The organism is Mesorhizobium sp. 131-3-5, assembly GCF_016756575.1.
Lineage (GTDB): Bacteria > Pseudomonadota > Alphaproteobacteria > Rhizobiales > Rhizobiaceae > Mesorhizobium > Mesorhizobium jarvisii.
Window position 1 is genome coordinate 345,651 of record NZ_AP023255.1, and the last position, 57,671, is coordinate 403,321.

At 57.5% G+C, this 57,671-nt stretch carries 34 protein-coding genes and 13 pseudogenes (2 of these 47 cut by a window edge); 25 read left to right on the forward strand and 22 right to left on the reverse strand.

The window, feature by feature from the left end:
* The 3 genes from JG747_RS34200 to JG747_RS34210 form a co-directional block, all read left to right on the forward strand.
* Positions 1-1,018 carry the 3' portion of a serine hydroxymethyltransferase gene (locus JG747_RS34200; RefSeq protein WP_199201211.1) on the forward strand. 320 nt of this gene lie to the left of the window's left edge, so only the last 1,018 of its 1,338 coding nucleotides appear in the window; its start codon lies beyond the left edge, outside the window; its stop codon occupies positions 1,016-1,018.
* A gap of 54 nt (positions 1,019-1,072) precedes the next feature.
* The gene (metK, locus tag JG747_RS34205) at positions 1,073-2,248 is read left to right on the forward strand and encodes a methionine adenosyltransferase (protein ID WP_199201212.1); all 1,176 of its coding nucleotides are present in this window, start codon (positions 1,073-1,075) and stop codon (positions 2,246-2,248) included.
* An 88-nt stretch (positions 2,249-2,336) separates the two neighbouring features.
* Positions 2,337-3,344 carry an adenosine kinase gene (locus JG747_RS34210; protein WP_199201213.1) on the forward strand — a complete coding sequence of 336 codons (1,008 nt, stop codon included), beginning with the start codon at positions 2,337-2,339 and terminating at the stop codon, positions 3,342-3,344.
* A gap of 239 nt (positions 3,345-3,583) precedes the next feature.
* Here JG747_RS34210 and JG747_RS34215 read toward each other — a convergent pair whose 3' ends face one another.
* A complete protein-coding gene (locus JG747_RS34215; RefSeq protein WP_199201214.1) occupies positions 3,584-4,627 on the reverse strand; it encodes an isopenicillin N synthase family dioxygenase in 1,044 nt (347 codons plus the stop codon).
* A gap of 752 nt (positions 4,628-5,379) precedes the next feature.
* Here JG747_RS34215 and JG747_RS34220 point away from each other — a divergent pair.
* Entirely contained in the window at positions 5,380-5,535 is a 156-nt protein-coding gene (locus JG747_RS34220; protein WP_199201215.1) for a hypothetical protein, read from the forward strand.
* A gap of 277 nt (positions 5,536-5,812) precedes the next feature.
* Here the strand turns inward: JG747_RS34220 and JG747_RS37345 are convergent, their stop codons facing one another.
* From JG747_RS37345 to JG747_RS37355, 6 genes and pseudogenes are all read right to left on the reverse strand, one after another.
* Positions 5,813-6,370, reverse strand: a complete 558-nt coding sequence (locus JG747_RS37345; protein WP_244748458.1) for a cobalamin-dependent protein — start codon at positions 6,368-6,370, stop codon at positions 5,813-5,815.
* Positions 6,371-6,511, reverse strand: a pseudogene (locus JG747_RS37350) (methylmalonyl-CoA mutase family protein); the annotation flags it as partial. It abuts the gene before it with no gap.
* Positions 6,481-7,953: pseudogene (gene scpA / locus JG747_RS34225) on the reverse strand (methylmalonyl-CoA mutase); the annotation flags it as partial. The pseudogenes scpA and JG747_RS37350, both read right to left, overlap by 31 nt.
* Positions 7,950-9,951: pseudogene (locus tag JG747_RS34230) on the reverse strand (acetyl-CoA carboxylase biotin carboxylase subunit). The pseudogenes JG747_RS34230 and scpA, both read right to left, overlap by 4 nt.
* 11 nt (positions 9,952-9,962) lie before the next feature.
* A pseudogene (locus JG747_RS34235) lies at positions 9,963-11,491 on the reverse strand (acyl-CoA carboxylase subunit beta).
* Between the two features lie 206 nt (positions 11,492-11,697).
* A pseudogene (locus JG747_RS37355) lies at positions 11,698-11,971 on the reverse strand (MATE family efflux transporter); the annotation flags it as partial.
* Positions 11,972-12,255: 284 nt separating this feature from the next.
* On the opposite strand from JG747_RS37355, the gene JG747_RS34240 reads away from it, so the two are divergent.
* From JG747_RS34240 to JG747_RS34255, 4 genes and pseudogenes are all read left to right on the forward strand, one after another.
* A complete protein-coding gene (locus tag JG747_RS34240) occupies positions 12,256-12,465 on the forward strand; it encodes a hypothetical protein (RefSeq protein ID WP_199201216.1) in 210 nt (69 codons plus the stop codon).
* Positions 12,466-12,670: 205 nt separating this feature from the next.
* On the forward strand, positions 12,671-12,886 hold the full coding sequence (locus tag JG747_RS34245; protein ID WP_199201217.1) for a hypothetical protein: 216 nt from the start codon (positions 12,671-12,673) through the stop codon (positions 12,884-12,886).
* 399 nt (positions 12,887-13,285) lie between these two features.
* Positions 13,286-13,419 (forward strand): annotated as a pseudogene (locus JG747_RS37945) (short-chain fatty acyl-CoA regulator family protein); the annotation flags it as partial.
* A 493-nt stretch (positions 13,420-13,912) separates the two neighbouring features.
* Positions 13,913-15,579 (forward strand): annotated as a pseudogene (locus tag JG747_RS34255) (ABC transporter ATP-binding protein).
* Between the two features lie 177 nt (positions 15,580-15,756).
* Here JG747_RS34255 and JG747_RS34260 read toward each other — a convergent pair.
* The 5 genes and pseudogenes from JG747_RS34260 to JG747_RS34290 all read right to left on the reverse strand — a co-directional run bounded on the left by JG747_RS34260 (position 15,757) and on the right by JG747_RS34290 (position 20,612).
* Positions 15,757-15,981, reverse strand: a complete 225-nt coding sequence (locus JG747_RS34260) for a hypothetical protein (protein WP_199201219.1) — start codon at positions 15,979-15,981, stop codon at positions 15,757-15,759.
* Between the two features lie 2 nt (positions 15,982-15,983).
* Positions 15,984-16,615 (reverse strand): annotated as a pseudogene (locus tag JG747_RS37360) (IS66 family transposase); the annotation flags it as partial.
* Between the two features lie 282 nt (positions 16,616-16,897).
* Complete coding sequence (locus JG747_RS34280) at positions 16,898-17,944, reverse strand: GlxA family transcriptional regulator (RefSeq protein WP_199201222.1); 1,047 nt, start codon at positions 17,942-17,944, stop codon at positions 16,898-16,900.
* Positions 17,944-19,053, reverse strand: coding sequence for a mandelate racemase/muconate lactonizing enzyme family protein (locus tag JG747_RS34285; protein ID WP_199201223.1), 1,110 nt, complete (start codon positions 19,051-19,053; stop codon positions 17,944-17,946). The genes JG747_RS34280 and JG747_RS34285 overlap by 1 nt, the downstream gene beginning before the upstream one ends.
* Positions 19,054-19,061: 8 nt before the next feature.
* Entirely contained in the window at positions 19,062-20,612 is a 1,551-nt protein-coding gene (locus tag JG747_RS34290; protein WP_199201224.1) for a trimethylamine methyltransferase family protein, read from the reverse strand.
* 163 nt (positions 20,613-20,775) lie between these two features.
* Between JG747_RS34290 and JG747_RS34295 the strand changes: the two genes are divergently transcribed.
* Positions 20,776-21,687 carry a LysR substrate-binding domain-containing protein gene (locus JG747_RS34295; RefSeq protein ID WP_199201225.1) on the forward strand — a complete coding sequence of 304 codons (912 nt, stop codon included), beginning with the start codon at positions 20,776-20,778 and terminating at the stop codon, positions 21,685-21,687.
* Positions 21,688-21,690: 3 nt separating this feature from the next.
* Here JG747_RS34295 and JG747_RS34300 read toward each other — a convergent pair whose 3' ends face one another.
* From JG747_RS34300 to JG747_RS34310, 3 genes are read right to left on the reverse strand one after another with little or no spacing between them, the layout of a single operon-like run.
* On the reverse strand, positions 21,691-23,013 hold the full coding sequence (locus JG747_RS34300; RefSeq protein WP_199201226.1) for an NAD(P)/FAD-dependent oxidoreductase: 1,323 nt from the start codon (positions 23,011-23,013) through the stop codon (positions 21,691-21,693).
* 16 nt (positions 23,014-23,029) lie between these two features.
* Positions 23,030-24,556, reverse strand: coding sequence for an aldehyde dehydrogenase (locus JG747_RS34305; protein ID WP_199201227.1), 1,527 nt, complete (start codon positions 24,554-24,556; stop codon positions 23,030-23,032).
* Complete coding sequence (locus tag JG747_RS34310) at positions 24,534-25,478, reverse strand: dihydrodipicolinate synthase family protein (protein WP_199201228.1); 945 nt, start codon at positions 25,476-25,478, stop codon at positions 24,534-24,536. The genes JG747_RS34305 and JG747_RS34310 overlap by 23 nt, the downstream gene beginning before the upstream one ends.
* Before the next feature lie 250 nt (positions 25,479-25,728).
* Between JG747_RS34310 and JG747_RS34315 the strand changes: the two genes are divergently transcribed.
* From JG747_RS34315 to JG747_RS34340, 5 genes and pseudogenes are all read left to right on the forward strand, one after another.
* Entirely contained in the window at positions 25,729-26,571 is an 843-nt protein-coding gene (locus JG747_RS34315; protein WP_199201229.1) for an enoyl-CoA hydratase/isomerase family protein, read from the forward strand.
* A gap of 641 nt (positions 26,572-27,212) precedes the next feature.
* A complete protein-coding gene (gene betB, locus JG747_RS34320) occupies positions 27,213-28,667 on the forward strand; it encodes a betaine-aldehyde dehydrogenase (RefSeq protein ID WP_244748504.1) in 1,455 nt (484 codons plus the stop codon).
* A gap of 395 nt (positions 28,668-29,062) precedes the next feature.
* On the forward strand, positions 29,063-29,374 hold the full coding sequence (locus tag JG747_RS37950) for an enoyl-CoA hydratase/isomerase family protein (RefSeq protein ID WP_446720629.1): 312 nt from the start codon (positions 29,063-29,065) through the stop codon (positions 29,372-29,374).
* Positions 29,272-29,841, forward strand: a pseudogene (locus JG747_RS37955) (helix-turn-helix domain-containing protein); the annotation flags it as partial. The gene JG747_RS37950 and the pseudogene JG747_RS37955, both read left to right, overlap by 103 nt.
* A 256-nt stretch (positions 29,842-30,097) precedes the next feature.
* A pseudogene (locus JG747_RS34340) lies at positions 30,098-30,958 on the forward strand (IS630 family transposase); the annotation flags it as partial.
* Positions 30,959-31,008: 50 nt separating this feature from the next.
* Here JG747_RS34340 and JG747_RS34345 read toward each other — a convergent pair.
* From JG747_RS34345 to JG747_RS34365, 5 genes are all read right to left on the reverse strand, one after another.
* Entirely contained in the window at positions 31,009-32,403 is a 1,395-nt protein-coding gene (locus JG747_RS34345) for an amidohydrolase family protein (protein WP_199201232.1), read from the reverse strand.
* 107 nt (positions 32,404-32,510) lie between these two features.
* Entirely contained in the window at positions 32,511-33,365 is an 855-nt protein-coding gene (locus JG747_RS34350; protein ID WP_199201233.1) for an ABC transporter permease, read from the reverse strand.
* A gap of 40 nt (positions 33,366-33,405) precedes the next feature.
* The gene (locus JG747_RS34355) at positions 33,406-34,362 is read right to left on the reverse strand and encodes an ABC transporter permease (protein WP_199201234.1); all 957 of its coding nucleotides are present in this window, start codon (positions 34,360-34,362) and stop codon (positions 33,406-33,408) included.
* Positions 34,363-34,380: 18 nt separating this feature from the next.
* The gene (locus JG747_RS34360; protein ID WP_199201583.1) at positions 34,381-35,970 is read right to left on the reverse strand and encodes an ABC transporter substrate-binding protein; all 1,590 of its coding nucleotides are present in this window, start codon (positions 35,968-35,970) and stop codon (positions 34,381-34,383) included.
* 311 nt (positions 35,971-36,281) lie between these two features.
* Complete coding sequence (locus JG747_RS34365; RefSeq protein ID WP_202362402.1) at positions 36,282-36,635, reverse strand: hypothetical protein; 354 nt, start codon at positions 36,633-36,635, stop codon at positions 36,282-36,284.
* Positions 36,636-36,699: 64 nt separating this feature from the next.
* On the opposite strand from JG747_RS34365, the gene JG747_RS34370 reads away from it, so the two are divergent.
* The 6 genes and pseudogenes from JG747_RS34370 (at position 36,700) to JG747_RS34395 (ending at position 43,742) form a co-directional block, all read left to right on the forward strand.
* Complete coding sequence (locus JG747_RS34370) at positions 36,700-37,053, forward strand: transposase (RefSeq protein ID WP_199201236.1); 354 nt, start codon at positions 36,700-36,702, stop codon at positions 37,051-37,053.
* 9 nt (positions 37,054-37,062) lie between these two features.
* Complete coding sequence (locus tag JG747_RS34375; protein ID WP_199201237.1) at positions 37,063-37,299, forward strand: hypothetical protein; 237 nt, start codon at positions 37,063-37,065, stop codon at positions 37,297-37,299.
* Between the two features lie 453 nt (positions 37,300-37,752).
* On the forward strand, positions 37,753-39,777 hold the full coding sequence (locus JG747_RS34380; RefSeq protein WP_199201238.1) for an acetate--CoA ligase family protein: 2,025 nt from the start codon (positions 37,753-37,755) through the stop codon (positions 39,775-39,777).
* Between the two features lie 100 nt (positions 39,778-39,877).
* Positions 39,878-40,938 (forward strand): annotated as a pseudogene (locus JG747_RS34385) (IS3 family transposase).
* Positions 40,939-41,421: 483 nt separating this feature from the next.
* Positions 41,422-41,713, forward strand: a pseudogene (locus tag JG747_RS34390) (transposase); the annotation flags it as partial.
* A 430-nt stretch (positions 41,714-42,143) separates the two neighbouring features.
* Positions 42,144-43,742: a carbamoyltransferase C-terminal domain-containing protein gene (locus tag JG747_RS34395; protein WP_199201239.1), complete on the forward strand. Its 1,599-nt coding sequence runs from the start codon at positions 42,144-42,146 to the stop codon at positions 43,740-43,742.
* 189 nt (positions 43,743-43,931) lie between these two features.
* Here JG747_RS34395 and JG747_RS34400 read toward each other — a convergent pair.
* Positions 43,932-44,370, reverse strand: a pseudogene (locus JG747_RS34400) (Mu transposase domain-containing protein); the annotation flags it as partial.
* A 134-nt stretch (positions 44,371-44,504) separates the two neighbouring features.
* Here JG747_RS34400 and JG747_RS34405 point away from each other — a divergent pair.
* A complete protein-coding gene (locus JG747_RS34405; RefSeq protein WP_199201242.1) occupies positions 44,505-45,347 on the forward strand; it encodes an enoyl-CoA hydratase/isomerase family protein in 843 nt (280 codons plus the stop codon).
* A 953-nt stretch (positions 45,348-46,300) separates the two neighbouring features.
* Here the strand turns inward: JG747_RS34405 and JG747_RS34410 are convergent.
* On the reverse strand, positions 46,301-46,600 hold the full coding sequence (locus JG747_RS34410; RefSeq protein WP_199201244.1) for a LysR family transcriptional regulator: 300 nt from the start codon (positions 46,598-46,600) through the stop codon (positions 46,301-46,303).
* Between the two features lie 1,494 nt (positions 46,601-48,094).
* Here JG747_RS34410 and JG747_RS34415 point away from each other — a divergent pair.
* From JG747_RS34415 to JG747_RS37640, 4 genes are all read left to right on the forward strand, one after another.
* Positions 48,095-48,793: a class I SAM-dependent DNA methyltransferase gene (locus JG747_RS34415; protein ID WP_199201245.1), complete on the forward strand. Its 699-nt coding sequence runs from the start codon at positions 48,095-48,097 to the stop codon at positions 48,791-48,793.
* A gap of 84 nt (positions 48,794-48,877) precedes the next feature.
* Complete coding sequence (locus JG747_RS34420) at positions 48,878-56,122, forward strand: type I polyketide synthase (protein ID WP_199201246.1); 7,245 nt, start codon at positions 48,878-48,880, stop codon at positions 56,120-56,122.
* A gap of 450 nt (positions 56,123-56,572) precedes the next feature.
* Entirely contained in the window at positions 56,573-57,250 is a 678-nt protein-coding gene (locus JG747_RS34425) for a 4'-phosphopantetheinyl transferase family protein (protein WP_199201247.1), read from the forward strand.
* A 341-nt stretch (positions 57,251-57,591) separates the two neighbouring features.
* Positions 57,592-57,671, forward strand: partial view of a cold-shock protein gene (locus JG747_RS37640; RefSeq protein ID WP_199201248.1) — the start only. 520 nt of this gene lie beyond the right edge of the window; 80 of the gene's 600 nt are visible here — the first part of the coding sequence; it begins with the start codon at positions 57,592-57,594; the stop codon falls past the right edge of the window.

Below are 57,671 nucleotides of genomic sequence, written 5' to 3' on the forward strand. Positions count from 1 at the left end.
TTATTCGGGCTCGCCAGCCAACCAGGCTGTCTATCGTGCGCTTTTGAGCCCCCGTGACAAAGTCATGGGCTTGCCTTTGCCTGCAGGCGGCCATCTGACTCATGGTTGGTCCGTCAACTTTTCCGGCACTGATTATCAATGCGTCCCATATGGGCTGCACGAACAGACGCAGCAAATTGACTATGACCGCTTGCGCGAGACAGCCAGGCGGGAACGGCCGAAACTGATTTGGGTCGGCGGAACTGCCTATCCGCGCGCCTTTGACTACGCGGCAATGGCAGAAATCGCTCTGGAGGCGAACTCTTATCTCGTGGCCGACATCGCCCACATCAGCGGCCTGATTGTCGCTGGAGCGCATCCGAATCCCGTGGTTCATTGCGACGTCGTCACCAGCACATCTCACAAGTCGATCCGCGGCCCCCGTGGAGGCTTTATTTTGTCGAAGAATGAAGATCGTTATCAGGCGCTCTATCATCCCACGAGCAAACATAATCTCGCCAAACGAATTGATCGCGCGGTGTTTCCTCAACTGCAAGGTGGGCCGCACATGAATATCATCGCCGCGCTCGCTGTTGCTTTGCAGGAAGCCGCGACCCCCTCTTTCCGCACCTACGGTCACCAGATCGTCAAGAATGCCAAGGCGCTGGCCGAGGCGCTTCTGGGTCGTGGTTATGATCTGGTCACCGGCGGGACTGACAATCACATGCTGATCCTTGATCTTCGGGACCGGCCGCTATCAGGCAAAGCCTATGCCGAGCGCCTGGCAAGGGCAGGCATCATCACGAACTTTAATATGGTGCCGGGCGACCCGCGCGACCCGACGGTCACAAGCGGAATCCGCTTGGGGTCGCCGGCAGTGACGTCCATGGGCATGCGAGAAGGGGAAATGGTGCAGATCGCCGCTTTTATTGATTTGGTCTGCCGCCAGCCCGACGACCCAGAAGTTCATGCGAGCGTACGAAGAGACGTTGCCGACTTCTGCACTGCATTCGACGTCCCCGGCATCCCCGACCGGTAAGCCACCTCAATCCAGAAACTCCCCACCTTCCAACACTTGCAGCGAGGACATTCCATGACCAGGCAGTTCGTGTTCTCTTCCGAATCCGTCGGCGCGGGACACCCCGATAAGATGGCAGACAACATCTCCGATGCCATCCTCGATGCGATCCTCCGCACCGACCCGAAGGCGCGCGTCGCCTGTGAAACGTTGGTGAAGACAGGGATGGTCGTTCTGGCTGGCGAGATCACCAGCCACGCGGAGATCGATTACAGCCAAGTTGCCCGCGATACGATCCTCGATATTGGGTACGACGACGATGCCATCGGCTTTGATGGTCGACGTTGCGCCGTCGTTCTCGCTCTCTCCGAGCAGTCGCCCGACATAAGCCAGGGCGTTGATGAAGGACGAGGGCAGGATCTCGAGCAGGGGGCGGGGGATCAGGGCCTCATGTTTGGATTCGCATGCAACGAGACGGATACATTGATGCCCTTGCCGATCCAACTCGCTCACCACTTGACGAAAAAACAGGCAGAGGTTCGGAAAACGGGACAGCTTGGCTGGCTGCGTCCGGACGTGAAATCTCAAGTGTCCGTACGCTACGAGGGTTTGCGCCCGGTGGCGCTGGATACCATAGTCCTGTCGACGCAGCATGACGAGGCGGTCTCCCAAGAAACAGTCCGCGAAGGCGTCATTGAGGAGATCATAAAACCGGTCCTGCCCACCCACCTGGATACTTCGGGGATCAGATTTCTGGTCAACCCGACAGGGCGGTTCGTGGTCGGTGGGCCTGCTGGCGACTGCGGCCTCACTGGACGTAAGATCATCGTCGATACCTACGGTGGAACGGGGCGTCACGGCGGCGGCGCCTTTTCGGGCAAGGACCCATCCAAGGTTGACCGCTCGGCCGCCTATGCCGCCCGGTATGTCGCGAAGAATATCGTTGCCAGCGGCCTTGCCGAGGTCTGCGAGGTTCAACTCGCCTACGCGATCGGCGTGGCCAGTCCGGTTTCTGTCATGGTCAACACCTTCGGAACTGCAAGGATCGAGGAAAAAAGGATCGAGGCCCTTGTTCTTGAGCTTTTCGATCTCCGGCCGAAAGGCATCATCAAGATGCTTGATCTCTTACGCCCGATATACCGCAAGACCGCGACATACGGACACTTCGGGCGTGAAGAGCCTGAGTTCACCTGGGAGAAGACGGACAAAGCCGACGACTTGCTGCGTGAAGCAGGACCGGCAGCTGCGTGAGGGCCGCTGGATCAAGCGCCATTTCAACTCGTTAGACCCGCGCCTGGCCGGCATAGCAGAAGCCGGTGGGTAGTTGGCGGAGATATTGATGCCGGATTATGACGTGCTTTGCATCGGCAATGCCATTGTCGACATCATCGCCCAGTGCGAGGAGGAATTCCTCGAAACCAACGGCATCATCAAGGGCGCGATGAACCTCATCGACACCCACCGCGCCGAACTACTCTACAGCCGCATGGGGCCGGCGATCGAAGCCTCCGGCGGCAGCGCCGGCAACACGGCGGCCGGCGTCGCCTCCTTCGGCGGCCGAGCCGCCTTCTTCGGCAAGGTTTCCAACGATGCGCTGGGCGAAATCTACGCGCATGATATGCATGCGCAGGGCGTCGCCTTCGACACCAGGCCGCTGGCGGGCCTACCGCCGACGGCGCGCTCGATGATCTTCGTCACCCCCGACGGCGAACGCTCGATGAACACCTATCTCGGCGCCTGCGTCGAGCTCGGGCCGGAGGACGTCGAGGCCGACAAGGCGTCTGGCGCCAAGGTCACCTATTTCGAGGGTTATCTGTGGGATCCGCCGCGGGCCAAGGAGGCGATCCGGCAGACGGCCAAGCTGGCGCACGCGGCAGGCCGCGAAGTGTCGATGACACTCTCGGATTCGTTCTGCGTCGACCGCTACCGCGACGAGTTCCTCGAGCTGATGCGCTCGGGCACCGTCGACATCGTCTTTGCCAACAGCCACGAGATCAAATCGCTCTATCAGACATCGTCCTTCGACAAGGCGCTGGCCGCCATCCGCAAGGACTGCAAGATTGCCGCCGTCACCCGCTCGGAAAAAGGCTCGGTGATCGTGCGCGGTGACGAGACCGTCACCATTCAGGCGACGACGATCCGCGAGCTGGTCGACACCACCGGCGCCGGCGACCTCTATGCCGCCGGTTTCCTGCATGGCTACACGCAAGGCCGCGACCTCAAGGCCTGCGGCGATCTTGGCTCGCTGGCGGCCGGCTTGGTGATCCAGCAGATCGGCCCGCGCCCACGTCAGAATTTGCGCCGCGAGGTCGAGCAGGCGGGATTGCTTCAGCGACAGAAACGCTAGACTGCCGATGTTATGGAAGCCCGGCAAACTGGAGGAAGAAAAAACTCGGAAAAATCTTTCGTGATTTTGATCTCGCTTTGATTGTTAAGGCTGAAGGCGATCGCCGACGCCAAGATCAAGAGGGACGCGATGAGTTGGAGCGTCGTCCTGCTCCTGACGCTTCTGCCTTAGAAGTAGTTCATGAACGCGACCCTGGTACGAAGTTCTGGATGGTAGTTTCGCGCTCCTACCGGGCTTATCTACTCGCTGTGAGTTGTGGCCATTGGGCCTGCGGCGGGGTCGGATACGTTTCGCTTTTCAAGATGCGGGAAACTCTTGACGAACCTCCCGAGCTTATGGGCGCCGCAGGTGATTGGCTGGTAGCGTGCCGGGTTCGTCTCGGACACGCAGCTTTCCAGGGGCGTGAAAACAGCGTCGTAGTCGGCATCGACGAAGAACGGCAGCGAGTAGCGTTCCCGACCGGAAGTGTTCACCACCCGATGCAGGTTGGCGAGGTAGAGGTCGTTGGTCAGCTTCTGCACCAAGTCGCCGATGTTGATGACGAAGGTGCCGGGGATGGGCTTGCCCTCGACCCAGACGCCGTCGCGGTTCATCACTTGAAGCCCACCGATGCTGTCCTGCGCGAGAATGGTCAGGTTGCCATAGTCGGTATGCGCGCCGATCCCCATGATCTTCTCGTCCACGACGCCGGTCTGCGGCGGATAGTGTAGCAAGCGTTGGATCGTGATTGGGTTCTTCATTCGCGGCTCGAAGAAATGTGACGGAAGATCGAGGCTGAGCGCGATTCCGCTCAGAATCCTCGTCGAAAGCTTCTTCATCGCCTCGTGATAGGCGAACACGGTCTGTCGGAAATTGGGCAGGGTGGCCGGCCACGGGTTCGGCCCAAAGAACGGCCCCTCGACCATCGGCCGCTCGGGGCCGATGTCGAAGCACTCTTTCAGATCCTTGGTTTTGGAAGGGTTGGTGTTCTCGCCGAAGAACTCGATATAACCGCGTAGCGCGACACCGGAATAGCTGATGTGCAACTTCATCTTCTCGTAGATCGGCAGGTCGAAGAACGCTTGGGCCTGGGCAAAGGTTTCGTCCACCAACTCCCCGGGAACACAGTGGTTCTTGATGTACATGAAGCCGGCATTGGTCAGCGCCCAGCGAATTTCCCTCGCCACGCTTCGTGCGTCGCTTCCGTCCAACAGCGGGGCCACGTCGACGACTGGGAGTTTATCAAAGGACTGCCGCTGGGCCCGAAGCCTATCGTCAAGCTGGACGAGATCCGATTTCTTCATTGAGCTTCATCCATCATGAATTGGGTCAATATATCATGCGCCGGGGGCGCCGCCGGCTGAGTCGCGACCGCAGGGTGATGCCATTCGACGGCGCTGCATTCTGGGCCGCGCTTTGACAGAAGCGTCCGAGACTCCCCTGCCGCGCCAATGGCCACCCCACGCGGCAATTGTTCATGACGACCTTTGGTTCGTGCCGAGCCAATACGGGATGTCCTGAAAAGCGGCGCTCGCACGGATTGGCGACAAAACAGAAATCGGAGGCGGCGGAAACAAGCGCCCCTGCAACCTCTATGAGAGCGAGTCCGTAGGCGTCGCGTTTGACAGCAGCGAACGCCCTTGCCGTCGCCTAACGGAGCCAGAGAAGTCTGAAAGCCGTGGTGCGCCTTCCGACTATTTCCAAACACTCCGTCGTCCGCCAGTGCACAAGGCAACTTCAGCTCTCCCAAAGGACCGAAATCCCGCCCGCTCGCGCCTTCACGACGAGTTGCCAACGCTAAGGCCTGCTCAATTTCCAAAGGCTTCAAGCGATTATTCATCATGGAATCAAAGTATGTCCCGAAATCTTTCTGAGCAAGATAAATGTTGTTTAAAAGTGTAAAATCAACGCTACACAATGTAATCGCCTCGTAACAAGAACTATATTAAATTCCTGCCAAATATGTTAAGGCGCAGTTATGCTTAGGTTATTTTCATTTTCGCAGCATCAACCGAAACGCTTATCATCGTTAGCACCTCGCCCGAACAAGGCGGCAATGACCAGTACCGGCCTGTCGTGGCTGCAGACCAAGGCGCGGCGTCGGCATCATCGGCAGATGAAGCTGATGACAGGCGCCGGCGAGATCGACGGCGCGGGCGCGGGCAATGCCGAGGCGGTGGCGATAAGAGGCGCGCTGGGTGGCAGCAGATGATCGGATGTCGAAGTTCGCTGCAGCAGGCCGATGGTGGGTCGATGCGCGCCATGGCAACCGCCAGCTCTCCTACGCCTGCTCATTCGGCAAGGCCCCCACCAGAGCGATAGAATACCTCTTCTCGGCTCGATCCAGCCAGGTTCCGCCAGTCTTCAGCCTCAACAGGCCCGGCTGCTGCGACCAGAGGCCGACCGCTGGCACAGATTCGAAAATCATCGCGAACAAGTACGATCTGCAGCAGAGAGGCTTAGTCTGGTTGCCGCAATCCCGAAACTGTTCACTGATTATGGCGCTTGCCTTCAAGGAGATCGATGACCGCACGCGCGGCATCCACGACATGCGTTCCCGGTCCGAACACGGCGGCAACGTCATGATCCTTCAGGAATTGGTAATCCTGTCGCGGCACTACACCGCCGCAGACGACAATAATGTCTTCGGCACCTTTCGCTCTCAGTGCCTCAACCAGCTGCGGCAGAAGCGTCTTGTGTCCGGCCGCGAGCGAGGACGCGCCGACGACATGAACCTTCGAGGCTATGGCCATTTCTGCGGCTTCCTCCGGTGACTGGAACAGCGGCCCGGCGACCACGTCGAAACCGAGATCGCCGAAAGCCGATGCGATCACTTTGGCGCCGCGGTCATGGCCATCCTGACCGAGTTTGGCCACCATGAGCCTTGGCCTTTTGCCTAACCAAACCGAGACTTGCTCGATGCGGGAAGCCAATGTCTTGTATTCAGGCTCGTCCCGAAAGGCGGCTCCGTACACGTCAGCAATCACCTCGGGAACGACCGCGTAATCGCCGAATGCACGGCGCAGGGTGTCAGAAATCTCCCCCACCGTTCCGCGAGCGCGTACGGCTTCAATGGCCGCCGCGAGAAGATTGCCCTTGCCGCTGGCCGCAGTCTCGCCAAGCGCGGCAAGGGCTGCGTCGACGCGCTTGGGATCGCGCTGACGCTTTGTCCGTTCGGTGCGGCGGATCTGCGCCGGCGCACCGCCGCATTGTCAATGTCGAGGACTTCGATCCGGTCCTCGGTCTCAAGGCGATACTTGTTGACACCAATGATCACTTCATCGCCGCGGTCGATCGCGGCCTGGCGTTTGGTCGCTGCCGTTTCGATCAGGCGCTTGGGAAGCCCTTCGATGACGGCCTTGGTCATGCCGCCCAAAGTCTCGATTTCCTCTATGAGCGCCCAGGCCTTCTGCACCAATTCTTCTGTCAGGCTTTCGACGTAATAGGAGCCGGCCAGCGGATCGACGACCTTGGTCACACCGGTCTCGTGCTGCAGGACAAGCTGCGTATTGCGCGCAATTCGTGCTGAAAACTCCGTCGGCAGGGCGATCGCCTCGTCGAAGGAGTTGGTGTGGAGCGATTGCGTGCCGCCAAGCACGGCAGCCAGCGCCTCATATGCCGTGCGCACGATGTTGTTGTACGGGTCCTGCTCCTGCAGCGACACTCCGGAGGTCTGGCAGTGCGTGCGCAGCAATAATGAGGAGGCCTTCTTCGGCTGGAACTCCTCCATGATGCGGGTCCACAACAGCCGGGCCGCACGAAGCTTGGCAGCCTCCATGAAGAAGTTCATCCCGATCGCGAAAAAGAAGGAGAGCCGCCCGGCGAAATCGTCGACGTCGAGGCCTTTCTTCAAGGCCGCACGAACATATTCACGCCCGTCGGCCAACGTGAACGCGAGTTCCTATACCAGCGTCGCTCCCGCCTCCTGCATGTGATAGCCGGAGATCGAGATGGAGTTGAATTTCGGCATCTCCTTCGCTGTGTATTCGATGATGTCCGCGATGATCCTCATTGAGGGCTCGGGCGGATAGATGTAGGTGTTGCGGACCATGAACTCTTTGAGGATGTCGTTCTGGACGGTTCCGGAAAGTTGGGAACGAGAGCAGCCCTGCTCCTCGCCGGCGACGATGAAGCAGGCGAGGATCGGGACGACGGCGCCGTTCATCGTCATGGACACCGAAATGTCCTTGAGCGGGATACCGTCGAAGAGGATCTTCATGTCCTCGACGGAATCGATTGCCACGCCCGCCTTGCCGACGTCGCTGACAACGCGCGGATGGTCGCTGTCATAGCCGCGATGGGTGGCAAGGTCGAAGGCGACTGATACACCTTGCTGACCGGCAGCCAGCGCCTTACGATAGAACGCGTTGGATGCGTCCGCCGTCGAGAAGCCTGCATATTGGCGGATCGTCCAGGGCCGTCTGGTATACATGGTCGCGCGAGGACCTCGGACGAAAGGCTTTAAGCCGGGTAGTGAGTTGAGGTAGTCGACGCCTTGCAGGTCATCTGCCGTGTAAAGCGGCTTGACGTCGATGCCCTCGGGCGTGCGCCAGACAATGGCCTCAGGTGATTTCTTCAGCTCCCGTTCGGCAAGCGCGCGCCAGTCGTCAAGGTTGCTGTCTGCCATCATTCGAATTCCAGAATAGGCTGGTCGAGGGCGAGGCTTGCGCCCGCATTGGCGGCGATCCGCTTGATGGTTGCCCGCCGTTCTGCGCGCAGGACGTTTTCCATTTTCATAGCCTCAACCGTTGCCAGCACCTGCCCAGCTTCGACGGCCTCGCCTTCAGTGACGGCAATAGCGGTGACCACGCCGGGCATCGGACAGAGCAAGAGCTTCGATGTGTCCGGCGGCTGCTTTCTTAGCATCAACCGTGCCAATTCGGCGACAGCTGAACTGCGCACATGGGCAATAACATCCATTCCGCGCCAGCGCAGTCGGTAGCCGGTTCCGGACCGCCCAGTTTTGATCGACACGCTGTCGGCGCCGATCTGAAAATCCGCGATCGACATTCCCGGCAGCCAGTCACTTGCGACTGCCAGAATCGAGCCGTCATCGAATGACACCGCAGTTCCGTTCTCCTGATCGCCTATCGTGACCGGAAAGGTATGGTCGCCCAAGGCCACGATCCAATCGCCGGAGACTTTCCGACGGTGGTTGTCCATCGCGCCGGAAATCAGGACATTACGGTGCTGGAGTTTCCAGTTGATGTGTGTTGCGACCGCTGCGAGTTTCCGCTCATCCGCATCGCTCGGGGTCACGCCTGTGAAGCCGTCCCGAAATTCCTCGGCGATGAATGCCATGCTCAGCCGCCCCTCGCCAAACCGGAGATGCCCCATGACCGTGGAAAGAAACGCTAGGTTGTGACCGATGCCTTCCAGCTCGAAGTCATCCAGCGCGGCCGCCATGGCCCGGATCGCTGAGGATCGGTCGGACGACCAGGTGCAGAGCTTTGCGATCATCGGATCGTAATGCATCGAGATTTCCGAGCCCTCGACCACGCCGGTATCGTTACGAATGATGGTTCCATCCGAACGCTTGCCTTCTGCGGGCGGCCGATACCGTGTCAGTCTGCCGATCGAGGGCAGGAAATTGCGATACGGGTCTTCCGCATAGAGCCGGCTTTCGATCGCCCAGCCGGTCAGCTTCACATCCTCTTGGCTGAAGCGTAGCTTTTCACCGCCCGCAATGCGGATCATTTCCTCGACCAGGTCGATGCCGGTGACAAGTGCCGTCACCGGATGCTCGACCTGAAGACGGGTGTTCATTTCGAGAAAGTAGAAATGGCGGTCGCGATCCACGATGAATTCGACGGTGCCTGCCGAGTGATAGCCAACCGCCGTGGCAAGAGCGACCGCCTGCTTGCCCATCGCATGCCGTGTTGCCTCGTCGAGGAACGGCGCGGCGCTTCCTCTATGATCTTCTGGTTGCGGCGCTGGATCGAGCATTCCCGCTCACCGAGATAGACGATTTTGCCGTACTGATCGCCGAGCACCTGAATTTCGATGTGGCGCGGCTCGGTGACGAATTTCTCGATGAAGATGCGATCGTCGCCGAAGGCGTTCTTGGCCTCGTTTCGCGAGGATTGAAAACCTTCGCGTGCCTCCTCGTCGTTCCAGGCGATCCGCATGCCCTTGCCGCCGCCGCCGGCGGAGGCCTTGATCATCACAGGAAAGCCGATTTCGCGGGCGATGCGTATCGCCTCCTCGGCATCCTCGATTAGGCCCATGTGGCCGGGCACTGTGGAAACACCGGCGGATGCCGCGATCTTTTTCGAGGTGATCTTGTCACCCATTGCCTCGATCGCGATCGGTGGCGGCCCGATAAAGGCCACGCCCTCGGCCTTGAGCGCCTCGGCGAAATTCGCATTCTCTGACAGGAAGCCTAGCCCGGATGAACCGCATCAGCGCCCACAGCCTTGACCGCATCCAGGACATTTCCGATGCGAAGATAAGACTGGGCGGAGGGAGCCGGGCCGATGTGGATAGCCTCATCCGCTTGCCGGACGTGCAAGGCGTCGCGATCGGCGTCGGAATAGACGGCGACGGTAGCTATGCCGAGCTTTTGCGCCGTCTTGATCACCCGGCAGGCGATCTCGCCACGATTGGCAATTTGGATCTTCTTGAACATCTTTCGCAGACTCAGAGAGGGATGGTGTCGTGCTTCCATCGCGTTTCGACGGCCTTGCCGCGCAGAGCGGCAAAGGCACGTGCGATCCGCTTGCGCGAGGAATGCGGCATGATCACCTCGTCGATGAACCCGCGCTCGGCGGCAATGAAGGATTGGCGAAACGCTGCTCGTATTCCTTGGTAAGAGCGGCAAGCCTCTCGGCGTCGTCGAGTTCGGTCCGGTAAAGGATCTCGGCAGCGCCCTTGGCGCCCATCACCGCGATTTCTGCCGTCGGCCAAGCGTAATTGATGTCCGCGCCGATATGTTTCGAAGCCATCACGTCGTAGGCGCCGCCATAAGCCTTGCGCGTGATCAGCGTCACCATCGGCACGCTGGCTTGTGAATAAGCAAACAGCAGCTTGGCGCCGTGCTTGATCACGCCACCGAATTCCTGGGCAGTGCCCGGCAGGAAACCCGGGACGTCGACAAGCGTAAGAATCGGAATGTCGAACGCGTCGCAGAAGCGCACGAAGCGGGCCGCCTTACGCGAGGAGTCGATATCGAGACATCCGGCGAGCACCATCGGCTGGTTGGCCACCACGCCGACGCTGCGGCCTTCGATGCGCAAGAAGCCGGTGATAATGTTGCGGGCGAACGCGGCTTGAAGCTCGAAAAAGTCGCCCTCGTCGGCGATTGCCGCGATCAACTCCTTCATATCGTAAGGCTTGTTGGCACTTTCCGGCACTAGCGTGTCGAGACGCAACTCGATCCGTTCGGGATCGTCGTAAAACGGCCGCAACGGTGCCTTTGCGCGATTGCTCAACGGCAGGAAATCGAAAAGACGCCGAATCTCTTCCAAAGCCTCGATGTCGTTTTCGAAAGCACCGTCTGCGACAGAGGACCTTTGGGTGTGAGTTACCGCGCCGCCGAGTTCGTCGGCGGTCACAATCTCGTTTGTCACCGTCTTCACAACGTCGGGACCGGTCACGAACATGTAGGAGGAATCGCGAACCATGAAGATAAAATCGGTCATGGCCGGAGAATAGACTGCGCCACCGGCGCAAGGGCCCATGATCACCGAAATCTGCGGAATGACGCCGGAGGCTTCGACATTGCGTTTGAAGACTTCGGCATAGCCGGCAAGCGACGCGACGCCCTCTTGGATGCGCGCACCGCCGGAATCGTTGAGACCGATCACCGGCGCACCGTTGCGCATCGCCATATCCATGATCTTGCAGACCTTCTGTGCATGCGTCTCCGACAGAGATCCGCCGAATACCGTGAAATCCTGGGAGAATACGTAGACGAGCCTGCCATTGATTGTGCCCCAGCCCGTCACCACGCCATCCCCCGCGACTTTCTGAGCAGCCATACCGAAGTCGGTCGCGCGATGCGTGACATACATGTCGTATTCTTCGAAAGAGCCCTCATCGAGGAGCACCAGGAGGCGTTCTCGGGCGGTCAGCTTGCCTTTTGCGTGCTGAGCATCGATGCGCTTCTGCCCTCCGCCCAGACGGGCCTGCTCGCGACGAACCTCGAGTTGGTCGAGAACGGCTCGCATCAGCGGCAGGCCTTTGTTTCCGGCATCTTCCCTGCCGTTGACGACCTCATCGCGATTGGGCGGCCTTTTCTTGAGCGCGGTCTCGCTCCCCCGGGCAATGGCATGGGCATCTCCTCCAGAATTGCGCTTCGCTTTAATTGGCCGGCAATCGACAGAAAAGGATTGACTGGGTGCGAATGCAAACTCTACGAATCCGTGGCAATCCGCGGCGCAAGCAGGACCAACGCCAGGCCTGAAGTCGCGGCGATAGCAAATGCCCGCCAAAAGACCGCCCTCCCTTCCACAGCATCGCACCTACCTAAGGCCTGCGCGACGAGGCCGGCGGTGCCGGAGCGCAGGAAGCTGAAGGTTTCGAAGACGACGTCGAAAGACAACTGCTCCGGCAGCAAGGCCTCCAAGCAAGGCGGCATCCCCAGACCGGCCAATCACGGCCGTATCGACAAGCCCGAGCAGCGGTGTCGAGAGGTATGCAAGAGCCATCGGAACCGCCACTTGTAGTTTTTATTCCAACGGCTAAATCCTGATCGGGATCCGAGGTACGATGGCCGTGCCGAATGGCGTCCTGATCGTCTGTCCGAGCGCACGGACAAGGCAGGGGCCGAGGCACCTGGCTTCTGCATCTGGCGACTTGGCAGCAAAGCCCGGATTCCCGAGACTCCGAAGCAGGTTTTGCATTCAAGACGCTTCCTCGCTGCTGGACGACCGAACGGGTGATCTCGACGGCTGCGGTTGCGAACGCGGCATGTCCGAAGGGAAAGCAGCTGTTGCCGACTGCTGATCGAACCTGCCCGCGTTTCGGCGAATGGTTCATGAACGCCGAACAGCCCGTGACCAGAGCGATGGATCTCTACATCCGGATTCGCCTCATTTCGGCGCCTGCTGCTCTCACCAACTATGTTATTCTCGGCTACTTTCTGTGTCGGGCCAATGTGCTGCCCTCGGACTTTTCCTGCAACTTCTCCTCAACGGGATGAATATCGCTTTATCGATCTTTCTGGGTCTTTATCTCGGGTGGAGCATTGCGGCGTCGCCTGGGAACCGTATGGAGTGAGGCCGCCGCCGCGGTCGTCGGCATGGCAATCCTCTTCGGACGCTTCCGCTCGATGCCGAAAATGTCGCGCAATAATACGTTCAACGTGGTGGCGATGAGACCGGGACTTTCACCTCAACGGCGACATGATGATCCGTTCCTTCGTGCTCATGGGAGCGTACATCCTGTTCACGCGGCAAGGCGCCCAGCTTGGCGCGTTGACCCTCGCCGCCAATGCGGTGCTGATGCATTTCTTGCTGGTCGCGAGCTATTTCCTTGAGGGGTTCGCAGCGGCCGGCCAGCAGCTCGCTGGACGTGCCGTTGGTCTCGTGATCAGCCAGCTTTCCTGCGTACCGTCAGGCTGACGGCGAGCTGGGCATTTGCGGTTGCGAGCTTTGCCAGCGTCCTAGCCTTCACGTTTGGTGAGCAGCTGATCGGCGCCATAACGAAGACAGAGAACGTGCTTCGCGACTTTGAGCGGCTTCCTGGCCGTCCAGATGAACGGCGTCTTCATCGGCGCCGCCTAGTCGCGCGAAATGCGTAACATGATGCTGATATCCTTCGCGGCTTATCGCTGCTTTGTTCGTGTTCGGGCGAATGTTCGGTAACCACGGGCTCTGGGCCGCGTTGCATGTCTTTCTGATCGTGCGCGGAATAAGCCCGCTGTCGGTCATGTGTCATCGTGGCCGCTCCGCCTTCGCGGAATGATCGTTGATCGGCTGTTTCGCGACATTGTTTTGTTGCAAGTGCTAATCAATAGCTTAGCTTTCGAGCCCGTCGGCGTTTCATGCCGCATTTGTGAACGGATAGACTGCATTCAAGAGCCATTTCGCCGCTTAAGAGAACGATTGCAGTCGATCACAACCGCCGCAGCGAATTGCCGTACACGATTTGCTGATTTCGAGGAGGTGGCTGAGGTGCCACATTGTCGAATGCCGTTTTCCGAGTGCTTGCGACACATCTGAGGCTACTTCCTTTCGACGGACGTCGGCGGTCGATTCTGAGCTTGTGACGGATGTTCTCGACCGTCGGTTCTAGCATTCGACCAGGTAAAAAGATGGCGCACGTTGGCGGGCTGACCGCCCAAGGCGAGCCGTATGAGACCCGATCCGCTCTATCCGTCAGATGCGGCAAAGGTGAACCGTAAATGAAATCGACAGAGCAAATGCCGGCCTTGACGCCGCTCGATGGGACGGTCGGGCTTGTTGGTCATGACGCAAAATTGCTTAGCCGGGAAGTTTGATGCGATTGTGCAACGGAATGTCGCATCCAGTGCGGTGTCGGGCTCTTCGTACCGCCCAATAATCGGGCAAAATGTCCGGCGACGGGCAACAACAGAGCGGAACCTGCAAATGTCAAATGAACTCCCATTGTTAGACAAGCGCGGTGACGTGACCCTCCCCACCGCCACGCAAGCCAGCCAGCCCGGAAACCCCGACGCGTTACTCGACATACGCGACCTCAGGATTGAGGCGACGGTCTACCCACCGGGCGAAAGCCCAAATAATGTGATTCTCGTGCACGACGTTTCGCTGACGCTGAAACGCGGCAGGGTTTTGGGGCTGATTGGCGAATCAGGCGCTGGCAAGTCGACCATAGGCTTGGCTAGCATGGGTTATGGTCGCGGTGGCATCAAAATCACTGGCGGCGAGGTCTTCCTCAACAAGCGTAATATACTGAAGGCCGGAGCAAGTGGCATACGCAAGCTACGAGGCCGCGAGGTCTGCTATGTTGCGCAATCGGCCGCCGCCGCATTCAACCCCGCACACCGGCTGATGGACCAAGTGGTGGAGGCGGAACTTCTGCACGGCACGGCAACGCGGACCGAAGCCGAGAAGCGGGCGATTGCTCTGTTTAAAAAGCTTGGCCTTCCCGACCCCGAGAACATCGGCAAACGTTTCCCCCACCAGGTTTCGGGCGGTCAATTGCAGAGGGTTATGACGGCGATGGCGCTCTGCTCGGAGCCAGACCTCATTGTCTTCGACGAGCCGACCACGGCGCTCGACGTGGCTACGCAAATCGATGTGCTGGCTGCTATTCGGGATGCCATCCGGGACACAGGCGTTGCGGCGCTCTACATCACCCATGACCTGGCCGTGGTGGCGCAAGTAGCGGACGAGATAATGGTGCTGCGCCATGGCAAGCTCGTAGAGCGGGGGACGACGCAGCAGATCATCAACGAGCCGCACGAGCAGTACACGCGAGCCTTGGTCTCTGTGCATCACATTGATCACGAGCAGAAGGACGACGGTTTTCTGCCGGTGTTGTCACTCAAAGGTGTAACAGCCGGTTACGGTGATGGGGCAGTCAAGGTCTTGCGTGATGTTAGCCTTGACCTTCAACCCTGGCGGTGGTTGGCGTATCGGGCTCCGGCAAATCTACACTGGCGCGCGTGATCACAGGCTTGCTGCCACCTTTCGCAGGCAGCATTCAGTTCGACGGGCGCGACCTTCCGCGCCGGCTGGCTGACCGATCGAAGGAGGATCTCCGCCATCTCCAAATGATCTATCAGTCGGCGGATGTTGCGATGAATCCCCGCCAGACTGTGGCGACGATCATAGGTCGGCCTCTCGAATTCTATTTCGGCATCAGCGGCGCGCAGCGCAATCAGCAAGTGGCCGAACTGCTCGACAAGATAGAAATGGATGAGAGCTTTGTAGGCAGATATCCGGCAGAGCTGTCGGGCGGACAAAAGCAGCGCGTTTGCATCGCCCGGGCGCTTGCGGCAAAGCCGAAGCTGATCATCTGTGACGAAGTGACTTCCGCCCTCGATCCCTTGGTCGCCAACGGCATCTTGAAGCTTTTGCTGCAGTTACAGAAGAATGAGGGGGTGGCCTATCTCTTCATTACCCACGACCTTGCAACGGTGAAGTCGATCGCCGATTCCATCTCGGTGATGTATCGGGGGCAAGTGGTCCGTTATGGGCCGAAGAGCCAGGTTCTTGCTCCACCGTTCGATCCTTATACAGATCGTCTTCTGTCCTCCGTTCCGGAGTTGGAGGTCGGCTGGTTGGACAAGGCGATCGGTTCTCGGCGCATGGAGAGCGCCGGAAATTAGCTGCGGTTGCCCTGCTATAGACTCTCTTTGCGGGTGCTTCCTGGCAAGTGACTCAAAGCGTGTTAGCTGCCAAAAGGTAAGATTGAGTCCATTCGCAATCGAGCGATTGACGACCGTGCTTTCGATCTCTAATCCGCCGTCGCAATCGTATCCCTCCGGCGAGGGACGCGTCCGACCCTATTTGTATTCGTCGCGATGCATCGCGATGAGATTGCGGAGGCTTTCGACGCCGAATGGAGAGAAGGCCATCACGCCGTCTTCGTGGTCGGGGCCGTAGATCCAGATCAAACTGTCCTCGGGTTCCATTTCGATAGCGATTTCTGCGAGCCAGTTTTCATCTTCGCCGAGTTTTCGGGCGACGAGCGCGATGGTTCGCACGGAATGGATTTTGTTGATGTGCATTGTCAGGCCGCGATTGCGGCGGGCTTAGACCGCCAGTTCCACGGCATCAACTCGGCGAGCCGGTTGGCGGGGTGCTCAGCAATGCGTACAAGCACATCGGTAAGCGAGGCTTGCGGATCGACATCGTTGAGCTTGGCGGTGCCGGATCGGGTGTAGATGACGGCAGCACTGTCCGCCGCGATCCGACCCGCAGAACAGGCAGGGCCCGTTCCACCGCATTGTTCGTAATGCAGACCCTGCCATCGCCGAGAAGGCGGGTAATCGCCGCAGCATATAGTTGCTGGCCTTGATCGTGGTTGCGCGAGAGCTTGGCGAGCTGGGCGATCAGCCCCAGGAGTGAAGGTCCTCCATCAATGGAGTGCTGCGCTCCCGGCGGGCGCAGGCACGCCCTTCGGCGTTCAAACCGTTGAACTCGCGCTCGATATCGAACAGGATATCGAGCGCTGCACTGCCGCCTCCAGCGCTATCGGGTAGATCGACCCTGCCGTTCACCGCGACTCTTCTTGCGCGCTGCGCCCTTGACATCGGCCAGATCGAAGAACTTGCGACGCGCATGACTCAAGCAGCCCGCTTCGAGCACAGGCGCCGGACGACGATCGGCTGCGTGAAGTTCGCCACAGGCGTCTGCCTGCAGATTTCGCCCACACGGTTGCGTCATCGATCAAGACCTCGCCCTGCTTGCTGCGTCGCCTCCTTCAGCGCACAAGATATTGCGCGGCTTGCGTAGTGAACTGTGACCTCAATTTCAGGGTTGCAAAATCCGCAAGGAGGTTCATCTGGCGGTCTCATGAAACCGACCGATTGTTGACACCGCTTCTCGGGTGGCGCGCGAAGGAGTCGCCGAGCTGCCAGGAATGGAGATCACCGGCTGTCGATAGAAGCAGATTCAAGCAAATCGCGAACAGAGACTTATCCATCAGCCTAGACCAGGTCCAACCCAAGCTGGCACTTCCAGACGGCATTGCTGCGGAGTTTTGCCATGGATGGACTTGAAACATTTCGAGAAATGCGAGGCAGAAATGAAACCGCACGCAATGGCAATGTCGATCAATGGCATCCGTGTGCCCTCGATTAGCCTCTTTGCGTGATCGAGTCTGATTTTCAGATAATGCTTCGCCGGCGAGAGGCTAACATGTGTGACGAAAAGCCGTTCGAGTTGACGTCGCGACACACCGGACCGCTTTGCCACCACGTCCATCGATAGCGGATTATCAAGGTTTGCTTCCATCGTTTGAACGGCGATGACCAACTTTTCGCTAACGTTTGCGTACGAAAGTCCCGATGGAGCGGTCTGGCGATTAGACCCGGAGCGCTGTCCGTCAACAATGGCATAGCGGCAGACATCTTGTGCGACCGTTGCGCCGGCTTGGCTCGCAATCAGATCGATGGCCAAGTCGAAGGCTGCAAGTTCGCCGGCACACGTGGAATACTGTCCATCCTTTACAAAAAGCGTTTCTCGGACGCGCGGCTTGCGGAACACCTCGGAAAAAGCAGCAAGTCTCGACCAATGGATGGTGCAAGGAATGTCGGTCAGCAGGCCAGTTTCGGCCAATAGCCAAGTGGCCGTGCCCAACGCTGAAATGAGAATGCCACGCCTTGCCATGCGTCGTAAAAACGTGTGCAATTGAGGCGTAAACTGCTGTCCAATCTGCTCGCCCGCGACGATTACAAGCTGGTTGAGGTGCGGATTGTAAGCGCTCAGCTCTTCAGTGGCGACGTCGACGGAAATTGCGATGCCGTTTGCACCGTAGACAGGCTTCTTGTCCAATCCTACAACCTGCCAGCGAAATAGAGGCGCCTTCGATAGTACATTTGCGATCTGAAGCGGCTCGAGGTAGGCGTGGAGCGTGAGGTGCGAGAATCCCGACAGCACCAGAACAGCGATTTTCAGCGAATGGTCGAGCGGCAGGTCGTTCGGCTGCTCGGTGGGCTCTATCGCGCTTATAGTAGCCGGAGCGTTCATCAGCGGCCGTACGTGGCTACCGGAGCGCCTAACGTTCCTGTTTCGGGCTTGACTCCGAGCCCAGGCCGCTGCGGTACAGCGATATGGCCGTTTCTTATCACGATCGGGTTCGCGGAGTCATAGTGCCCGTCGATATACTCCTGAGCTATCCAGGCGCCTTCGAATCGTCTTGGTTCGACAGTCGAGGCCAGATGTACGCAAGCCGCTGCAATAACATCGCCGCCCCATGCATCGTCACAAGTATGCGGCAGAGATCGGATGGCGCATATGTCCCGCACAGTGGTCATTTTGCTGAGCCCGCCAAGGCGCGTAACTTTCAACCCGAAGCCATCAGCAATGCTTAAGGAAATCGCGCGAAGGACAGCGTTCAAATCTTCCGTGTTTTCATCGAGATACACTGGATGCGCAAGCCTGCCTTTGAGGCTCGCGACCTCTTCGATGGTATTGCAGGGCTGCTCGAAAGCGAAGGGAACGGACTGGCAAAGTCGGTCGAGATGCATTGCGGCAGCAACAGTCAGGCCGCGGTTGCCGTCGACGGCAATTCTCGCTTTATAGCCGACGGCCTCCCAGACCTTGTGGACCGTTGCGACATCCTGTTCGAGATCGCGACCGCCAATCTTGATCTGCAAACGCGGATATCCTGCTTTGACCTTGTCGGCGGCAATGCGAGCGGTCTCGTCAGGAGAGCCTACGATAGTTGAGTAATAGGAGGGTACCCGGTCCGTGAGGGCGCCGCCGAGCAGAGTCGATACAGGCACGCCTAGATGCTGCCCAAGCAGGTCCAGGAAAGCGATGTCGAACGCGGCCTTAGCATAGCCGTGGCCGTTCAACCGTTCATCCATCGTCTTTGCAAGATGACGGATCGAGGATACCTGTTGACCAATCAGACCGGGCGCAATCTCAGCGATCGCAGCGCGGGCGCCAAGTGCATGATGCGGTTGATAGACTGGGCCGACAGGGCAGGTCTCGCCCCACCCTTTAAGGCCGCCATCAGTCAAGATCTCTACCAGCGTGCTGTCAAGCAACTGAACGTTGTCGCTTGCCATCCGGTAGCTGCCGCCCTTCACCGGAAGCAAGCATTTGTAGACGTTGATTGTCTCTATTCGCATTACTGGCCTCAATATTCGTCATTTAGCGCGTCGACTGCTGGAATCTCGCGCGAGCGGCGTTCGATGTATTCTCGCAGTTCTTCATCCTTAGCCGGGTCCAGCTTGGGCTCCTGATATTCTCCCAAAAGATGTCTGGCGTGTTCGAGGGCGCGCTGCTTTATGTCCTTCGAGCCATCGGCTTTCCACTGCTCGATCGAGTTGTTATCGAACAGCTTTGGTATGAAAAATGCGCGTTGAAAGTTGGCTTGGGTGTGCGGGTGGCCAAGGTAGTGGCCGCCAGGTCCAACGTCACGAATCGCTGCAAGCGCTTCGTCGAAATCATCCCACTGAATGCCTTTGGTCATGCGGTAGCCCATATCACAGACCTCCGCGTCGACCACGAATTTAGCGATTGAGCAATGCATCCCGGCTTCGTTCCAGCCTGCCGAATGCCAGATATAGTTGGCCCCTGACATCAGCACGGCCATCATCGTCATGGCGCTCTCGTAGCCGGACTGAGCGTCGAACACTTTCGCGCCGCCGAGTAAGTTAGAAGTGCGCCACGGAATATTGTATCGTCGGGCCATCTGCCCGATCATGAAGTTCATTAACGAGATTTCGGGGGTTCCTGCCATCGGCGCCCCGGACTGCATCGATACCGTCGAAAGATAATGTCCGTAGATCGCTGGGCAGCCTTTTCGCACAACCTGTGTATAAGCAAGGGCCGAAAGCGCTTCCGCGTTGAGCTGGGCGACCGCGGCAGCGGTGGACGCCGGCGTATTGGCTCCGCCGAGTACGAAGGGCGAGCAAAGCACCGGTTGGTTACGCCGGCAGAAGGCTCGCATGGCGCCAAGCATCACTTGGTCCCACACCAGCGGCGAATTGCCGTTGCAGTTCCCGGTAGTGACCGCATGAGTTTCCAGGAAGCCCGGTCCGAAAAGGATATCGCACATGTCGAGAGCGTCTTCTGCGTTTTTCGGCGACGTGGTCATGCCCATGAACGTCTTGTCAGAATACTTCATGGACGAATAAGTGATGTGCAAATGCCTGTGCGCCACCACAATGTCCATCGGCTCGACGATGTGATGCGCTGAGGAATGGAGTGCGGGCATCATATGCGCGAGTTTGTGGAACGTGCCGAGGTCGGCAATCGTTGGACCACGTCGAACGTCGTCAAGATCGCGCATATAGGGAGCGCCGGTCATCGGTACGAAGATAGACTTCGGGCCTCCCAACTCGACATTTTTGGCAGGATCGCGCGCAAAATACTCAATCTCTCTCGGAATGGTCTTGATAAGTTCCATTACCAAACCGCGGTCTAGATGGACCCGTTCGCCGCGAACGTCTGCGCCTGCCCGGCGCCAGTCTTCAATCGCGATCGGATCCCGGAATACGACGCCGACCTCTTCCAATATGGCCAGTGAGGCTTCGTGCATTCGCTCGACTTGCTCGGCATCCATTGGTTCAACCACGGGCAATCCGCGCTTGAGCGTTGGCAGCATTTCGACGTTGGGCGCGGTGCGAATTGTTCGCCGCGCGTCCCGGCCGCCTCGTCGCGAAGCTATTGGTTCAGCGGTCATGCCGGTCTCCAAAAAAATAAAGAAACGCAGGGGCATTGAATGAGCGCCCTCTGCGTGACTATTGCTTAATCCAAGGGATTTGGCCTAATGCAAAAGTCTCACCCCGGTGTTGACTAAAGCGCTGCCTGGTTTTCGGGCGCGGCCAGTTCGGTTGCAGTGTCCTATGGTTCGTCGCTACTATGATCTCCCGTCCCTGACCGCGCTTGCAGTGTTCGAGGCTTCTGCAAGGCATCTGTCGTTCAAGCTCGCGGCTTCTGAGCTCAATGTGACGCCGGGCGCCGTGAGCCGACAGATAAAAGCTATTGAGGACGAGATTGGCGTTCCTCTCTTCGTACGGCTTGGAACCGGTGTCGTGCTCACCAGCGCTGGCGAGGATCTCTATGCCGTGTTGGCAAGCGGTTTTTCCAGGGCATCCGAGGTTGTCAGAATGATCAAGCGCGGTGATCGCGCGAAAAACGTTACAATTGCCTGCTCTGATGGCTTCGCGTCGATGTGGCTGATACCGCGCATGCCGAGCTTTTGGAATAGCAATCCCGAGATCGCGGTCGACCACCTGATTTCCGACAATACGCGCGACTACAGACGCGCTGAAGTTGAGTTACGAATCCGATATGGATTCGGATCGTGGCCGGATGAAAACACCGAATTGCTGTTTGGTGATGTGATCTATCCCGTTTGTGGGCCCGGCTTTGCCCAGGAGCACCGGGATGCCACAGCTGAATCGCTACCCGACCTTCCCCTCCTACACGTCAACTGGGTGGATCCGGATTGGACAGGGTGGGACGAGGTGTTCCGGCGCGCAGGAATTCCGCATGGAACTCCTCGCGGCCGTAGGCTTGGCAAATTCTCTGTGGCATTGCAGGCCGCTCAGGCCGATCAGGGAATTGCTGTAGGTTGGCACCGACTGGTGCAGCCACTGATAGAAGAGGGCAAATTGGTAAAGATCACCGACCTCGAAATGCCTGCTCCAGGGGGATATTATCTAACCTGGAATGATAACAGAAACCTGTCACCTGCTGCTGAGCTGCTTCGAGAATGGTTAAGGCAGATGGCGACCAAGGAACGCGAAACTTGATTGCTAGAGCTCGCGCCCGGCACGCCTCTGCATCGCCCAAAGTCGCAGGGGTGCGCCGATAGCCATCAACGAGTTTGGATAGAGCTGGTTTGGCGACGGTTCTAGCAGAGCATCCGCGACCATTGGCTCTTCTGTCCCTACGGCCAAGTCGGCGATCAGCATACCGTAGAGCGTGCCCTTCACCGTGCCAAGTCCGTTGCAGCAGCCCGCTACATAAACTCGCTCCTCGATCTCACCGAATGCCGGCGCCGAGTTGAGCGACAGGCATAGGTGACCGCCCCAGCGATACTCCATTCTCATGCCGTTGAGCATTGGGAAGCGCGCCCTGAAAGAGCGGTCGTGCTTATGTCCGATCCTTTTCACCTGACCTTCGCTTGTCGTCATCGACGGGTTGTAGGTGAACGTGTTTCGAACGACAATGCGGTCTCCTAAACGTCTGATGGTCGATCCCATTGGATCGGCCGGAATCAGTCCCCAGCTTGGCTCGCCACCCAGTGCCCTTTGTTCTCCGTTGGAGAGCGCCCGCGTCATGCTGGCGTAAGTGAACACGTGAAGGAGACGTTGTTTGTAGAACCCAAAGCTTTCTAGATGCCCATTGACGGTCAAGATCAGCCGCGGCGCGACAATTTCGCCCTCGGGCGTCTGCACATGATGCTCCTTGCCGGTGCGAACCTCGGTCACGGGCGTGTTTTCAAAAATCTTGACGCGTTCGGCCAATCCTGTAGCCAGGCCTCGAATGAAGCCCGCGGGTTGGACCATCACGGTGCCCGGAGTAAATGTGCCACCGACGAAGAAATCGGTACCCGTGATGCGCTTCATGTCTGTCGCATCGAGGCTTCTGAAATCCTCTGCAAGCCCGACAAGATGGCCTTCGAATTCACGGAGCGATCGAAGGCCGTGATCTGTCGCCGCCCCGTGGATTTTGCCGGCTCTCGCGAAGTACGCGTCTAACCCAAATTCCTCGACCGCAGAGCCGGAAAATTCTATCGCAGCGCGATTCATTTGGATCTGCTTTAGATCGTGTTCCCGGCTGCCGCCGTAGTTTTCGCCACCCAATTCATGAGGCAGGTCGATCATAAAGCCCGAATTTCGTCCCGCTGCGCCCCAGCCGATACGCTGGGCGTCCACGATAGCAATCCGATCGTTTGGTACCAATTGTGTGAGGCGCCGCGCGGCCGCAAGGCCGGCAAAGCCTGCTCCTACAATGACCCAGTCAGCCATGTATCGGCCGAGCAGCACCTCAGCCGCCTTGGGAGACGGCAAAACACCGTACCAACCCGGCGTGGCCACGTCGGCGGGCGTACGGACAGCCAGATGGATACTCATCAGATATTGATTCCGATTAGTCTACGGAACGCGAGACCTTGGGATCGGAGATGTCCGTCCATATGGTCTTGAGTTCAGTGTATTGGTCGTGGGCATGCAGAGACTTGTCGCGACCGCCAAAGCCAGAAAGCTTAAACCCGCCGAACGGCGTCGTGATGTCTCCCTCCCCATAGCAGTTGATCGTAACGGTTCCGGCCCGAATATCCCGCGCAATTCGATGTGCCTTGCCTATGTTCGCGGTAAAGATCGAGGCGGCGAGGCCGTAGTCGGTATCGTTGGCGATCCGCACCGCCTCATCGGCACCGGCGACAGAGATGATTGAGAGGACGGGCCCGAAAATCTCCTCGCGAGCGATCGTCATTTCCGGCCTTACGTCATCGAAAATGGTGGGCTCGATGAAATAACCTTTGCCGTGCTTGTGGGCACTGCCGCCCACCACGACCTTGGCTCCTTCCGCGCGACCCTTCTTGATATAACCCATGATACGGTCGAACTGCTCTTTCGACACGATTGCGCCTAATCGGTTTGCCGGGTCGAGCGGGTCTCCCAGCGGCCATTCGCGCAGCTTGTGGAGAATGGTCTCGACCAATTTAGGCTTGATTTTCTCGTGTACTATTACTCGCGAAGTGGACGAGCAGTTCTCTCCCATGTTCCAAAACGCTGCCTGGGTCACGTGTTGCGCGACCACGTCGATGTGTTCGGCGTCCTCCAGAACTATGCAAGGATTCTTGCCGCCGCACTCCAGTACAATGCGCTTCAGGTTCGATCTTGCCGAATATTCCAGGAATTTTCGTCCGACGTCGGTGGAACCTGTAAAAGCGACCATATCGATGTCGGCATGCATACCGAGCTCGCGCCCAGTAAGTTCGCCAGGACCTGGTACCACTTGCAGGACTCCCGCCGGGATACCAGCTTCCAGAGCAAGCTCCGCAACACGCAGGGTAGACATGTTGGTCTGCTCTGCGGGTTTGATAATGACAGAGTTCCCGGTGGCGAGCGCTGGTCCGATTTTCCAGGCCAGCATCAAGATTGGGAAGTTCCATGGCAGCACGCAGGCGACCACGCCAAGCGGCTGACGAATGATCATCGAGACTACGTCCTCGCCCGACGGTGATGTCTGGCCGTAGAGCTTGTCGGTCGCTTCGGCGTGCCATTCGAGGCAATGGAGAGCTTCGGGGATGTCGATGGTCTGCGCGTCAAAAATGGGCTTGCCGCTTTCGAGTGCCTCAAGGACAGCTAGCTCGTGGACGTTACGCTCCAGCAGTTTAACCAGACGCCGCATAACACGTTTGCGCTCGGTCGGATGGGCTCTCGACCAGATGCCGCACTCGAACGCCAGGCGCGCTTTTTCTACGGCTAGGTCGACATCGGCTTTGCCGCATGAAGCGATCCTGGCGATCACCTGGCCAGTTGCAGGATTGCTGGTCTCAAAAGTCTCGCCGGATTGCGCTGCGCGCGCCTTGCCATCAATAATGGCGTTCGTCGGCAGCGGCAGGCTTTTCGCCAGGCGGTTGTATTCCTCACGTGTTAATAGCGATGACATTTTCAGAAACCTTATTCCGGGGTTTGGCCACGATCGATGCGATCACTGCTTTCAAGGTCCGGATCGTGATCTCTAGTTCACGCTTCTGGGTCTCATCGAGATCACGCATCGGTCGACGAACGGGGCCGGCGGGCAAGCCTGCCAACTCGCAGCCATACTTGATGCTTTGAACAAATTTGCCGCCCTGCTCAAGTAAGCGCATGAGAGGTAACAGCGCCGACATGATCTGTCGCCCTTTGACGAAGTCATTTTCAATGGCGCAGGCATTGTAAAGGGCAAGATGCTCCTCGGGCAGACAGTTACCTGCACCACAAACCCAACCCTTGGCTCCCCAGACGAAAAACTCCAGCGCTTGATCATCCATGCCGCAGAACAAGTCGATGTGCGGGTAGTCTCGCGCTAGAGCATGGAGCTGATTCACGCTGCCGCTAGATTCCTTGATGGCGCAGAAGTTCGCACTTCGCCCAACCCGATCGAGGAACTCGAAATCCATCATGGTCCCGGTGCGGCCGGGGTAGTTGTAAAGCATGGCGGGTAAATTTACGGCCTTGTCGATTGACAGTGCATGGTTGGCCAACTCCAGCTGTGTCGGCACGGCGTAATAGGGCGCCCCGATGAGGATCCCGTCGTACTTCAGGTCGCGGGCCACCAATCCGTATTCGATACAATCTTCAGTTCGGATTGCGCCGATGCCGGCGATCAGAGGAAGCCGACCGTTGACGATCGTTCTAGCGAGCTTGAGCAATCCCACGCGCTCATCGCGAGTTTGTGCATAGTACTCGCCCGTCGTTCCGCCCACGATGATTGCATGGACGCCGGATGAAACCAGGTGCTCGAGCATGGTGCAAAAACCGTCGCGGTCTATCGACCCGTCCGCGTGGAGGGGCGTGGTTACCGGTGGTATGACGCCTTCGAAGGACATGCGCCTGACTCCATTTCGACTTTGGCGTGGATTCTATATGCGAGGTCGCGGCATTAGGCAGTCGAAACAAAATCACTAGGCAGATTACTTTTTTGCGCGCTCCCAATTCTGAGGAGTAATGCTATCGCTGACCCTGGAACCAAGCAGCTGCGACTTTAACCGCGACATGAAGTAGGCTTGCCGGTTACACTCGGCCCTTGAAGCCGACATGGACATCTGTTTGAGAGTTAATCGCCCAAGGAGGAGCGTTATGGACCGAATTACCCCTGAGACGACCGAATATGCGCATCTCCTGTATGAGGTTGATGCTGAACACGTCTGCTGGTTGACCTTGAACCGGCCAGAGAAGATCAACGCCATGAATCATCGTCTAATCGCTGAGCTCAGGGCAGGGCTTCTTCGTGCCGACGAAGATGACAATGTGAACGTGGTGGTTATTCGCGGCGCTGGCCGCGGATTCTGCGCCGGGCACGATCTCGACGAGGACACCGCCGACGATCGCTCGTCTATCTATGATTATCGCCTAAAGTATATTCGTCAGTTTGAAGAATTCACGACTCCCTGGACCATTAGCAAGCCAGTTATAGCTTCTGTGCACAAGTATGCGATTGGAAAGGGATTTGAGCTCTCACTCTTTTGCGACATCACAATCGTCACGTCGGACACCAAGATGGGCTACAGCGAAGTTCGCTACGCCCTCTCGGGTCATTGCATGTTCATGCCGTGGATGGTGAACATGAAGTCCGCAAAGGACATTTTGCTCACAGGACGTGAAGTGTCTGCCCAAGAAGCTAAAGAGATGGGACTTGTGACGGAAGTCGTGGCGCCGGAAGACCTTCACGAAACCACTCGCCGGAAAGCCACGCTCATGGCGCGAATGCCGCGAGAAATGCAACGGATGCACAAGATGTATCTCAATCGCGTTTACGAAATGCAAGGCCTCAAGAGCGCGACTGACTTCTACCTTGAGCAGGTTGCAATCATGGGTGCCCAGCCGCTTCCTGAGTACGTCGAGCTTACCAAGATGACGATCGAAAAAGGCCTGAGAGCAGCGCTAGATCATGCTCAAGCCCGGTATAAAGGGCTTGATTGACGATTAAAGCCGGAACTCGGCCAGCCGACACCCCGACATTGCCACCAACACGTTGATCCTCCGCCGGTGCCGCGCACAACGCGCCAGGCGATGGGATTGGCAAGGATACTTGGGATTCCTGTGCGCATCGAGGATTTTCATGGCACGGGGCATCCTCTTGGCATGCCGTAACTCACATGGCCCGCACCTTGCCGTGCAATCTGGTATTTAGGCTCTACAATTGTCAGCGAAGAATTCCCGTTGGTGAAGAACCCATTGCCGGTGATCTCTTGCGAGATACGGCTCCCGCTAGATTGCGGTCACGGCTTGGGCGTTGAGATAAACGAGGCAATTCTGAACCAGCCGGTAGCGGTCATCGAAACGTCGCACAAATGACGCGCAGGCTTGACCTATTCCGGGCCCCTAACGGAAGCTTGGCGTCGCCGTTGGATCAAGGGAAGCTGCTTTCATCTCGTTACCCTTGGGAGTGCGGGTCGGCCTTGAAGTCAGAAAACTCAGAATGGTGGCGCCTCGGAAACGTGTAACCATCGCAAACTGTTTCTGCGCACCTGCCGCGCTGCGAGAAACGGCAAGGGAATTCGATGACTACGAATGCGGCCGACCATCTGGTCTTACACACAAACGATGAGAAGCATTGCAAAGTGAAGTTCCAGCCAAAGGCTAGCCATTTCATTGACGGCGAATATGTTGAGAGCATCGCGGGCAAGACCATAGAGGTTATCTATCCGGCTACGGGTGAAACGATCGCTCAACTGCAGGCCGCGACGCCAGCCATTGTGGAGAAGGCGTTGCAGTCGGCAGCGGCCGCGCAGAAGGCCTGGGCTGCCATGACAGGAACCGAGCGTGGACGCATTCTGCGTCGCGCTGCGGATATCCTGCGTACTCGCAACTATGATCTGTCAGTGATTGAAACCCACGACACCGGTAAGCCCATCCAGGAGACCCTGGTCGCTGATGCCTCGGCCGGCGCCGATGCTCTGGAGTATTTTGGTGGACTGGCAGGTAGCTTGACTGGAGAATACATTCCACTCGCGAACGGCGACTTTGCCTACACGATACGAGAGCCGCTTGGCGTTTGCGTCGGCATAGGCGCCTGGAATTACCCCATTCAGATCGCCTGCTTCAAGGCTGCACCCGCGTTAGCTTGCGGTAACGTGATGGTGTTCAAACCATCCGAAACGACGCCTCTTTCGGCTCTCAAACTCGCTGAGGTGCTGATGGAAGCCGGCGCTCCGAAGGGCATTTTCAACGTCGTACAGGGCTATGGCGAGGTGGGATCCGCGCTGGTATCTGATCGTCGTGTGGCGAAAGTGTCATTGACAGGCTCAGTGCCTACCGGCCGCAAGGTCTATGCAGCCGCGGCTCAAGGCATGAAACATGTCACGATGGAACTTGGCGGCAAGTCGCCTTTGATTATTTTCGACGACGCTGATCTCGACAACGCGATAAGTGGCGCCATTATCGGCAACTTTTACTCGTCAGGCCAGATTTGCTCAAACGGCACCCGCGTCTTCGTGCAGAAAGGGATCAAGACGGCTTTCCTCGACCGGCTTTCGGCAAGGCTTATCACCGCAAAAATCGGCGATCCAATGGAGCCGGAAGTGAACTTCGGACCTATGGTCAGCGAGCGCCAGATGGAAATCGTGAAAGCCTATATTGTCAAAGGCGTCGAGGAAGGAGCGCGGCTAGCCTTTGGGGGGCGTCAATTGGATCGACCAGGCTTCTACCTGGAGCCGACGGTCTTCGCAGATGTATCGGACGATATGGCGATAGCACGGGAGGAGATTTTCGGTCCTGTTATGTCGGTATTGGATTTTGATACGGAAGAAGAAGTACTGGTGCGAGCTAATGCAACGGAATTTGGCTTGGCTGCTGGTGTATTTACCAAGGATCTCTCGCGCGCCCACCGTGTGGCGAAAGAGTTCCAGGCCGGCACATGCTATATCAACACGTACAATCTAGCCCCGGCCGAAGCGCCGTTCGGCGGTTCAAAGCTATCTGGAGTCGGCCGCGAGAACTCTAAGTTGGCGATCAACCACTTCAGCGAAATGAAGACCGTCTACATCTCAATGAATGATCTGCGGGCCCCCTACTAAATTACTGGGGATTGCGCGATTTGTAAGGGCGGGTGAGCCGTAGTATCAGCAGCGGCATAACCGAAGCAAAGTCATCAGGCACGTTACTTTTTGCGCGCTGGCGAAGCAAAAAGTCATGCTACCGCTGACTCCAAGTTCACCCCTTGCAGCTATGATCCGACATCAGCGGTTGCCAATATGCGTGCGACAGACCTGCTAACTGAAACCCAAGACATACAACTGAACCCCAAGGGAGGAATTGATGGAGCACATCGCGCCTGAGACCTTTCGGGGCCTGCCGTGACGGCTTCTGATTTCACAGATCGCAAAGTCGCGGGGGCGGGGCAAAGTAAGACGGGCAGCCAACAGCTTAGCCTTACATAGGAGCCACTCAATACGAGCACCTTTTGTATGAAGTGGATGAGGATCGCGTCTACTGGCTGACGCTCAACCGACCTGAGAAAATCAACGCAATGAACAGACGCCTTATTGCGGAACTAAAGCATGGGCTGCTCAGGGCAGATAACTATGACGCCGTCAATGTCATAGTTATTCGCGGAAACGGAAACGGATTCTGCGCAGGACATGATCTTTACGAAGACGCTCAGGATGTCCATGCGTGGTGGTCGGCGGCTCCACTGTCTATCGCACCAAGCGCCGCTTCGTGGAAATGGGGCTGGAGGCGGCGCTCAGCGAAGAGCCACGCGCAGGCGCGCAACGCAAGCTGACGGGCAAGGAAGAAGCCCTGCTGGTGGCCACCGCCTGTTCTAGCCCGCCGCCGGGCCGCGCCCGCTGGACCCTGGAGCTGCTGGCCGGTGAGTTCGTCAAACTGACCGATCACCAGGAACTGTCGCGCGAGACGGTGCGCCGACGCTTGGCCGACAACGATCTCAAGCCCTGGCGCAAGGCCATGTGGTGCATCCCCAAGGTCGACGCCGAGTATGTCGCGCGCATGGAGGACGTGCTCAATCTCATTGCCTGCTTCACGCCGGTCCAGAGCCCGGAGTCGAACGGCATATCCGAGAGCTTCGTCAAAACCTTCAAACGCGACTATGCTCGCGTCAATCCTTTGCCAGATGCGGTCACCGCGCTCGGCAAAATCGCCGGATAGTTCGAGGATTACAACGAAAACCATCCTCATTCAGGGCTCAGAATGCGCTCCCCAAGGGAGTTCATCCGAGCACAAACTCAATAGCCGACTGTCCGGTCGAAATGGGGGCCAGTTCAGCCTCGTCGCAGAGAACCGCTGCCTGGGAGCACCTGCGAAACACCAGTGGCGCTCGCATCAACTGGATGTTCTCTACCGAAAACGCACGCCTTAAGATGGCCAAAGCCTATCCCAAGCCGACTTCCAAAGAGCCATAACCTCTGTGCAGAGCTACTAGTGGTTCTCGCCTAACATAAGTCCAGCTTGGGATTCCCTTTCGCGGGAGAGCATGCGAGTCTGGCGCATGCGCACAGGAATATCCCTCACCGTTTCGTCGATCGATCGCCAGGCCTGAATCCGCTGATCCGGGATCGCAATGCAGCACAGAAGCGCGTTTGGCGCGCCGAGATCATTCTGTTGAGCAGCGATGGCGTGGGGACCGTCGAGATCATGCGGCAAACCGGCAAGTCCAAGACCTGCGTGTGGCGCTGGCAGGAGCGCTTCGCCGCCGAAGGCTTCGAAGGACTGTTGCGCGATAAGACGCGGCCTTCGCGCATTGCGCCTCCCGGGCCTGCAGTCGCCGAGCGCCTGGTGGCGCTGACATTGCAGGACCCGCCGGGCGAGGACCGCGGACATGATGGCGCAAGCGGCTGGCATCAGCGCAAACACTGTGCGTAGCATCTGGAAGGCGCACGGGCTGCAGCCCAACCGCTGGCGCAAGTTCAAGCTCTTCAACGATCCTCAATTCGTCGACAAACTGCGCGACGTCGTCGGCCTCTATGTCGACCTGCCTGCTCACGCCACCGTGCTGTCGGTCGACGAGAAGAGCCAGATCCAGGCGCTCGACCGCACTCAGCCCGGCCAGCCCATGAAAAAGGCAAGGCTCGGCACCATGACCCACGACTACAAGCGCAATGGCACGACCACCCTGTTTGCCACCCTCAACGTGCTCGACGGCACCGTTATCGGTAAGAACATGCAGCGGCATCGCCATTAGGAGTTCATCCGCTTCCTCAACGCCATCGAAGCGCAAGCTCCGGCCAGCAAGGCCGTCCACGTCGTCCTCGACAACTACGCCGCCTACAAGCACCGCAAGGTGCGCGCTTGGCTCGGCCGCCATCAGCGCTTCACCTTCCACTTCACGCCGACCTCGTGCTCGTGGCTCTGACGGGCGGTTGACCCATGCCAAGCAAACTGTACGTCCCGCCCTACGGCTCACGTTGCAATGCGGTTTTCCGATGCCTGTCCTCGAAGAGGACCCCTCGAACCATACTCTGCCGAATGGGTTGGCGGCTGCCCGGCAACAAGGCCGTTTAACAGACGGTCCGAAAAGAAGCGATGTGCATTTCCGCGCATTAGCAGTTCTACCAGGTCGCGAGTTTCTTCGAGAGATAACCAGCCTTCTGTGACCAGTTCTGATAATGCGTGTACGATACCGCGACGTGCCAGAACAGCGTGGCCAAAGACGGGTTCGATCGCGTGATAGTCTCCGCCAAAGGTAAATATCTTATTGGCCGGAACCGCGAGTAGAAATTCCTTAAGAAAGCGCACACTCGCCGCCGGATTGACTATCCATGCCCAACACATATCGATCGTTACATTCGGATAGTGTTTCGCAAGCGCGATGAATTCCTTCTCATAAGGATAGCCTATATGCATCAAAATAAAACGGGTGTCGGGAAAATCCTGCAAGATCCGGCAGAGGTCTGCCGCATTGTCTCGAACGTGAGCGAGTTGCATCACGTTGTACCCCGCGAGGTACCCGGTATGCAACTTCACCGCCAGTCCGTAAGCGCCAGCGAGTCCGACACAGTATCGAAACAGAAAATCTTGAATTGCTTTCAGCTCTTGTGATCCTGGAGCAAGACCTTCCTTGCAATGACGCTTGAATTGGCGCTCCGCATAGGAGCGCTCCACTGGCGCAAAGTTAAGCGGCCTTGAATAGGCAATGAGGCATTTCACCGCCACAGCCCTTGGCCCAAAGGTGGAAAAATAGTCACCAATAATCCCTAACCATTCCTCCAGGGTCGTCGGCTCTTTACCCGTTTCCGCCTTAACCCGCTCGAAGTCACCATCGTTACATCGGCAAAAGTCAGAAATATTCAGGTCTTGTGCGAGAATATCCGGCTGCTCCGTTTGCATAAATATTCGCTGAGAGGAATTTACCTGGCAATACTCGATGTTCGCTCGCTTCAGGACGGTCTTGTAGAACCCCGGTTGCACAAGTTCCCGATACTTATCAGCAATCCTCGGCACCGACTCTGGTGTAAGATCATTTTCGCCGTAAAGGCCGCTAAACGTATAGCGCAACGCCTGCGCATAGCCAGTGAGCCGGATACGATGCCAAAAAGGAGCGATTAGGCTGAATTTTTTATCGCTCGAAATATCCGGGTCGAAAAACCGCTGCAGCTGGGAGCCCGGCATGCCGGCCACCACAATATCGTCGGCAGCGTAGATCTCGAAGAGATAACTCCAATCGTCACATGGGAACCAGCGGTCACTGAGTATACCCTTAATTCGAAAACTCTCTTCTATCAAATGCTCGTGAGTATCGACGAAGGGGGTTTCTTCGACCCAATCTGCAATTTGACGGATGGCTGTCATGTTCATCACTCGTTAGTTCTGGGTTGCTGGTCTAGGTCGGGAGTGCAGGCCGGCAAGATTGCGGGGACGGCCAACGCGATATGTGTCGCTGTCTCAGAATGCTTATTCTTGGGCTAGTCTTTCACGCCGCTCGCCAAGTGCAGGAACCAGTCAACGATCAAATTAACGGACACGGCCATCAACGCGATAGCGCCTGCTGGCAACAATGGCGTGATGTCCCCGTAGGTAATCAATGAAGACGTATCCCTCACCATGGACCCCCAATCCGCCATCGGCGGCTGAATACCAATGCCAAGAAATGAAAGTCCGCTGATGAGCAAGAACACGAAACAGAACCTCAACCCAAACTCCGCGACAATTGTCGGCAGAATATTCGGAAGAATTTCCCTCGCCATGATCCAGATGGCACCTTCCCCTCTTAAGCGAGCAGCCTCAACATAGTCCGACACCGCAGCGTTAATCGAAACTGCTCGGGTTAGCCGAAATACCCGTGTCGAATCAAGGACCGCAATCACAAGAATGAGGGTCGGTATGGAGGTTCCGAAGATAGAAAGCAGCAACAAAGCGAATATCAGCTGCGGGATGCTCATTAGCACATCGATTGCCCGGGAGAGGACCTGATCTGTCCAGCCGCCGAAAGTCGCCGCAGCCAATCCCCCTGAAGCGCCCACGGCAAACGCAAGTACAGTTGTAAGCAGCGCAATGCCAATGGTATTCCGGGCACCAAAGATTAGCCTGGTGAGCATGTCTCGGCCGAGATTATCAGTTCCGAGCCAGTAGCTGGAGCCCCAGGGCTCAAACTGAGTACCGACGATCTCCGCCTCACCATAGGGGGTGAGGTGTGGCGCGAAGATCGCGGCCATCGCGTAAAGCGAGACTATCACCATACCAAACTGCGCACTAAAGGGTGCTGAAGCGAACCTTTGTGCTGCCGACCGGACTAAGCCGGGAGCCTGTGGAAACGCCATTACGCCTCGCCTGAATACAGTTGTATGTCGTAACGGCTCGTCATTTTGGGTGCATGAGCCGTGGGTTCATTATGATTGATAGCAAATCCGCAGTCAGATTGAGCAGCACGTAGGCCGCAGCGAAAATAAGGCTGCAGGCCTGAACCACAGGAATGTCTCGCTTCTGAACTGAGTCCACGATCAGCTGCCCTAGCCCCGGATAAACAAACACAACTTCAACGACGACGACGCCTGTGATGAGGTAGGCTAGATTGAGAACTACGATAGTCGCGATCGGGGCTAGGGCGTTCGGCAAAGCGTGTCGGCAGAGCACGCGCCATTCCGACATTCCCTTTAATCGAGCGGTTTCGATGTACTGGTTGCCTAAAAGGCTTACAAGAGAAGTTCGAGTCATCCGCATCATGTGCGCTAGCACCACCACCGCTAGCGTCAACGCAGGCAAGGTTACTGCTGTGAGGCGATCGAGAAGACCGGTCGCAGAGTCGACATCGGAAAGGCTCGGGAACAGTCCGGCTTTTACAGCTAGGAAAAGCATCAGCACGTAAGCGACGAAAAACTCTGGAAACGAGATAGAAGCCAGGGTCACCACATTGAGCGCGCGGTCGACAAACGTATTACGATAAAGGGCTGCGACGAGCCCGCCCAGCAGCGCTAATGGTACTGATATCGCGGCTGCCATGAAGGCGAGGAATAGCGTGTTGAATAAGCGGGGCGCCACCAGGCTGGCGATGTCCCTGCCGCTGGCCAACGATGTCCCCAACTCACCATGGATGACTGAATTCAACCAGGTCAAATAGCGAAGATAGACCGGCATATCGAGCCCTAAGCCTTTGCGGAAGGCCGCAAGCGTCTCGGGGGTTGCCGAACGGCCCAGCATCTCGGTCGCAATGTCCCCGGGGAGAAGCTGGACGCCTCCAAAGATGATGAGTGACACGATCCATAAGGTCAGCGCGCCGAGAACGACACGCTGACCGATAATCTTTGCAATAGGTGTCATCTGCTGAACGGTAAGAGCTTATACATCTGTGAACCACCAACGTTCAGCACAGCGAAAGCTGTCGAGATCCCAGTTCGAGCCAAGTTTATTATGCCCGACTTTCTTAGATAGGGCGTTCACGTAGTCAACAAAAACCGGGATGACCGACGCGCCATCGTCTCTGCACAATTGTTGCATTTCTGCATACATTTCCCCACGCTTAGTCTCATCTAACTCGCTCCTAGCCGCAATGAGAAGCTCGTTGAACCTCGGGTTTTTCCAGCGAGTATCGTTCCAGACAGCGTCGGCGGCATAACCTTGCGTGAACATCCAGTCGGCCGTGGGCCGGCCGGCCCAATAAGTGGCGTAGAAGGGCTTCTTCATCCAAACGGTGTCCCAATAGCCATCGTTTGATTCGCGAATGACATCAATGGTGATCCCGGCCTTGGCTGCATCCTGCTGATATAGCACCGCCGCATCGACTGCGCCCGTAAAAGCGGCGTCCGCTGCAGACAACTGAACTTTGAGATCTGAAAGTCCAGCCTTTTTGAGATGATATTTTGCTTTGTCCAAGTCTTGCTCACGCTGCGGTAGGTTTTTTGCGAAGAAGCGGTCGGTGGAAGGGATGGAGTGATCGTTCCCGAGCCGACCGTATCCCCGCAGCAACGTGTCAACAAGCTGCTTCCGATTTAAGGCGTACTTAAAGGCCAACCTAACGTCGACGTTGTCAAATGGGGCGATCTCACTGATCATGTTAAAAGCGTAGTGCTGCGATCCTGGCACTGCTGTGACCTCTAAATCGCCGTTTCTCTTAAGGAGATGGACCGTCTTGAGATCACACTTATCCATGGCGTGGATCTGCCCGGTGTTCAGGGCGTTCGTTCGTGCAGCTACGTCATGCACCGCAAGGACTTCGAATGAGTCGAACCACGCAGCGTTAGGTTTCCAATAGTTCGCAAATCGTTTTGATGTGGCCTTTACGCCAAAGTCGATCCCATCGAGGACATAACCGCCCGCACCGACCCCAGAAAGGTCAGGTTTCCCGTCCTTGGCGGGCATGATGGGCAGCTGAAAGTGTTCGAGAAGGTATGGAAAATCAACATTGCCTTCCTTGAGAGTTATAACAATCGTTTCTGCACCATCTGAGCGCATTTCCTGCACGGCTTTGAGAATATCTTTTGCTCCAGACTTGGAGCCCTCACCTAGGTGATGATTGATCGAAGCTATCACGTCGTTAGCATCCAAGGTCTTGCCATTATGGAACTCGACGCCTTTCCGCAGCTTAAACGTCCAGGTTTTAGCGTCCTTCGAAAAATCCCATGACTCTGCAAGTTCTCCGACTAGATTACCGTTCGCATCCAGTTCGGTGAGGCCGCAATGCAAGCTGCGGGCAAATATGTACATAAAACTTTCGACGTACGTGGCTGGGTCAAGTGAATCAGAAACAGAGCCCGAGCCGACACCGATTTTGAAATGTCCGCCTTTCTTTGGGGCGGCAACTTGAGCGAGCGACGGGAGAATGCCTCCCGACGAACCTATAGCCATAGCCCCGGCGACGGCTGCGGATTTGAGAAAGCGCCTTCGATTAACTTCCGAAACCAGCGGCGAAAAACCACCCATTTTGACCATTGTCGTTCTCCTCTCTGATCGTCTTTTTTGGCGTTTCAGTCCCGGCGAAAAGCGACGGTGCGATGACGCGCCAACCATCGCCTTCATTCAGGCAACCGGTCGCTCTCGGCGAGATCTTCACGAAACTTCCCACTCTAAGCCGGTTCAAGACTCACGCTAGCACGATCGACAGGTTCGGGAGTTGCGCAAAAAAGTCATCTGGCGAATGACTTTATTTCGATTTTGCAGCCTACTTCCTGCAGACAACGAAGTCCGATACTGATTGGAGTAGGCAAACGGCAAATCCAACTCCTGACCGAGTGATGAGCGCCTTAGATGCTGAAAAGTGCATGATGCCGCAGATGAAGGTATTCGCCGCCATATGGATGAGACCGACGCGGTTTATCCGCCAGACGCTGAGTTTCACGATTGCGGAGCAACGGGCGTCTTACGAAAAGCTGTGCGTCCAATGCGCCCGGGTTTTTGTTCCTTCGCTGATTCCGCGGAAGCCTGGCGATCGGGTGAAGACGAACCGTCGCGACGCCACCATGCTTGCCCGCCTTCATCGGGCTGGAGAGTTGACCCCCGTCTGGGTGCCCGACGCCGATCATGAAGCCATGCGCGACCTGATCCGGCTGCGCAGCGTCGTGCGACAGGTGATGACGCGAGCGCGCCAACATCTTCAAGGATTCTGCTGCGTCACGGGCGCAAGCATGAGCGCGGGACGGCCTGGCGAAAGGCTTACCGGCGATGGCTTTCGACCATCCCGCTCAGCAGGTCGCATTTCGGGTCTACGTCGATGCCGTCATGGATGCGGAACGGCGCCTGCAGCAGGTCGAGGAACAGATACTCAGCCAGCTCCCGGAATGGAACCACCGCCCGGTCGTTGACGCCTTGCAGGCGATGCGCGGCATCGCGCTGATTAATGCCGTGGTGCTGGTCGCGGAGGTCGGGGACTTCACACGCTTCTCAAACCCACGCCCGCTCATGGCCTATTTCGGCCTGGTCCCCGGAGAACAATCGAGTGGTGAGACCGTCTGGCGCGGCGGCATTACCAAGACCGGCAACACTTATGCCCGGCGCGCGCTGGTCGAAGGCGCCTAGGCTTACCGGATGAGAGCGCGCATCGGCCGGCACAAGGTCGACCGGATCGAGGCGCTGCCGAAAGTCGTTCGCGATATCGGGTGGAAAGCGAAAGTTCGACTGTGCACCCGATATCGTCGGCTGAGCCAGCGCGGCAAGAATGCGAACGTCGTTAATGTCGCCATCGCACGCGAGATGGTGGGCTTCATCTGGTCGATCGCCTTGCACGGTTCAATCCGCGCCAAAGGCGGCGTGACCACTATTTGACAGACAGCCAGCAGGGGAGACCACAACACAGGATCAGCCTCGGCGCGATATGCGGCGCGACAATGCCGGGGAGCCTCGTCCCACCTATGAGCCTCAGCCCCAAACGAAACCAGGTCATGCGGCCCGACCCGCGGATGAGAGATTGTTGACCAACGTTCAAGTCCCCTCTTGTACCTCATATCCGCCGTACAAGTGCCTCGGCCGCCGGTCGGATCGGCGGGCCAACCGCATTGCAAAAAGCGTTGTGCAAAAAAATCATCTGCCGAATGACTTTAATTCAGATTTTCAGCCTAACTTCTCGCATATAACCAATGCCACATTATCAAGCTGACACCACGCTTCGACAATAGCAGGAGTTATCGTTTGGACTACCAGGCAGGGCAAAATAGCCGGAGCGAGCGTCTGAGGCGCATGTTGACCCCGCGAAGTGCGGTATTTGTAGGAGGGGCCTCAATGGTTCCAGCAATTGAGTATTGCCGTGCTCTCGGCTTTGGCGGCCGCATTCATGTCGTCAATCCGCGCCGCAGCGAACTGTCTGGCTTGCCTTGCTTCCCCACTGTAGCCAGCTTACCGGAAGCGCCCGATATGGCGTACTTGGCGGTGCCGCGAGAATACGTGATCGATCTCGTTCGTGAGCTGTCGCAATTTGGTGTGGCGGGCGCGGTTTGCAACACTTCTGGCTTCTCCGAGATGCAAGGTGGGCAACGTTCCCAGCTGGATCTCGTGGAAGCGGCGGGCAACATGCCGGTGATCGGCCCAAACTCTCCAGGGGTCGCCAACTTCGCAGACAGATCCGTCTTCATGATGGATCAATTCGGTGACCATGGAACGGATGGCGGTGTTGCAGTTGTGAGCAATGGCGGTGCCTATCTTTCTGACATGGGCTGCTCCGATAGGGCACTGCCGCTAGCGTATTCCGTCGGACTGGGCAATCAGGCCATGATCACAGTCGCCGATATCATGGATGTCGTGCTTGACGATGATCGGGTGCGTGCCATCAATCTGTATATAGAGGGCATTGCTGACGCCGCTGCGCTCGCCGCGGCAGGTCTGAAGGCCGCGCGCAAGGGCATTCCCGTCATTGTGATTAAGGGTGGTCGCACCAGCGCCGGCCGGCGCGCCACTCAATCACACACCGCATCACTTGCGGGTGACGAGGTTGTTGCGTCGGCTCTATTCCTCCGGCTTGGCTTCGTTGAAGTGCGGACGCCTACCGAAGCCCTAGAAACTTTAAAGATGCTGTTGTCTACGCCCAGGACAACGGGTCGGCGGACGGCATTTGTGACGAGTTCCGGGTCATACGCTGTTCTTGGTTCCGACGTCGCAGAGGCAAACGGACTGGATCTGCCGGCGCCTTCGCCGGGCACATCCGTAGAATTGCAAAAGCACTTGCCGCCGTTCGTTCACCCGACCAATCCGCTGGACATATCCTCGGCTCACAACGCAGAGTTTGGCCTGCAGCTCAATCTCTACAGAGCCTACCTGTCCGATGATCGTGACATGGCTGTGCAGGTTATGTGTTTCCCCCCCGTCGATGGCTCGGACCCGGAAAGCTGGATGACAACGACCAAGGCGTTTGCCCAGGCGGCGTCTGAGCGGCGCATGCCAGCTGCTTTTATTAACACGTTGCCGGAGCCCTTGCCCAAAGCTGCTCGCGATCAAATACTAGCTTTCGGCGTGGCACCGCTGAGCGGCATCGAGGACGGATTCCGTGCTGTCGCGAACGCGGCGCGTTTCTCTGAATTGGCCAACGACCTTGCTAAGCGGCCCGATGAGGAAGTTCTGTTGCCTCGCTACGGGGACGTCAGGGGGGAGGGGGCTCTTGACGAAGCAACTGCCAAAGCTGAGCTCAACAAGGCTGGAATCTCTGTGCCGCGCGGCGTCATTGTCGGGGTTGATGAGACCGCTCATCTGGATCAACTCGTATTCCCAGTTGTGGTCAAAGCACTTGGCGCCGACCTCACGCACAAGAGCGAACTTGGAGCGGTTGCACTACGCTTGGGTACACCGGATGACGCGTTGCAGACCGTGCGCGAAATGGCAGAAAAGTTAAGACGTAGTGCCCCCGAGTTGTCCATCCAAAGCTTCCTGGTGGAAGAGATGGTGAAAGATGGCGTTGGCGAGCTCCTTGTTGGCATACGCCGAGTAGACGCCGTCGGCCTCGCTCTCACAATTGGAATAGGCGGCACTGAAGCCGAACTCTTGCGCGATACTGCTACGGTTCTGCTGCCGGGTTCGCGCAGCACGATCGTTGCAGCACTAAGGAGCCTAAAACTCTTTCCCCTGCTCGACGGTTGGCGCGGTCGACCAAAGGCCGACGTTGAGGGGGCAATTGACGCCATAGAGAATTTGGCCCGGTTTGCGATTAGGCACAAGGACCGTTTCGTCGAAGTTGAAATCAACCCGCTGATCGTGCGCCAACAGGGGCAAGGCGCAGTGGCAGTGGATGCCGTCATGCGACTTACCCGGCAGCAGTGAGTCAAGCCAGTTCGTAGAGCTGGCTTGGGAATCTGGACAGAACGATAAGTGGATTTTCCGCCTGACAACGGCAACGTGGTTGCCGTTGTCAGGAGAGACCATGACGAAGCGCACGCGCCGGAACCACACACCGGCTTGGCCATCAAGGGCGAAAAGACACTGGCCGAGTTGGCTCAGCTTTTCGATGTTCACCCGAACCAAATCACAGAGTGGAAGGCGGAACTGCTTGATGGCGCCGCCGGCGTCTTCGGCTCGGGCGTTGCGAGCGCCGAGGCCATCAGTGGATTTGAAGGCGCTTCACGCCAAGATAGGGGAGCTGGCGCTGGAGAACGATTTTTTGGAGGCGCGCTCATCAAGGCCGGCATGCTGAGCGTAAAGCGATGATCGACCGCAACCAGAACATCAGCCGCGCCAGCGTCTACTACAAGCCGCGGCTGGTGTCGGCCGAGGACCTCGCGCTGATGCGAATCACTGCATCTGGAATATCCGTTCGCAGGCAGCCGGATGTTGCGCGACCTTCTCAACCGCGAGGGCGTCGAGATCGGCCGCCGCCACGTCGCCACGCTGATGAAGCGCATGGGCGTCGAGGCGATCTATCGCCAACCGAACACCTCCAAACCCGCGCCGGGCAACAAAATCTATCCCTATCTCCTGCGCGGACTAAAGGTCGATCGTCCGAACCAAGTCTGGGCGATGGATATCACTTATATCCCGATGGCGCACGGCTTTGTCTATCTGGCCGTCGTCGACTGGTTCAGCCGGCGCGTGCTCAGCTATCGCGTGTCAATCACGATGGAAGCGGACTTCTGTGTCGAGGCGCTGGAGGAAGCCCTGACAAAATATGGCGCGCCTGGCATTTTCAACACCGATCAGGGCAAGCCAGTTCACTAGCGAGCCCTTCACCGACGCTCTGATCGCCAACGAAATCGCGATCAGCATGGATGGTAAGGGCGCACGGCGCGACAACGTCTTCGTCGAGCGCATCTGGAAATCGGTCAAGTATGAAGAAGTCTATCTGCATGTCTACGACAGCGTCGGCGTGGCGCCTCGCTTGGCCGATATCTGGATTTTTATAATCGACTGCGCCCCCATTCCATCCTTGACCGGCGCACGCCGGACGAGGCCTACTTCGATCCGACGCCCTTCATGGCGGCGGCATGAATTTTCCGCCGCCGGGTGTTGGATGTTGACTACGGTCGGGCTATCGCCCTCCCTGCGTCATACCCAACACCCGGCGCAACGAATGAACGAAACCCGGCGGAACGCCACTTATCACTCGCGGGAAACTGTTCAGACAACCGGAGCCAGCGGTGTCTTGCTCGGTGGTGGGTGCGATATCAGCCGAGCAAATCTGGTTGAAGATCCCTGGCTGAGAACCGACACCGGTCTAACCTTTACGCCAGCTCGTTGACGAAGGCCGGAAAGCCGGCCACGACCGTAACCACGGATCGCGCGCGAATTATCGGGCTTCGTCTGGGCGATTGCATGCCAGGTCTCAACGCGTTGAACATCGCCAAATCCTAGGAAAAGCAAGGAAAGAGTAACGAACCCGTCAGAAAGCCATGTGCACCTAGGCAAGGCTGGGGGCATGGTCACGGCAGGCTTCCACTATCAGCCGGATATATCCGACTTGGCTTCTAGAGCACACGACCGAGCTCCAACCAGATCCGCGGGCTCATGAAGACGTTCGGGCTGATCATTCCGCGAAGTTCGAAGCCGACGTCCGGCGCCTGCTGGCCGGTCAGAAGGGCATGCCCGGATTGTCATACGCGCCCACGCTGCTGAACTTGGACCGCAGCTCGTCGCCAACGCCCGGCACAATGATGCATTCCAGCTGTTGATGGCGATCCCCGGCGTCGGCACCATCACTGCGACTTCGTTCATCGGCGCCATCGAGGATCCATCGAACTTCAAGACATCGCGCGCTGTCGGCGCGTGACTGGGTTTGACAACCCGACGCTATCTGATTGCTGTGCGCAGCCGACTTCGCCCGCGTGCGGGATGACGATCGGCTGCGATATAGCCGAGCTCTGTCACTGAGGCGATGACCGACCTCGCCCGGATACCTCTCGTCTGGCGCATCGCTCATTTGAACCTTTTTTAAAAAGACTGCAAATAAATAGGAAAAATCACTTCATATCATACAATAATGATTTGCAAATACTTAATACAAATTAGAGGTATAGGTATTTGATATTGTTGACGCGTATGATAAATAAATTTCGAAGAGTGTCTCGCTCGTTGGAGATTTTACGAATCACGCAAGGGGTGTGTTGTTCATTTGATGTAGAAATATCCGAATTTCTCAGTGAATTACGCAATTTGTCAAGGACGACCCATATTTCGCCCGGGGAGTAATAGAAAACATGAAGATAATGTCGTTCAAGCCGGGCCATGATGGGGCGATTGCGGCACTGTCTGCGGCAGCCGAACTGATCTATTCTTACGAGGCTGAAAAGGATAACTTCCCCAGATATTCGACCATCAACCCGACGACGATCCTCGACGCCGCTGGCCGACTGGACGCTGTCCCGGATGTAATTGCTATCGGCGGGTGGTCGAAGACGGGATTCTCGAGTGACAGTCCCATAGCGGCAGGCTACTTCGGGGTCGGCCAAGGTTCGGAAGTTGTCTGCGAGAAGATCATTTTCGGCAAGAAGGTCCATTTCTATTCTTCGACGCACGAGCGCTCCCATCTCTGGGGCTCATACGGCATGTCGCCATTCCCCGCTGGGATGCCCTGTTATACGCTGATCTGGGAAGGATGGTGCGGCGATTTCTATGAAATCGACGAGTACCTGCAGGTCGTGCATATGGGAAAAGTGATGGCGAATCCTGGTGACAAATATGCTTTCCTCTACGCGCTCGCCGATCCGAAATTCACCTTGCCCAAAGGAAAGCCGCGCTACGAAGACGCTGGCAAGCTAATGGCGCTTTGCGCTTATGGGCTGACAGGATCGCCCGACCGGGACGAGCAGGCGCTGATCGATTTCCTGCTTCCAAGCGATCTGTACCCGCTGAGCAAAGAGGATTTGCGGGATTCGCCCTACTACAATATTGGCGTAAGCCATCAGAAGTTCACCAGCCTCGCCAGGCGAGTTTCTGACGCCATCTTCGATTCGTTCCACACTTTCGCGAAAAAGAACCTGACAAAGGGTTACCCGCTGCTGATTTCCGGCGGGTGTGGATTGAACTGCGAGTGGAATCGCCGTTGGCTCGAAACGAGTCTTTTTTCCGACGTTTTCATTCCACCATGCACAAACGATACAGGCTCGGCGATCGGAACGGCCGTCGACGCTATGCGACATTTCACCGGCAATGCAAAAATCAAATGGAACGTCTATTCAGGCCAGCCATTCATATTTGACCCGATCGACCGAACCGGTTTCGAGGTCTATCCACTCGACTACGGCCAAGTGGCCTCGGCGTTGCTCGGCGACAAGGTGATCGGCTGGGTACAGGGGAATTGCGAAATCGGGCCACGGGCCCTTGGCAACCGGTCAATTCTCGCAGCGCCTTTCTCAAAGGCAACCCATGAGCGCTTAAATCGCATCAAGAACCGGGAGGGTTTCCGCCCGATCGCGCCGGTTTGCCTGGAGGAGGACGTCGCGCTCCACTTCGACTTGGCACGCCCGTCGCCCTACATGCTTCTTTTCCAAAAGGTTCTCGATAGCCGGTTGGAGGCGATCACGCATATTGACGGCACAGCGCGGGCCCAGACAGTTTCGCGAAAGCAGAACCCGCACCTCTTTCAACTGCTTACTACGTTCAAGGCAAAAAGCGGGGTCGGCGTTCTTTGCAACACATCGCTGAACTTCAATGGCGCCGGGTTCATCAATCGCGCAAGCGACTTGCAAACCTATGCCCGGGCCGCGGGTCTCGACGGATTCGTGATCAACGATGCCTTTTATCTCCGCAAGGAAGGCCCCCTCACGGCATCGAGTGGACAGAAAAAGATCGCGTAGCGACGGAGAAGGTATCCCTCCGGTGGTGCTTTCAATTTCCCACATCTCCGGCGCTGGTTGAATCTCGTGTGATTGCTTATTGCATGGACGGAACAATAGATGCGTGTTTTGATGAGGAACTTGCTGGTTGAACTAGCGGATGAACGCCTGGTAGAACAGAGCCAAGCCAGGCGCGGCGCCGGTGGCAGTGATGACAGCGACGGAGCAGACACTCTGATCGAGCGCTTCCCGGCAGACAGCCTCCAAGGCACCGAGGCCGTCGGTCCACACCGCCGTCAGGGTCGAAACCATCTGCTGATCGCCGTCATGCACCGCTTTCAATCTGCGTCGGATAGGCTCCATCGCCGAAGGCAGGACCCAGCCTTGAAACGGCGCGCCGTTGCGCGGTACAGCGGGCTTGCAGGCAAGGACCGACTTGTAATGCCACGGATCGTAGATCGTGTCGCCGCGCCCGAAAGAGCGGACATGTTCGGCTACGACCACGCCGTCCTCGCGGATGACGAACCTGCCCCTGTATAGGCATGGATCTCGACCGGGCGGCCGGCGACCGTCACAGCACCGAGTATTTGTTGTTGTTGGTGCGTACCGCGCAGGTCTTCGACACCGAAGCCGGCATCGGATGGAAGCCCGTCGAAAAAGCTCAGTATTCAAGTCCTCATAAGACTTGAAGCGCAGCCTGGATACAAAATGAAGTCGGCTTTGCAGGTTAGGCACGGTGAGAGAGACGACTGTCCAACAGTTAACCGCCCAGGGAAGAGAGTGATGGACCGAATTGCCCCTGAGACTACCCAGTATGAGCACCTCCTATATGAGGTGGATGCGGAACACGTCTGCTGGCTGACCCTCAATCGGCCGGAGAAAATCAACGCCATCAACGAACGCCTCGTCGCCGAACTCCGGGCCGGGCTTATTCGGGCCGACCAGGATGACAATGTGAATGTGGTGGTTATCCGCGGCGCCGGCCGGGGGTTCTGCTCTGGTCACGATCTCGATGAGGATACGGCGGATGATCGCTCGTCCATCTACGAATATCGCCTGAAGTACATCCGTCAGTTTGAGGAATTCACGACGCCGTGGACTCTTAGCAAGCCGGTTATAGCGTCCGTTCATGGGTATGCTATCGCCAAAGGGTTTGAACTTTCGCTCTTTTGCGATGTCTCCATTGTCACTTCGGATACCCGGATGGGTTACAGCCAGGTGCGGTACGGACTGTCGGGTCATTGCATGTTTATGCCGTGGCTCGTGAATATGAAGACCGCAAAAGACATTCTGCTGACTGGGCGCGAACTTTCAGCACAAGAGGCCAAGGAGATGGGGCTAGTAACCGAGGTTGTGTCGCCAGAGGAACTTCACGAAGCTACCCGCCGGAAAGCCACGCTCATGGCCCGAATGCCGCGCGAAATGCAGCGGATGCACAAGATGTATCTCAATCGGGTTTACGAAATGCAAGGGCTCAAGAGCGCGACCGACTACTATCTTGAGCAGATGGCAATCATGGGCGCACAGCCGGTTCCCGAGTATGTCGAGCTAATGATGATGACGGCCCGAAAAGGTCTGAGGACGGCTTTGGACAATGCACAGGCGCGTTATAAGGGACTTGACTGACGCATTTTACACCGGATGACGCGTTGCAGACCGTGCGCGAATGGTCAAAGATGGCTTTGGCGTGCTCCTCGTTGGCATAAGCCGAGTGGACGCCGTCGGCCTCGCTCTCACAGTCGGCCTCGATCTCACAATTGGAACAGCCAGCACTGAAGCCGAACTTTTGCACAATACTGCTACGGTCCTGCTGCCGGCTTCGCGCAGCACGATCGCTGCAGCACTAAGTAGCCTAAACTTTTTCCACTGCTCGACGGCTGGTGCAGTCGGGCAAAGGCCGACGTTGAGGGGGCAATTGACGCCATCGAGAATTTGGCCCGGTTTGCGATTAGGCACAACGACCGTTTCATCGAAGCTGAAATCAACCCGCTGCGCCAACAGGCAAGACGCAGTGGCGGTCTATGCCGTCATGCGGCTCGCCCGACCGCAAGGGGGCACTGACCTGTTGAGTGTGGACGTTCAGACGGAAAGCGTTCTGGAAGTGTGAAGGTCGTTGAAATGGCAAGAGCCGGCCTCTGGCCGCGTCCTGCGGAATGTTGCGTAGCAACCACGGCCGAGGCGATCGCGGTTGATTCAGGCAATGATGCGGGGGATCCCGGACCTTCGCGATGCGAAACCGCGGCAAACCGTTCTTTCATTCCGGACCTCAAAAACGCCAAAACGCCGGGAGCAGCCGAGAGTGTTCTGCAGCCCGCCGATGGCACAGGCGTCCTGACCGCAACCATTGATGATGTGTGGTTAAGCGGCTCGGGCGAGCCAATATCTTTTCTCGCTGCGTGCCAATCCCTCGTCCATGGCCGAATAACGGGTAAGGTCAGTCGGCCTCTAGCACAGGCTGCAGGAGCGTCTACAATCCATCCATTCTACTACCGAAAGCCAGCTACGTAAGACCGGGCATACCACCCATGCCGTCCTCACAAGACCCGGTTCCGGATACTTGGTGGGACCGCAATGGAGCATCACAGGCACATATGGCTTTCGCCGTACTTGATTGTCCTGACGACTTCGGACGCCCTGGAGAGGAGGCTTGCTAGTACAGAGTAGAGGTCTTCGCCGGCGCCGGTGAGCTTGATCCCGCTTCCAAGCCTTACAAACAGAGGAGCGCCGAGCTCGTCCTCAATGCCTTTGATCTGCCGGCCGATCTCTCTCGGTGTCACTTTCAGTTCGGAAGCCGCAAGCTTGAACGAGCGGTGGCGTGCCGAGGCCTCGAACACCGTGAGCGCGCTCAGCGATGGGAGATCATAATAGCGACGAAACATTGCCACCCCAATCAAAAATCGACGGTCGCGAAACAAGCAGCAGGGAATCAACGTTGTCCTTATGATCCAAAAGGATCACCGGCAGCTTATGCGCGTTAACGTTGAGCCGCTGTTCAATCATTGCTAGTCCCGTACTTGCGACGTCCGCCGTAACAAAATCATCGAAAGCAAATTATGTGCCTATTGGCGCACTGTTTCCGGTGCACCACTTCTCATTAGCTGCACATCCCTAGCGACCCTTTGGTTAGGCTTGCGACATTCTTGTCCAGCTTCGGACATAAGAGGTTTGCGGAGACACACGAGCGGACGGCATCGTCACGTTAGAAATAGGGGCGTCGTAGCCGGTCACTCGCGCAATGACGACCGCAGATTTGCGGGCTGGTGGTCAGCTTCGCCGCCTGTCTGCGCTTCTTGTTGTGTCTGCATGGCAGAGGAGATGATCGCCGTGAGTTCGGAATCGGTCATGCCACGAAACGGTCCGCCGTTAGCCGAAAGGTTCGGCCGGGAGTTTGCAGCAGAAATCCACCAGCGTAGCTGCTCGGCCTAGGTGACTAATGACATCTCGGTAAAATGGTGATCACTATCGCCGGAGAGAGGGCGGCGGCTCTGGCGACTGCGGACCAGTACGGCATTGTCCTTGAAGGCTGGTCCGAGTCGTCGGGTGGCAAACCGTTAAGCGCCTGTTCCGCTATTTACTAAAGAAGATCGCCAAAGTCCAGCGGGTCTCAGTTACATGCGGCGTTGCCTCCAGTGACATGGCTCTAGATATTCAGGTCCGGCTGCAAAAAAATTGATCCAGCCGCGCAGCAGATGAAGCGCTTCGACAGGTCAGCGTTTTCTGTCCATTCACGCTTGTTCAGTCCGGCGCCATCGGCTGGCGCCTCAGCTGACCACCGAAGAGCGCAACGGCAGCCTTCGTATAAGGGCCGTCGTCTCCTCTGGGCACTCGAGACCTAACGTCAATCTCTTCCCAACCCGAATTCTCTCGATTTCAAATGCAACGTCGAGGCGAAAGTCTGAGGACGGAAATTGTTACAAAGTTATATCGGCGTGTTTTCGAAAAAATGAACATATCTATGCGGTATTAAATATACCTCGCCGCATCACGTAATATAAAATTTGCAAAAATCAACTTTGTACTGCTGCCTCCCCTTGATATGATCGCCATCGAGAATACGAATTAATCTGTCTTCGGCGAGTTTTGCTCCCTCATCTTGGCGAGCGTTGACCGGCTTTTCATGGATAGCTTCGATGCGAACCCGACATCAGCCAGATCAAGAGCGCATCCCATGGAACGATTTCCAGAGACGCTTACTCGAGGTGTCCGATTTCGGACGCGGCGTCACCGTGACCTACGACGTGATTATCTGGGCGCCTTCGCACGGTCGGACCGCCCTGCCCAGCAATACGGCAACGAACAGCTCATGGAATGAGCCGCGCCATTGCCGCCGATCATGACTGTACTGCATCGGCCCCTACACGGAGGAAACTGTCATGCCCACCCTCAATCAGCAGACGGGACCGGAGCAAGCCGCGCGAAAGCGCATCAAGGATTCCCATGCCCTCGACGGTGACGTCGGTCGCTTGGCCCACTTCTATCGCGGATGGGCGAGTTCCTATGAACTGGATGTTGACCGCGAGGGATACTGCGGGCCGACGGTGGTTGCCGAACTCGCGAGCGCCATGCAGACAGCGTATTTTGCCAATGAGCGAGCAGCCATCGCAATCTTGGACGCCGGATGCGGAACAGGTCTCGTCGGCGCGCAGTTGAAGCGCCTCGGTTTCCAGTTGCTCGACGGGTTCGACCTTTCCGAAGAGATGGCCGAAAAGGCCCGGAAAACTCGCTTCTACCGCCATGTCCAAGGTGATGTCAACCTTAACGGGCCGCTCTCCGACTACTCCAGTGCGACTTACGACATTACGATCTGCTGTGGGGTCTTCACGCTCGGGCACGTCCGGCCGGATGCACTGCGCGAATTGGCTCGCGTCACGCGCCCCAACGGGTTCATCATTGCAAGCACCCGCAAGAGCTATGCGGAGGCCACATCCTTTGAAGATGAGGTGCGGCGTCTGGAGGATGCAGGAATGCTTGTGACGGCGCAGTGTCTAAAAAACGGCAAGTATATGGCGGAAGAGGGCGCGCACTATTGGGTTTTCGAAGTGCCCGCTAGGACCAGCGCACCAGCAGGATAGTGCAATTCAGTTGGGGAAATGACGCAGGCGCCGTAGGGGGCCGGTGCCTGCAAACGGAATATTGATTGGCATAGGCGGCCTGAAATGAAACACTCTCTTCCTGAGACCAAAACCTTACTGAACGTCGTAAAGATTTCGTTCGAGCCGTCGTATCGGATATTTTGCTTCCCGCATGGGGGTGGCAGCGTCCAGTCGTTCCGCAATTGGTCGGGCTATCTTCCCGAAGACGTCGAGCTTATTTGTCTCGATCTTCCCGGACGCGGTAAACGGTCAGCTGAGGCCGCCATTCGCAGCATGGACGTACTGGTATCGATGGTTACTGAGGCACTTCGCGCGTACAGCGACCGGCCGTTTATATTCTTCGGTCACAGCACGGGTGCTCTCGCAGCCTACGAAATAGCGCGTTTCCTGGAGAACGCCGGGAGGCCGTCTCCATTCCATGTGGTCGTGTCTGCTCACAAATCTGCGGACGTGCCGGCGGATGAGCCGCCCATGTATATGTACGCGGATAATGAGCTAACCAGTCTGATACGAAACCTCGGGATGGTCCATTCAGAGGCGTTGGAAAACGAGGAACTCCTGAAGGACTTCATCTTGCCGCCCCTGCGGGCCGACTTCGAACTTGCGGAAACCTATGACCGGAATCTTGCAACGCCTCTTAACGCGGCAATCACCGCAATAGGAGGAGTTCAGGACGAACTGCTCAACGCCAATGACCTGGACGAATGGCGTCGGCTTACCACGTCGCGCTTCGCGCGTATTATGTTTGATGGCGATCACTTTTTCACCCATTCCATGACTGGGGAAGTGGTATCTGCCCTCCTGCGCGAGGTACAGGAGGTGAAGGCACAACTCCCGGCGTCTATTCGAATTGCCGAGGCCCTGCCTTATTCCGATCTGCCACTGCATGACCGGCTCCGCAAACAAGCAGCCCTCAACCCTGAGGCCCCGGCCGTTGTCTCTGAGGCTGCCACCCTCACGTTCCGTGAGCTGGACGGTCTGAGCGAGACCCTATCCAGACACCTCCTCGGATGTGGTCAGAGGCTAGGTTCGCACGTGGGTATTCTTATGGATACTTCACCCGAATATGCCATTGCGCTGTTCGGTATTCTTAAGTCAGGCGCGGCCTATGTCGTGCTTGACAAAGCTCAACCCGTTGCGGCGCTCGGGCGGATACTCGAGAAGGCAGGTGTCGAAATCGTTGTCACCAACAACCGTTTCGCTACTTGTCTTCCGCCTGACTGGTCAGGTCTTACGCTGTCGCTCGACGACGGTTGGGAAACGCAACTCGGCGAGGCCGGTCCGACCGATTCCCAAGCGGTGGATCTCGACGCCCCAGCCCACATTGTATTCTCGTCCGGCACGACTGGTGAACCGAAGGGGATCGTCTGCCCCCACCGAAGCGCCGTATGCTCTTACCAGTGGCGCTATCACGCGCTGCCATACGCGCCCCATGAACGCGAGGCGGTTAATATCTTCTTGGTCTGGGAGATAATGCGGCCGATCCTCGCCGGGGTTCCGGCCTACCTAGTTCCCGACGACGTCATCTATGATCCGCACCGGCTGGTCGAATACCTGGAGCGCAACCGAATTTCCAGAACACTTCTCACCCCTTCACTACTGGATGTGCTTGTCGGAAGCGGCGTCCTCGACGTTCCCTCTCGTCTTCCGGATCTCCGGTTGATTTACCTGTCAGGCGAGGTGGTGACGGCAGCGTTGGTTTCGCGTGTGAAGGATGCGCTGCCTCATGTTAAAATCGTCAATCATTACAGCGTGGCGGAAACCTATGACGTCACGCATATTGATCTGAGCGAGATCGATCCTGCGACAACACAAAAGGTCGTACCGGTCGGTCCACCTCAGCACAATGTCAGCGTCTATGTCCTGGGAGAGCAGCGCGACCCCGTCCCACTCGGCTTCGTGGGCGAGATCTTCGTCGGCGGCGATGCACTGAGTCAGGGATACCTCGACAGCCCGGAGATGACACGGGAACGGTTCCTTCCCGACCCGTTCCGCGCTGATGGCACGATGTTCCGCACGGGCGATCTTGGCCGCATGCTGCCCGGCGGCCAATTAGAGATCATCGGGCGTTGTGCTTTCATGGTGAAGATCCGAGGTTATAGTGTGGTCCCGGGGTCTGTTGAAGCTGCTTTGCTGCGGCACTCCGCCGTCTCCTCCGCCGCCGTCGTACCGGAGCTCGATCCGGAGACAGGGCAGCCTGATCGACTTATCGCCTATGTGGTCCTGCGAAACCGGGGCAAGGAATGGCAGTCTTCTTTGCGTGCCCATCTGAAGTCCGAAGTGCCGCACTATGCAATGCCGTCGGAGTTCGTCGCAGTGACGGAATTGCCCATCGCGGCGAACGGGAAACTTGATCGGTCGCGCCTCCGCGACGTCGCGCAAGAGGCGTGCACTCCCAGGCAAGGGGCCGATGAGGTAGAATCCGCTCTTCGTGCTGCCTGGCGCGACCTTCTCCTGGCAGACGCTGCCGATCCAGACGACAGCTTTTTCGATTGCGGCGGACACTCGCTTCTGGCTGCGCGTCTCTGCACGCAGCTTCGCGAAAGCCTGAAGGTGGATCTTCGCGTTGTGGAGGTCTTCCTCAACCCGACCTTCAAAGAGCTTGCGACCCTACTCCACAAGCGCTGCGAGCAAGGCCGTCCCGAATACGAGAGGCTCCCCAAAGAGACGTCGGTCCTGCCGGGCAAAGCGCCGGCCAGGACAATTGACACGCGACGCGGCACCGAGATGGACGTTGCGGTGATCGGCATGGCCGCGCGTTTCCCCGGCGCGGAGAGCATCGATGCGCTTTGGGAGAATCTCTGCCAGGGAGTCTGCTCGATCAAACCTATCTCGGCGCAGGACCTCAAAGCTCGCGGGATTCCGGACGATGTTTTGAAGCGGCCCGATTATGTGCGCGTGGGCGCCCATCTCGATAATGTCGAAGTCTTCGATCCGGGTTTTTGGGGCCTTTCGCCGTATGAGGCAATCTTAATGGACCCGCAGCATCGGCTGTTTCTCGAATGCTGCTGGAAGGCACTTGAGTCCGCCGGATACACGCCAACCCAGCACGAGGGCCGGACGGGGGTCTTCGCTGGAGCCTTCATGCCACTTTATCTGCTGCATCATTTGCAAGGCGGATGCCTCATCGATCCCATCGACGCCCCGCTCGCCTGGCTGACGGAACTCGGCAACGACAAGGACTATCTCGCCTCGCGCGCGTCCTATATGCTGAACCTCAACGGGCCAAGCATGGTAGTCCAAACCTCATGTTCGACAGGGCTGGTCGCGATCGCTACCGCCGCTCAGTCGCTCGCGGCCGGCCACTGCGACATGGCACTGGCAGGCGCGGCCAGCATCATCTTCCCTCAAGCGGGATATCAGTACTTAGAAGGTTTCATCAATTCCTCGGATGGCGTCTGTCGTGCCTTTGATGCTGATGCCAATGGCACAGTCGTCGGAGATGGGGTAGGGGCCGTTGTTCTCAAGCGCCTCGAAGACGCGCTCGCGGCGGGCGACCCGATTCTCGCGGTGGTGAAAGGATGTGCCATAAACAACGACGGCCACGCCAAATCATCCTTCTCGGCGCCAAGCGTGCAGGGTCAGGTCGCTGTTGTGCGCCAAGCACTTGCGTCCGCAGCACTTGTTCCTGCGGACGTCGAATACATCGAAACTCACGGGACCGGCACCAGGGTCGGTGATCCAATCGAGGTCCGCGCTTTGGCAGAGGCTTTCGCGGGGCAAGAGGAACATGGCAAAACATGTGCACTCGGGTCAATCAAACCGAATATCGGCCATGCCAATATCGCGGCTGGCGTGGCGAGCTTCATCAAGACGGTACTCAGCATTCAGCGCGGGGTAATCCCCCCGACTATCAACATACAGCGGCTGAACGAAGACCTGAATCTGGAAGAGACGCCCTTTTTCGTCAATGAGCAGCTTAGACCTTGGCCCCGCAAGCCGGGTCGCCCCCGAACCGCCGGAGTCACCTGCCTGGGTATCGGCGGAACCAACTGCCACGTTGTGCTGCAGGAATGGATTGACGAGAATGTAAGGGCCTGGCCCGGATCTGTCGCGCGAGGATCCCACGCCCTTTGCCTATCTGCAAAGACGCCGTCGGCGCTAAGCCGGGCCTGCCGCAATCTAGCTGGGTTCCTGCGGCGCAACCGAGATGTCGATCTCGGTGACGTCGCTCATACGCTACGGGTGGCCAGATGCCATTTCGATCACCGGACGGTCGTAGTCGCGCGAAACTTAGACAATGCGATCAAGAGGCTGGAAGAAGAGTCGGATCGCGCGGCTGATCAAACCCTTTCATCCCCCTCGATAGCATTCATGCTGCCGGGCGGCGGAGTGCAGCACCCGGGGATGTTCAAGGACCTTTTTGATCACGTGCCGGATTTTCGTGAGGCTTTCCTGAGTTGTGCCGCCGCTAGCCGCCCGGTGCTGCACAGTGATCTGGAGTCGCTCGTGTTCGGGGAAGACCGGGTCTACGCGGCCGCTTCCTTCGAAGAAATCAACGTCATGATCTTCTCCGTGCAGTACGCGATGGCACATTTGTTGGAAGCGTGTGGCGTGCGTCCCGACTACCTTGTCGGACACAGCATGAGCGAATACGTCGTGGCCACTCTAGCAGGCATTCTGAAACTGGAAGACGCTATACCTCTGATGGTTGCCCGTGGTCGCGCGATGGCTAACCTTGGTGTTGACGGTGCTATGCTCGCGGTCAAATGCAGTCCCTCGGAGGCTGAACGCATCCTCGCGGAAGACGTTTGGCATGACAGAGCTGAAGCTGGCGAGATCGGCATCGGCGTCGTGAACTCCAAAACCAGTGTCGTGTTCACCGGGAAACGGGAACTGATTGAAAGGCTTCATGAGGAGCTGGAAAAATCAGAGGTTCCCAACCAGATCCTTAATACGGCTGGCGTCCCCAGTCATTCTCCGCTGATGAGGCCGGCGGCTGATACTATTGACGCACATGTCCGAACGCTTGAGATGCAAGCACCGAATTTGGCGATAGCTCTCAATTCAGGGGGATATCTGCACCGGGCGAAAGTGCCCCTGCCGGAGACCTATTGGAGTAGGCAAGCAAGCGGAACGATCCGTTTCGATCGCTCCCTATCGGCCATTGTAGCGGCCGGGGCAACTGCACTTATTGACCTTGGCCCGTCGTGCAATCTGGCGCGTTTCGCACATCAAACGATCAATCCAGAGGATGGAGAAATCAGAATTCCAGCAATCGTCTCAGCCGCGCGCGGGAAGGACGACCGGGAGTTCACTGACCGTCATGTCCTTCTGGAATGTATTGGGGACCTCTGGTCCTTGGGTGTTGCGGTGGATTGGAAACGAGCCAGTGATCAATTGGAACCGTTCGGTTCTTATAGGCGGATCTCCCTCCCGACGTACTCGTTTGATCGTCACCGTTGCTGGCCGGACGGTCAGCCAGCTGGCTTGGCGGTTCTGGCGCAGACCGGGGAGCAAGAGCGGCGCAGGGGAGAGGCGTTCATCTATGGGCAGAGTTGGACAGAGAAAATGCTTCCCCGCATGATTCTCGGCGACGAAACTACGAAGTCGCTGCGTTGGTTGGTACTCGCCGACCGGCCGTCCGGAGACGTGGAATGCGCAGGAGACGCGCTGGCAAACAGAATCACGCAGCAGTTGGAGGATGCGGGTCATGAGGTTGCTCGTGTTTGCCGACGAACGAAACCCTCGAATCCGCCGATGAAGATCAAAGGGTCTCTCATTATGATTGACCCAACCCGAGAAGGCCTGAAGGCGCTTTTCGAGGCCGAGATCGCCTCGGGCCGTCCTGCTGACCGCATTCTCTGCCTGTGGCACCTGAGCGGCAGCGCCGACGCCTCCGGGGACCCGGGTATGGCGCAAGCCGATCTTTTGCGGAGCTACCACGCCATACTCGATCTGGCGCGAGTTCTCTCAACGCTGACATTCCAGTCTCCGGTGGATGTTTGGATTGTTGGTGACCGAATGGTCCAGGTCGGTGAGGAGCCTGTAGATCCCGAAAAAGCGTGCGTTTTCGGTCCTGCCATCGTGCTGCCGCAGGAGAACCCGATCGTCGATTGTCGAGTTGTCGACCTGAACATCGAGGACCCGGGGGTCACCGATCGGCTCGTTTCTGAAATCGGGCGGGATGTGCCAAGTTCTGACGGGGTAGTCGCCCTCCGCGGGAATCGGCGGTGGGTGCTGCATTTTCCCGAAGTGGCCCTCTCCGAACAAACTCCTGGAGGGGGGGAGGCCCTCCGACCGGAAGGGGTCTATCTGATCACAGGCGCTCTCGGAAAGATCGGTCTTTCGTTGACCGAACATCTCGTAACCCTTGGAGCTACGGTCATCGCGATAACCCGCCGTGCGGTGCCCGAGAGGTTGGATCGGAAGTCCGCGGATAGCTGGGTGCGCCGATTGGCCGCTCTGGATAGCGCAAAGGGTCAGGTGATTCTTCACCAGGCCGACGTATCCGATTTCAACAGCCTGTTGCAGGCGCTCGACACCACGGTTCGGGCATTCGGGCGGATCGACGGTATCTTTCACGCAGCTGGACTGGCCGATCTGAGGTTCCTTTCAGAGATGGAGGACGCGACCTTCGTCAGTGAGTTCGCCTCCAAAGTCGTAGGGACCCGCAACCTTTACAGTGCGATCAAACGGATCCAGTCCACCCACTCCCAAATACCTGAGTTCGTCTTCCTTTTCTCATCTCTTGCGTCCATTCTCGGCGGGCTAGCGATGGCAGATTTTGCGGCGGCGAACAGGTTCATGGATGCATTTGCACGCCAAATGCCAGGCAAACTCGGCGTCCGGTGGATCAATTCCAACTGGGATGACTGGGATTACTTCTACGGGGGGCAGGTGACTTCAGCGTACGAGACATCTAAGGCGAGGGAACTGGCACTCAGTCCCGACGAGGGTATCGACATCATCAAGCGAATACTGGCAACCGTCGACAACAGCCAAGTGATCATAGCGACGCGACCACTGCCTGCTCGTATAAGGCAATGGGTCGACCAGATTCGGATAATCATGACAGACGATTCGGACAGAGAGAATACAGCTCCGCCAAAAGAAGCCGGAAAAGACAAGGAGGTAATAAGCGACGACGATCAGAAGGATGTCTTCCTCAATGACGTTAAGTCTCTCCTGAAAGCCGAAGAAATAGGATTGAACGATAACTTCTTCGAAATAGGGGGAGACAGCCTTCTCGCTATCGCACTCCAAGTCCGCTTGACGAAAAACGGCCGCTGGAGGCCGCCCCGGCTGGATCAGATCTTTAAGGCAGCAACCCTCGGCGATCTCTACCAGCAGATCTGCCAGATGTGAGTCCCACTAGTCGCAATAGCTGCAGCAGACAAAGAGGGAGCATCATTCCCCCCTCCAATGCTATCCGTTACATCTGGCAGGCATGCGGACAACTGTTCGATCCACATCGATTGGACAGCGACCCTCGGCCTGCGGTGGCAGCGGTCAAAGCAATCACAACCCGTTCAGCGTCGAAGCCGAAAGGGATCAGCCACCTCCCGGCTGTCATGCCTGCACAAGCACTTAGCCTGGCGATCATGATCCTGACCTATAATGTCGGGCTGGCGTCAAAACGGGATGTATGCTCCTGCCTTGGATCATCAGTCAATGAAAATTGGGCAAATCGCTGGGGCCTGCTGCTATGGGTCTGGGCTGGGCCCCGCCGCAGCGAGCGCGTCCCCCGGCACGCGCGCCTCAACCGCTAGGCCCCTCATTGCTTTATCTGCCCGTTCGCGTGGATTTCTTAAAGATTTGACCTTGCATGATACTGGATACGTCGATGCGGTTTTAGTGGATGGCGGGTTCGATTTCGAGAGCTACACAGAAGACCTCTTTCAGAAGCTCGACATAGCATGCCCTCCCAGCTTGTCCACAGCGCTACCGATACGCCGTGCCGAATTTCTGGCCGGCCGCGCGATGGCGTACGCGGCGTTGCAGGCGCTGGGCCAACCTACAGCCGAGATTCCCATTGGTTCCGACCGCGCCCCAGTCTGGCCAAAAGCCTCTGCTGGTTCAATAACCCACGCACGGGGGCTTTGTGCCTGTTTCGCCATTGCCGATTTAGGCTGGCAAGTCGGTGTGGACGTCGAGGCGATGGCGAGCGGCCATGCTCTGGAATCCATCCTGAGCATGGCGGCTAACGAGCAGGAACGTGCCTTGATTGCTCGACAGACGGTGCTCCCTCGAGATCGGCTGGCAACGCTGCTTTTTTCGGCCAAGGAAACCCTTTTCAAAGGACTTTACCCGGTGGCGCGGCGCTTTTTTGGGTTCGACTGTGCTGAACTGCAGACGCCCCCTGCAAACGGACACCTCAGACTGCATCTAACACAAACCCTTTGCCGGGAATTATCCGAAGGCGAACCCTATGACATCCGCTATCGTATCACGGCAGACTATGTATTGACGTGGCTGGCAGTCCACCGGCTATGAAGGAAAATATGGGAACCCGAAGAGGAGTTCTGATTGACCCTTTGTCAAAATGAACGCGAGAAGCCGAAGACCGAACAGCACCTTTTGACCTGACGACAATCGGATTAGGGCCACGAAGCCCGACTGACGATCCCGAGCGGTCATCATCGTAACGCGCAAACGCAATCCGATGTGAGAGACACATCTGTGGAGCGAGCAGAAAAATACCGCATCTCGGGATGAAGACGAACGTCCCGACAGCGCCAGATGTGCGCCATCATGGTCAGTTGACATGAACGCATCGCCCGATTGAGATTATCCTGCCGGGAGCGCAGTGCATTCTTCATGCCAGTCGGACGATCATGGGCAAATATAAAGACCATCGTGAGCCACGTCGTCATCGCCATGACGATGACGCGGTTTCTTTTTCGGAACGGCCTTC

What these genes read in the sequence shown, in the direction of transcription:
- metK (WP_199201212.1), top strand. Translation starts at nt 1,073, where the DNA reads ATGACCAGGCAGTTCGTGTTCTCTTCCGAATCCGTCGGCGCGGGACAC.
- JG747_RS34210 (WP_199201213.1), top strand. Translation starts at nt 2,337, where the DNA reads ATGCCGGATTATGACGTGCTTTGCATCGGCAATGCCATTGTCGACATC.
- JG747_RS34215 (WP_199201214.1), bottom strand. Translation starts at nt 4,627, where the DNA reads ATGAAGAAATCGGATCTCGTCCAGCTTGACGATAGGCTTCGGGCCCAG.
- JG747_RS34220 (WP_199201215.1), top strand. Translation starts at nt 5,380, where the DNA reads ATGACCAGTACCGGCCTGTCGTGGCTGCAGACCAAGGCGCGGCGTCGG.
- JG747_RS34245 (WP_199201217.1), top strand. Translation starts at nt 12,671, where the DNA reads ATGATCCGTTCCTTCGTGCTCATGGGAGCGTACATCCTGTTCACGCGG.
- JG747_RS34260 (WP_199201219.1), bottom strand. Translation starts at nt 15,981, where the DNA reads ATGCACATCAACAAAATCCATTCCGTGCGAACCATCGCGCTCGTCGCC.
- JG747_RS34280 (WP_199201222.1), bottom strand. Translation starts at nt 17,944, where the DNA reads ATGAACGCTCCGGCTACTATAAGCGCGATAGAGCCCACCGAGCAGCCG.
- JG747_RS34285 (WP_199201223.1), bottom strand. Translation starts at nt 19,053, where the DNA reads ATGCGAATAGAGACAATCAACGTCTACAAATGCTTGCTTCCGGTGAAG.
- JG747_RS34290 (WP_199201224.1), bottom strand. Translation starts at nt 20,612, where the DNA reads ATGACCGCTGAACCAATAGCTTCGCGACGAGGCGGCCGGGACGCGCGG.
- JG747_RS34295 (WP_199201225.1), top strand. Translation starts at nt 20,776, where the DNA reads ATGGTTCGTCGCTACTATGATCTCCCGTCCCTGACCGCGCTTGCAGTG.
- JG747_RS34300 (WP_199201226.1), bottom strand. Translation starts at nt 23,013, where the DNA reads ATGAGTATCCATCTGGCTGTCCGTACGCCCGCCGACGTGGCCACGCCG.
- JG747_RS34305 (WP_199201227.1), bottom strand. Translation starts at nt 24,556, where the DNA reads ATGTCATCGCTATTAACACGTGAGGAATACAACCGCCTGGCGAAAAGC.
- JG747_RS34310 (WP_199201228.1), bottom strand. Translation starts at nt 25,478, where the DNA reads ATGTCCTTCGAAGGCGTCATACCACCGGTAACCACGCCCCTCCACGCG.
- JG747_RS34315 (WP_199201229.1), top strand. Translation starts at nt 25,729, where the DNA reads ATGGACCGAATTACCCCTGAGACGACCGAATATGCGCATCTCCTGTAT.
- JG747_RS34345 (WP_199201232.1), bottom strand. Translation starts at nt 32,403, where the DNA reads ATGAACATGACAGCCATCCGTCAAATTGCAGATTGGGTCGAAGAAACC.
- JG747_RS34350 (WP_199201233.1), bottom strand. Translation starts at nt 33,365, where the DNA reads ATGGCGTTTCCACAGGCTCCCGGCTTAGTCCGGTCGGCAGCACAAAGG.
- JG747_RS34355 (WP_199201234.1), bottom strand. Translation starts at nt 34,362, where the DNA reads ATGACACCTATTGCAAAGATTATCGGTCAGCGTGTCGTTCTCGGCGCG.
- JG747_RS34360 (WP_199201583.1), bottom strand. Translation starts at nt 35,970, where the DNA reads ATGGTCAAAATGGGTGGTTTTTCGCCGCTGGTTTCGGAAGTTAATCGA.
- JG747_RS34370 (WP_199201236.1), top strand. Translation starts at nt 36,700, where the DNA reads ATGGCTTTCGACCATCCCGCTCAGCAGGTCGCATTTCGGGTCTACGTC.
- JG747_RS34375 (WP_199201237.1), top strand. Translation starts at nt 37,063, where the DNA reads ATGAGAGCGCGCATCGGCCGGCACAAGGTCGACCGGATCGAGGCGCTG.
- JG747_RS34380 (WP_199201238.1), top strand. Translation starts at nt 37,753, where the DNA reads ATGGTTCCAGCAATTGAGTATTGCCGTGCTCTCGGCTTTGGCGGCCGC.
- JG747_RS34395 (WP_199201239.1), top strand. Translation starts at nt 42,144, where the DNA reads ATGAAGATAATGTCGTTCAAGCCGGGCCATGATGGGGCGATTGCGGCA.
- JG747_RS34405 (WP_199201242.1), top strand. Translation starts at nt 44,505, where the DNA reads ATGGACCGAATTGCCCCTGAGACTACCCAGTATGAGCACCTCCTATAT.
- JG747_RS34410 (WP_199201244.1), bottom strand. Translation starts at nt 46,600, where the DNA reads ATGTTTCGTCGCTATTATGATCTCCCATCGCTGAGCGCGCTCACGGTG.
- JG747_RS34415 (WP_199201245.1), top strand. Translation starts at nt 48,095, where the DNA reads ATGCCCACCCTCAATCAGCAGACGGGACCGGAGCAAGCCGCGCGAAAG.
- JG747_RS34420 (WP_199201246.1), top strand. Translation starts at nt 48,878, where the DNA reads ATGAAACACTCTCTTCCTGAGACCAAAACCTTACTGAACGTCGTAAAG.